The sequence below is a fragment of the Janthinobacterium sp. Bl 1 genome (genome assembly GCF_058215535.1).
Window position 1 is genome coordinate 4,558,845 of record NZ_CM177086.1, and the last position, 56,086, is coordinate 4,614,930.

The following is a 56,086-nucleotide window of genomic DNA, read 5'->3' on the forward strand; positions in this document are numbered from 1 at the left end:
ACCTGACGGGCACCGATTCCGCGCTCGACGGTACCATGCGCAACGTGCAGGCCGTGACGGGCAAGCTCAGTGGTCCGGGTGGCGCCATGGGCTTGCTGACGGGCGACGACAAGCAGTCGCGCCTGCTGATCGAACGGGCCAACGCCCTGCTGATCACGGCGGACCAGCTGGCGCGCCGCACGGATGGCCTGGTGGCCAATGCCGACACGCGCGTCTTCGGCGACAAGGGCGTGATGACGGATGCGCAGGCGACCATCGTGCAGCTGAACGCCCTGCTGGCCGACACGCGCAACAGCCTGAAAAAAGTCGATGCCGTGCTGGTCGAAGCGCAAGCCGTGGGCGCCAACGCCAAGGCGGCCACAGCCGACCTGGGCCCGCTGCGCGCCGACGTGGAAAGCAATCTGCGCAAGGTCGAGCAGCTGGTCAATGAAATCAACCGCAAATGGCCGTTCAAGCGCAATCCGGAGATCAAACTGCCATGATAAAACTCAACGCCACCTTGTCCGCACTGACCCTGGCCGCGCTCGCCGCCTGCTCCAGCGGCCCGCCCGTGCCGGACTGGAAAATGAATGCGCAAAGTTCCGTCGAACGGTTCCAAGCGGCTTATTTGAGCGGCAACGCCCTGGTCGAGCAGACGGAATTCCGGCGCGCCCGCAGCCAGGTCGCCGGCACGGGCAAGCTCGATCTCGTGGCGCGCATCGAACTGCTGCGCTGCGCCGCACGCGTGGCCAGTCTGGCATTCGAAGACTGCGCCGGCTTTGAAGCTCTGCAAGCCGACGCGACGGACGCCGATCGCGCGTATGCGGCCTGGCTGGCCGGCAAGGCGCAGGCGGCCGACGCCGCCCTGCTGCCGGAAGCGCAGCGGGCGGCCGCCAGCGCCAGCTCGGATACGGCAGCCGCCAGCGCCGTGGCCGCCATCAAGGAACCGCTGTCGCAGCTGGTAGCCGCCGGCGTGCTGCTGCGCTCGGGCCGCGCCACGCCGGAGCTGCTCGATACGGCCGTGGCCACCGCCTCTGACCAGGGCTGGCGCCGGCCGCTGCTGGCCTGGCTGGGCGTGCAGCGCCTGCGCGCCGAACAGGCGGGCGATACGCAAGCGGCGCAGCGCATCGCGCGGCGCATGGCGATCGTCGAGCAGCCGCTGGCCCCTTGAGCGCGCCGATGACGGCCCAAGGCAGGCAGAATCAGGCATAATCGAACCAGGATGACATCAATGCCGTGCAGGCCGCGAGGTGTGACAATGCAGTTCGAGGATTTCGACCTTTCTACTCCCGATACCGGCCGGCATGCCGGGACGGCGCCCGATGCCGACGCCCCGGCCGCCACGGCCGTGCGCCTGCAATACCTGCTCGACAATACGCCCTCCATCATCTATTGCACCGTGCCCAGCGGCGACTTCAAGATGACGTTTGTCAGCAACAATGCCCTCAATGTACTGGGCTACCAGCCCGAGGAAATGGTCGCCGATCCCAATTTCTGGTTCGACCACATCCACCCCGACGATGCGCCCGGCATTTTTTCCAGCCTGGCGCAGATCTTCGTCGAAGGTGCGCGCGCCTATGAATACCGCTTCCGCGTGCACGACGGCAGCTACCTGTGGATGCACGACAGCCTGCGCCTCGTGCGCGACGAGCACGGCGTGCCGTTCGAAGTGATCGGCTCGCTGACCGATATCACGGAACGCAAGCGCATGGAAGCGATGCTGCAGGCCCGCGGCGAAGAGCAGCAACTACTGATCAGCAAGTTGCAGGAAGCGCACGACCAGCTGCTGCAATCGGAAAAAATGGCCTCCATCGGCCAGCTGGCGGCCGGCATCGCGCATGAAATCAATAACCCGATCGGCTTCGTCAACTCCAACATGAGTTCGCTACAAGGCTATGTCGGCACCCTGTTCGGCGTGATCGGCCAGTATGAGGCGGCGATGCGCGAGACGCCCGACGGCCCGGCCCTGGCCGCGCGCGTGGCCCAGGTGCGCGACCAGGCCGACCTCGCCTTCCTGCAGGACGACATGGTGGACCTGGTGCGCGAATCGATGGATGGTCTCAAACGCGTGCGCGACATCGTGCAGTCGCTGAAGGATTTTTCCCATGTGGGCGAGACGGACTGGCAAGTGGCCAGCCTGCACGCTGGCCTGGACAGCACCCTCAACATCGTCGCCAACGAATTGAAATACAAGGCGCGCATCGAGAAGCACTATGGCGAGCTGCCGCAGATACTCTGCCTGGCCTCGCAGCTGAACCAGGTGTTCATGAACCTGCTCGTCAACGCGGGCCAGGCCATCAGCAGCGATGGCGTGATCAGCATCCGCACCGGCCACGCCGGCGACTGGGTGTGGGTGGAGATCGGCGACACGGGCGCCGGCATCGCGCCCGAGCACCTGAACCGCATCTTCGAACCATTCTTCACCACCAAGGCCGTGGGCAGCGGCACGGGCCTCGGCCTGTCGCTGTCGTACGGCATCGTCAACAAGCACGGCGGACGCATCGAGGTGGCGTCGGAAGTGGGCCGTGGCACGCGCTTTACCGTGCACCTGCCCGTCTCGCCGCCGGCGGCCCCGCCAGCGCCCTAGCCTTCCCGCCTTAGCCTTCCTTGACGGGCGCGTACACGCGGATGCTCAGGCGTCCGCCATTCTTGCCTTCGAAATCGAGCAGCTGGGAAATCACGCGGGCAGTCAGCACGTGTTCGGCCGCCAGCAGCATCAGGCCGTCGCGGCTGATCAGGTCGCGCGACAGCACCATGCCCGGCTCCAGCTGGCCCGACAGCACGGTCAGGTCGCGCGCCGGCGGTTCCGTTTCGTCCATGATGCTGCGGAAAGCGGCCACGACGGCCGGGTCGTAGCGCTTGCCGACGCTGTCGTAGATCAGGGTGCGGGCCTCCTCGGCGCGCAGGCTGCGCTGCACCATGGCGCCGATCTGCAAGCCGTCGTAGTCCGATGCCAGCGCCAGGATGCGCGCGCCCATCGGAATGGCCAGGCCCACCAGGCCATCGGGAAAGCCGCCGCCGTCGAAGCGCTCGAGCTGCGAGCGCAGAATCACGGAGACGGCGCGCAGCTCGTCGAGCGCCATCAATAATTGTTCGGCGCGCAGCGGATGTTTGCGGAACGCGGCCAGCTGCTCGCCCGTCCAGGCGCTGGCCGGCAGTTCCAGCACGTCATCGCTCAAGCTGAGCTTGCCGATATCCTTGAGCAGGGCCGCGATGAACACGTCGCGCGCATCCTGCCCTTCCAGGCCCAGCGCCTGCGCCAGCTTGCGCGCCAGCTCGGCCACCCGCCGCGCATGGCCGGCCAGCTTGCCGCCGCGCATTTCGATCAAGTTGGAAAACACCTTGATGGTCGTCACGAACGTGGCCTTCAGGCGCTCGTTGGCCGCCTGCACCTCGTCGTGCGACTGTTTCAGCTGCTGCGTGCGCGTGGCCACCTTCGCTTCCAGGCTGGCGTTGAGCGCCTGCAGCTCCACGTTCTGCCTGGCCGTCAGCGCTTCGAGGCGCAGTTTTTCCTGCTCCAGCGCGCGCCGTTCCAGCGCGTGGCGCACCACCAGCACGATATCGTTCTCGTCCCAGGGCTTGGTCACGTAGCGGTAGATCTCGCCCTGGTTGATGGCGTCGAGGATGGACTGGATGTCGGCATAGCCGGTCAGCAGCAAGCGTATGGTGCCGGGCCAGCGCTGGCGCACCTGGGCCAGGAATTGCGCGCCATCCATGTGCGGCATGCGCATGTCGGAAATGACCAGGTCCACCGTCTCGCTCTCGAGCAGGGCCAGGCCGGCCGCGCCGCCATCGGCCGTCAGCACGCGGTAGCCGTGCGGACGGAACAGCCGCCGCAACGACGACAGGATATTCGGCTCGTCGTCGACGCACAGGATGGTGGGCGGCGCGGCCGCGATGCTGGCGCTGGTACTGATGCTCATACTCATGCTGTCCTGTTCGGTCATGGTGCAACGGCCTGCGCCTGGCGCATGGGCAAGGTGATGCGGAAGGTGGTGCCGCGGCCGATGACGCTGCGCACGTCGATGCGGCCGTGATGCTTTTGCACCGTGGTGTAGGCCAGCGACAGGCCCAGACCCGTACCCTTGCCGACGGCCTTGGTGGTGAAGAACGGATCGAAGATGCGCGACAGGTGTTCGGGCGCGATGCCGCCGCCCGTGTCCTCGACCTCGATCCACACTTCCGTCGCGTTGTCGCTGCCCGTGCGCAGGGTGATGCGCCCGCGCTCCTCGTTCATGGCATGGGCGGCATTGACGACCAGGTTCATGATCACCTGGTTCAGCTCGGAAGGCTGGCATTCGATATCGGGAATGTCGCCATACTCGCGCACCACGTCGGCCTTGTACTTGACCTCGTTATTCACGATATTGAGCGTGGTATCGATGCCCTGGCGCAGGTCGGCCCAGACCCACTCCTGGTGCGCATCCGTGCGCGAAAAATCCTTCAGGTCCTGCACGATGCGGCGCACGCGCGAAATGCCCTCCTTCGACTCGCCCATCAGCATGGGAATGTCGGTGCGCAGGAAATCGAGGTCGATCTGTTCACGCAGCGCCCGCAGGCGCGCCGCCACCACGGGGTCGGCGACGGCCGGCTCGGCTTCCTCATAGGCGTCGAGCATGCTGAACAGGTCGTCCAGATAGCCTTCCAGGGTGCCGAAATTGGAAAACACATAGCCGATGGGATTGTTGATCTCGTGCGCCACGCCGGCGGCCAGCTGGCCGATCGATGCCAGTTTTTCCGACTGCAGCAGCTTTTGCTGGGCCAGCGACAGCTTGCTGTTCAATTCCGTCAGGGCCAGGTTACGCTCGCGCAATTCCAGATCGGCGATCTGGCGCTGGCGGATATCGTCGGCCAGGCGCTCGTTCATTTCGGCCAGCTGGGCCGTGCGCTCGGCCACCAGGTGTTCCAGGTTGTCGTGCGCCTTGCGCAGCGCCAATTCCGCAAAGCGCCGCTCGCTCACGTCGCGCAGGGTTTCGATGGCGCCCACCAGACGCCCCTGACGGTCGCGCAGGGGCGCCGCCGTGAAATGCAGCCAGTGGCCGTCGGGGCCGATATGCGCAAAGAAATCCTCGGCCTCGTAGGCGCCGGGGATCACGGAAGAGCGCTTCAGCTTGCCAAGGTAGCGGTCATTTTCACCGAGCGCGATATCATCGGCCACCAGCAGGTCGGCCAGGCAGGCGCGCGGCTGCATATAAAACGCCTTCCAGTGGTCGCGCGTGCCGACCATCTCCGCGGCCGTAAAGCCCAGCAACTGTTCGCAGGCGCTGTTCCAGTGCGTCACCACGTGGTCCGTGTCGATGGCGAAAGTGGCCACGGGATGGCCGTCGAAAAATGCCGATAGCGCGACGGAATCACCCTGGCGGCGCTCCGGCGTGGCGGGCAGCACCTGCCCTGCGTCTGTTTCCATGGCCTCTTTTTTGTTCATGCCAGCATGATCCGCGACATTTCATCGAAAGTGTGTTCCGTTTGTCCCAGCAGCGCCAGCCAGGCCTGTTCGTCCAGGGCGATGCTGCGCCAGCCCGCAGGCGACAGGGGCGGCACCAGCGCATCGTCGACGCCGGCCAGGTCGAGCGCCAGGGCGACGGCATTGGCCAGATGCACGGCCAGCGGCAAGCCGCCCACTTCCAGACGGTCGATGCTGTGATGGTCGGCCACCGCCTGCTGTATCGCCTCGGGGAACTTCCAGTAGGCGGCCAGGGCGCTGCCCACCTGCGCGTGATCGATGCCGATGACGGCCAGTTCCGCATCGGCCATCTGGCAGTCATGCGCCTGGCGGTAGCTGCGCACGAGCGCATGCTCGGCCGGGAAGCGCGTCACCAGCACCAGGGTGCCCAGGTCGTGCAGCAAGCCGGCCGTGAACGCCGTTTCGGGATTGACGCGCAAGTGTGGCGCCAGCAGGCGCGCGGCGACGGCCGTGGCCAGCGAATGGCGCCAGAATGCCTGGAAATCGAAGCCGCCGCTGACGGGCGCGAAGCTGCCCGTCAGGGCGCAAGCCGTCACGACGGTGCGGATGCTGTGAAAGCCCAGCACGGAAACGGCTTGCGGGATGCTCGTGACCTTCGATTGCATGCCATAGAACGAGGAATTGGCGATGCGCAGGGTCTTTGCCGCCAGGCCCTGGTCCAGCTCGATCTTTTGCGCCAGCACGTGCACGTCCGTGTCGTCCTGGTCCATGCTCGACAGCAGCTCCAGCACCACCACGGGCAGCGAAGGCAGCTCCTGGATCTGGCGGATGATGTGTTCAAAACTGAGCCGTGTCATGTGGCGCCCCCTTGCCGGTAGCGCTGCAGCAGCGCCAGCAGTTCGGCCCCGGCGGAATCGGCCGGCGTGGCGCGGAACAGCACGGCCAGCCGTTCCAGGCGGCGCAGCCGTTCCTGCTCGGCATGCGCTTGCGCGACGGGGTCGACCACCTCGTCCATGACGACGTGGCAGCTCTCCACATTGCGCCTGCGCAAGGCCGTCAGGTTCGCCGCCGTCAAGGTGGCGCCCTGGGCCAGCAGCACGGTGCCGCTGGCATCGCTTAGCGCCTGCGCCAGCACCATGCCTTCCTGCGCCTGTTCCATGGAAATCTCGCGACCGCCTTCACTCATGTACCCACTCCATGGCGACTGAGGGTGACGAGACTGCCGCGCGAACGCGAATGCAGGCCCATCGGATGGACGGCCACGGCATACGGCTGGCCATCGATGGCGGCCAGGCGAGGTGCGCCCTGCCCGTCGAACAGCTGCGGCAAGACGATCGCCGCCTCGTTGCCCAGCAGGGCCGCGCCCCGTTCGAACAGATTGGCCGCCGCCGCGTTGATGAAGGCGATCATGCCATCCTCATCGAGCCCGATCACGGGCAGCGGCAAAAATTGCAGCAATTCGCGCGCGATGCCGAGGCTGACTTCGTCGCGGCTGATCTGATGCTGCTGCTGGCGCACCAGCGCCTGCATGGCGGCATTGGCCGCCGCCAGCGCCTGGTTGGCGTCGCGCAGCTGCGCATTGAGGCGCGCATTGTCGTCGTCGATGCCCTTCAGGCGAAAGGCTTCGGCGATATGTTCGCGCAACTGATGGTCTTCCCAGGGCTTGGTGAGGAATTTGAAGATGGCGCCCTCGTTGACGGCGTCCGTGACGGCTTGCAATTCCGTATAGCCCGACAGCATGATGCGTATCGTTTGCGGACACAGCAGCTTGGCCTTGCGCAGGAAGTCGGCGCCCAGCATGCCGGGCATGCGCTGGTCCGAGACGATCACGTCGACCGTATGGCCGGCCAGCACGTCCAGCCCTTCCTGGCCGCTGTTGGCCGTCAGGATATGGTAGCCATCGCGCCGCAGCAAACGCTTGAGGGAAGCGAGGATATTCGGCTCGTCATCGACCAGCAGCAAGGTGCGCGGCGGGGCCACGGCCTGCTGCCCGGCATCCGCCGCCAGCGCCGCAGTACCCGGCATGCCATGCTCGTCGTGCACATCCATCGGACCATCCTCTCATCGCCATGGCGAAATCGGAGCTTGCCTGGAGGGGGAATCTGCCGCACGTGACAATCTTGCTAGTCTTGCGCGGCAGCCAGCTTGCGTTGAAATTATACGACTAAATATTCCCGTATGACACTAATCCGGCACTTATCCGCGCTGTGCAGGACAAGGCGTGTCGCGGTAAAACACAAAACCGCCCAGGCCGATGGCCTTGGTATCGGCGTTCACGCCATACACCAGCGTGCTCTTGTCCGCCTCAATGCGTAACAGGTTCATATGTTGGACGATTTGCGCGTGCGATAGTTCAAGCGACGGCGTCGGCGCCAGTTGCAAACGCAGTTCGGACGCGGCGCCATCGTACGCCCAGCGGCCCGGGTTGAAAAAGACGAAACCGCCATCGAAACGCAGGCTGCCATCCTTGAACTGGGTCAGGCAAATGCCGGGAAATTCGCTGGGCGGGTTGTACCAGGTGGCGGCCACGGCGGCATCGGCAGGCGTCTTGCCCGGCATCTGCATGCCGGCCGAACCATTGTTTCCGCCCATGCCGGCGCAACCGGCCAGCGCCAGCGAGCAGGTGGCAGCGGCCATCCGTTTGATCATGATCCTGTGCATTCCCGTCCCCTTGCTTTATAGAAACATCATCTTAAAGCGGGACGGCTGGCCGTTCAAGCGGCTAGCGCACATAAGGCGGATTTAATTGCCCTCGGCCGCCTTGGCAGCCGCTTCGCGCAATTTGTCCTTCTTGCTCTTGCGCGCGCCCTTCACGCCGCCATTCACCGTGTCCGTGACGGGGTTCACCGGTGCGGGCAATTCCGTCGGCTCGAAACCGGCCACCACTTCGCGCACGATGCGCAAGTCGTTGCGGTTTTCGATCAGGCGGAAATGCGCTTCCGTATCGGCCGTCACGAAACTGATGGCCGTGCCGCTTTCGCCGGCGCGGCCCGTACGGCCGATGCGGTGCGTGTAATCGACGGCCGAACGGGGCAAGTCATAGTTGACGACGGCCGGCAAGCCGGCGATGTCGATGCCGCGCGCCGCCACGTCGGTGGCCACCAGCACCTGCAAGCGGCACGCCTTGAAGTCGGCCAGCAGCTGGCTGCGCGTGCCCTGGCTGAATTCACCGTGGAAGGCGCCCACGTGCAGGCCCGCGCGCTGCAGCTTGTCGGCCACGTGTTCGGCCGCGTATTTGGTGGCGACGAACACCAGCACGCGCTCCCACTGCTGCTGCAGGATCAGGTAGCGCAGCAGCTGCGTGCGGCGTGGCACGTCTACCGTGATGGCGCGCTGCACGATGTCGGGCTTGTCCTGCGGTTCGGACGCCACCTCGATGCGCACGGGTTCCTTGAGCAGGCTGTCGGCCAGCGTCTGCACGCTGTCGGGGAAGGTGGCCGAGAAGAACAGGTTTTGCCGCTGCTTGGGCAGCAGCGCGAGGATGGCGTTGATCTCCTCACTGAAACCCATGTCGAGCAGGCGGTCGGCCTCGTCGAGCACAAACAGCGACACGCCGCCCAGCTTCACGGCGTTCTGGCGCACCAGGTCCAGCAAACGGCCCGGCGTGGCAACGACGATATCGGCGCCGCCGCGCAAATCCATCATCTGCGGATTGATCGACACGCCGCCGAACAGCACGGAAATCTTCAGTTTGATCGGCAACGGCTTGGCCAGCGCGTGCACCGTCTGCCCCACCTGCGCCGCCAGCTCGCGCGTGGGCACGAGGATCAGTGCGCGCACCTGGCGCGGGCCGGAAACGGGCGCCATCAGCGCCTGCAGCAGCGGCAGCGCATAGGCGGCCGTCTTGCCGGAACCCGTCTGGGCCGCGCCCAGCACGTCGCTGCCGCGCAGGATGGCGGGAATGGCGGCCGCCTGGATGGCCGTCGGCGCGGCATAGCCGGCCTTGTCAACGGCGCGGACCAGGGCGGGAATCAGACCCAGTGAGGAAAATGGCATAGCGGGCCTTCTTTATTCGTAAAGTGAGACCGGCCGCGAAAGGCGGCCGGTCGGATATGGTGACAGTATAAGGCAGACAGCTACTGCGTGGGCATTTGCAGCTTCGGATAACCCGCGTCATCGTAGCCCGGCATGCCGCGGCGGATCGCGTGCGAAAAATCCGCATCGCCGTTGGCCGCCCGCGCGCGTGCCGTGACGTGGCCCCCATCGCGCAGCTGCTGGAAGGTCTGGCCGGGCACCAGGCCCTGCACGTCGAACAGGTAGCGGTCCAGGTAGCCCGAGGCCATCAGCCGGTAGTCGAGCGGCAGGCCCGGCACGATGCGGCGCACCATCTCGAAGACGATGGTGGTGCAGTTGGCCGTCAGCGTATTGTAGAACTGCGGCTGGTTCTTCAGCGCTTGCGCCTCGTCCAGGTAGGCGAGAAACAGTGAACGCATGGCCGCCTTGGGCATCATGACGCGGTACAGGTGCATGTCCTCGCCGCGCGCATTCGTGCGCACGCGCAGGATGTCGCGCTCGTCGGCGGCGATCAGGCTCATCTCGAAATGCTTGAAGAAGCCGCCGATGGCGGAAAAACTCTCGCCCTTCTCCTTGCGGATCTCGATGGAGAACGTCAAAAAGCGCCCGTCCGCAAAGCCGAACGAGATCAGCGTGTGCGCGATGTACGGCCCCGTCCAGTACGACAGCGCCGTGTCCACCGTGCGCAGTTCGTCGAGGTCGTAGCTGCGCTGCTCCCACTTGACCGTGTAGTCGTCATCGCTGCGCCAATCGAAATTGCGTACATTGTCCAGGGTGACGAGATTGCCTTTCACGGAGCCCGTCACATTGCGCGCCACGTCGTCGGCCCACACACGCTGCTGTTTCGGCGCGATCAGGCTCCACCACACGAGCAGCAGGATAAAACCGGCCGCATACGGCAGCAGCACGCGCGCGTCGCCGCGCGTCCACCACAGCGCGATGCTGGCCACGCCCAGCGCAGCCCACAGCAGCGCGCCGATGGCTTGCGCCGCCGTGCCGCCGGACAGCTGGTACCACAGCGCCAGCGCGCCCCACAATGCAGTCAACAGGATAATCAGGGAAACGGCCATTTTGCCGAGGGTGGCCAGCACGGAGCGGGCACGCAGTGATAAGAAAGTCATGCCGTGATTATAGTGGCAAGCTCAGGAACAGGTGAGTTCAGGCAAGTTTCGCTGCAACAGGAGGCTGCAGTAAAAGCATTGCTTGCCTGCCAATTTATTTCATGAGAGCATGTTGCCAAATAAAATGTATAGACAAGGCTGCCTGTCACGGCAGCGATACCTTGCCATCCCAGGAGACACCTTGCAGCCCCCTTCCCTCTACGCCCTCGCCGGCAGCCTCAATTCCCTTTTCATCGTCGTCAGCCTGTTTGGCTTGTGGTCGCAGCTGCAAAAAATCTGGCAGCGCAAGCGCGATGCCGGCATCGGCGCCGGCAAGACGACGGACATCCTGTCCATCAACCAGTTCACCGTCAGCTTCCTCGCGTATTGCGCCTTCTTCGTGTACGGCTATTCGATCACGCCATTCAACCACTACATCGTCTGGCCCCGTTTGATCGCCTCGCTGATCGCATTGGGCATCCTGTATGAAATCGACCGCGACCGCCGCAGCCGGGCATCGCGCAATGCGCTGCTGGCCTGCGCGCTGCTACTGGGCGCGGGTGTGGCGGGATTGCTATTCGGCCCCACCTTCACCGATGAAAAGCGCGTGATCTCGCAAAGCCTGATCGTCGCCGTCACCGTGCTGCTGGCGCAGGGCTATGCGCACCAGATCGGCCTGATCTGGCGCTCGGGCAGGACGGGCGCCGTGTCCCTGAAAATGAGCCAGTTCATCCTGGCGATGGATGCCAGCACCATCTTCTTTGCCTGCGTCATGGGCCTGTCGACGGGCTGGCCCTTGCTGCTGCTGGCCAGCGTGAGCGCCACGACCAAGCTTGCCATCATGTGGCTGTTCCGCTGGGGAAGACCAGTTCCGCCGCACACATGAAACGGCAGGCGCCGGCCTGAGGCTAATGCCCGCTCAGCGCGCGCATTTCCGCATACAGGTTCGCCTTGCCCTCGAAGCCGATGCCGACGAGGTTCGGCATGGTGATGTGGCCATTTTCGACCTTGACGCCATCGGGAAAACCGCCGAAGGGCTGGAATAAATCGGGATACGATTCATTGCCGCCCAGGCCCAGGCCGGCCGCGATATTCAGGGACATCTGGTGGCCGCCGTGCGGGATGCAGCGGCTGCGCGACCAGCCGTGCTGGTGCAGCATGTCCAGCGTGCGCAAATATTCCACCAAGCCGTAGCTGAGGGCGCAGTCAAATTGCAGCCAGTCACGGTCGGCGCGCATGCCGCCATAGCGGATCAGGTTGCGCGCATCCTGCATGGAAAACAGGTTTTCGCCCGTCGCCATCGGCTTGTCGTAATAGCTGCGCAGGGTGGCCTGCAGCTCGAAGTCGAGCGGGTCGCCCGCCTCTTCATACCAGAACAGGTCGTACTGGCGCAGCGCCTTGGCGTAGGCGATTGACGTATCGAGGTCGAAGCGGCCGTTCGCATCCACGCACAGCTTTTGCCCATCCTGCAGCACATCCATGATGGCGTCGATACGGCGCAAGTCGTCATCGAGCGAAGCGCCGCCGATCTTTTTCTTGACCACCGTGTAGCCGCGGTCGATATAGCTACGCATTTCATCCTGCAGGGCGGACAGGCTCTGGCCCGGGTAGTAATAGCCGCCCGCCGCATACACGAAGACTTTTTTATCGGGCACGCCCGTGCCGTGGCGCTCGGCCAGCAGCTGGAACAAGGGCTTGTTGTCGATCTTCGCCACGGCATCCCAGATGGCCATGTCGATGGTGCCGATGGCCACCGAACGCTCGCCATGGCCGCCCGGCTTTTCATTCGTGTACATGCAATCCCACACCTTGTGCGGATCGAGGTTGCCGCCGTCATCCGTGACGAGCGAAGCAGGATCGGCGTCGAGGATGCGGGGAATGAAACGCTCGCGCATCAGCATGCCCTGGCCGTAGCGGCCATTCGAATTGAAGCCGTAGCCGACGACGGGCTTGCCGTCGCGCATCACGTCCGTGACGACGGCCACCAGGCTCAAGGTCATCTTGCTGAAATCGATATAGGCGTTGCGGATGGGGGAAGAGATGGGGATGGTCTTTTCGCGGATTTCAACGATTTTCATGCGGGTCTCCTGTGAATGAAAGCAATGACGCCAGCTTAGTCGCGATAGAGAGTCGTATAATCAATATCAATTTAAACCATTATTCAATTGAAGTTAATAATGAAAAGCGACGCCACGACGGAAATGGCCTTCTTTGTGCTGCTGGCCAAGCTGGGCAGCCTGTCGGCCACGGCGCGCGAACTGGGCATCACGCCGCCCGCCGTCAGCAAGCGCCTGCAGCTGATGGAGCAGCGCCTGGGCGTGCGTTTGCTCAATCGCAGCACGCGGCGCATCAGCCTGACGGGCGATGGCGAAAGCTATCTGCAGCAGGCGCGGCAGATCCTCGACGATATCCGCGCCATGGAGGAATCCCTGGCCAGCGGCAGCGCGGAGCCGCGCGGGTTGCTGCGCGTGAACGCCACCCTGGGTTTCGGACGCACGGTGATCGCACCCCTGCTATCGCAATTCGCCCTGCGCCACCCGCAGCTGGAAGTACAGCTGCAACTGACGGACAGCCCCATCAACCTGGTCGAGCAGGCGTACGACCTGGGCATCCGCTTCGGCGACTTGCCCGACACGCGTTTGTCCGCGCGGCGCATCATGTCGAACCGGCGCTTCCTGTGCGCTTCGCCCGCCTACCTGCAGGCGCACGGCACACCTCAAACCCCCGACGACCTGGCGCGGCACCGCTGCATCGTGCACCGGCAGAACGACGACGCCTACGGCATCTGGCGCTTGAGCCGTGGCCGCGCCACCCACACGGTGAAAGTACGCGGCACGGTGGCCAGCAACGATGGAGACGTGGTGCTCGGCTGGGCCCTGGACGGCCACGGCATCCTGCTGCGCTCGGAATGGGACCTGGCCCGTTACCTCGACAGCGGCCGCCTGCGCGTGGTACTGGAAGACTACGCGCTGGCACCGGCCGACCTGTACGCCTATTATCCGAGCCGCCACCAGCTGCCCGCCAAAGTGCGCGCTTTTATCAATTTTCTCATCGGGCAGTTGCAGCCGGACTCGGCCAATACGGGAAAATAGGGTTACACTACAATATTGCGATATGGCAATAATATGAAGGAGTAGGTTTTGCTAGTCATACTCGGATTTCTCGTCGTGCTGTTTTCCGTCTTCGGCGGTTTCGCCATGCAGGGCGGGCACCTGGGCGCCTTGTTCCAGCCGCTGGAACTGCTGATGATCGGCGGCGCCGCGCTGGGCACCTTCTTTGTCGGCAATGACGCCAAGGCCATCCGCGCCACGTTCGCCGCCCTGCCCACCCTGTTCCACAGCTCGCAATACACGAAGGCGCGCTATATGGAGCTGATGGGGCTGATGTATGAAATCCTCAGCAAGATCCGCAAGGAAGGCTTGATGTCGGTCGAGGACGATATCGACGACCCGTACCGCAGCCCCATCTTCGTGAAATACCCGTACACGCTCGGCGACGAGCACATCCTGGAATTCATCACCGATTATTTGCGCCTGATGGTGTCGGGAAATATGGACGCTTACCAGATCGAAAACCTGATGGATAACGAGATCGAGACGCACCATGAAGATGCGGAAATGCCGATCCAGACGATTTCGCAGCTGGCCGACGCCATGCCCGCCTTCGGCATCGTGGCCGCCGTGATGGGCGTCGTGCACACGATGGCCTCCGTCGGCCTGCCGCCGGCCGAGCTGGGCGTGCTGATCGCGCAGGCGCTCGTCGGCACCTTCATCGGCATCTTGCTGGCCTACGGCTTCATCGCGCCGCTGGCCAGCTTGCTGCGCCGCAAGCACCATGAAACGGCGAAGATGTACCAGTGCGTGAAAGTCACCTTGTTGGCCAGCCTGAACGGCTATGCCCCCGCGCTGGCCGTGGAATTCGGCCGCAAGGTCATTTCCGCCACGGAACGCCCGTCATTCAGCGAACTGGAAAACCACGTGCGCCAGGTGCGCACGAAGAACTGATTCCAGCGGTTCGCGTCAGGCTTCCGGCGCCGTCCAGACCAGGTTCCACAGGTGGCCATCGATATCCTCGAAGCCCTGGTCGTACATGAAGCCATGGTCTTCGGGCGGATGCGGTATGCGGCCACCGGCGGCCTGGGCCTTGGCGATCAGGCTATCCACCTCTTCCCGGCTTTCGCAACTGAGGCAAATGACGACTTCATTGGCCTCCTTCGCATTCGCGACGGGTTTGCCGATCAGCGACTGGAAGAACGGCTCGGTCGTCAGCATGGCCTCGATGTTGCCCTCGACGATATTCATGAACGCCGCATTCTCGCCGCTGTAGCGGGAATTGAAGGTGAAGCCGAGGGCGGCAAAGAAGGCCCTGGATTTGTCCAGGTCCTTTACGGGCAGGTTGAGAATGATCTGTTTGTGCATAGCGCTTCCTTGCTCCCTGGTTGAAGAGTGGATCATGGGTGAAGGCTACCGGTGCGTCCTCCTGCAACGCGTGGACAAGGCTTGAGCGCGCGCCAGCCACCGCGCGCAGGCGTTCTTCAAGGTAGGCGCTCACGCGCGGATGCTGGCTGAAGGCGACGTTGAAGCGGATGTGCTGGTCGGGCGTGTCGTTGGCCGAGAACGCTGAGCCGCGCATCAGCAGGATCTTGTTGCGGTAGGCGTCCTGCACCAGCAAGTCCACGTCCAGCCCTTCGGGCATCGTGCCCCACAGGAAAATGCCTGCATCGCCCGGCTGCTCGAACAGCACGCCGGCCGCGCTCAATTGCCGCGTGCTGGCGTTGCGCGCCACCATGATCTTGCGTTGCAGCCGCTCCAGGTGCTTGCGCAGGTTGCCGGCCTTGAGCACTTCCAGCAGCACGTATTCATTCAGCGCAGGCAAGGTCATGATGGAATGGATCTTGGTGCGCATCAGCAGCTTGAGCAGGTTGGGCGCCGCGGCCAGGTAGCCCATGCGCAGGGCCGGGCTCAGCGCCTTGCACAGGCTCGAGTAGTAGATCACGCCGTCCAGTCCGGACAGCGATGCGAGCCGCGTGCTGTGACCGTGCTGGAAATGGCCGTGCACGTCGTCTTCGGCGATCAGGAAGCCATACTGCTGCGCCATGATCAGCACCTTGTGCAGGTTGGCGGCGCTGCTGCTCCAGCCGGTGGGATTGTGTAAAGCCGTCTGCATGAACAGCAGGCGCGGACGGTGCGCGCGGCAGGCCGCGTCCAGTTCGTCCAGGTCGAGGCCATCGGGGTGGCGCCTGATTGGCACCAGGCGCACGCCGTCCTGGCGCAGCCGGCCGAACATCAGGAAGTATCCGGGGTCTTCCACCAGCACCGTATCGCCGGGCTGCAGAAACGTGCGGCAGATCAGATCGATGGCATGGGTGCCGCCGAAAGTGGTGAGGATGTGGCTAGCGTCCGCGGCGATGCCGATGCCGCGCAACAGCAGCGCGATCTGCTCGCGCAGTTCGGCCAGCCCTTGCGGCGGACAGCGCGAGGCCATGCCGGCCGTGCTGCGCGCCAGGCCACGTTGCACGGCGGCCGCCGGCAGCGCGTCCTGCAGCCACGTGGGCGGCAAGGCGCCGCTGCTGGCCAGCAGCACGCCCGGCCGCTGGTCGTTCACTTGCTGGCTCAGCCAAACCGGCTCCTGCTCCTGGCCCGCTTCCAGCGCCACCTCGTCGGGGACGGCGCGGCTGGCGTCGGTGGGCGCGCAGATGAAGAAGCCCGCCGTGCCGTGCGTATCGATGACGCCTGCGGCCACCAGCCTGTCATACGCCACTACCACGGTGTTGGTGCTGACCGCGAGCTGCGTGGCGAGCTGGCGGATCGACGGCAGCCTGGTCCCGCCAGGCAGGACGCGTTGCGCGATCTGCTGGCGCAGTGCGGCCTCGATCTGCTTGAACAGGGCAATGGGCGAGGAGCGGTCGATGGCGAACATGGTGGCAGTCTAGCGTAAAAACATCAGGGCGAGGACCAGCAGAATGGCCCCCATCGTCAAATTGAATATGCGCTGGTTGCGGGGTGCCTTCAGCACGCTGCGGATCGAAACGCCGAACAGCGCCCACATGGCGTTGCACGGCATGCCCACCACGGTGCCGGTCATGGACACCAGCAGCGCGCTGGCGAGCATATTGCCCTGCGCAGGCATGAAGACGGACGCCATGGTGACCGCCTTGAGCCAGCTCTTCGGGTTCAGCGCCTGGAACAGCGCCGCCTGCGCAAACGACACGGCCCGCGGTGCGCCGGTCCCTGCCACCGACGCGCCGGCAAGCTTCCAGGCCAAGAACATCAGGTACAGCGCGCCCGCGATCCGCAGCACCTGCTGCGCCATCGGGTACGCAACGAAGACGCTGCCCAGGCCCACGCACATGAGCATGGTCTGCACGAAGATGCCGGCCTGGATGCCGAGGATCACCGGCAGCGCACCGCGATAGCCGAAGTTGGCGCCGGTGGTGGCCAGCATGACGTTGTTCGGTCCGGGCGTGGCGGACATCACAAAGCAATAGCTCATCAGGGGCAGGAGTTCGGTCATGGCAGGCAGTCGCAGCGTGGAGAAGGCCCCAGTCTAGAAGCGCGGCACGGCAGGGACAAGGCACAAGGCGCCGCATGCAAGCACATGCTGTATCAGTCGAACGACTGCTACAGCGGACAGGCCGCTCCGCACGGATCAACTACAGAAACGTCGTTTCATCTGTTACCGCTGCAAGCTGTTCGTGCATGTCACCCCTCTCCGCCCGTACGGCGGGGGATGACCAGCTCTTGCTTGAGCGCGGCAAGAGTCTCTGTTGGGCAGGAGATAAACAGGCCAGACCCGATCTCGTCGTTGGACCAAGCAGCAACGAGATCGCACACCAGGAATCTGGCAAGCCTCATAGGCCCTGCCATGCCCAATCGCGTTCTCATCTGCCAAGCACTATGGATCAGCACTTAGCTACCGGTGGCGCTTTGCCCCAATGGCACCGTCCGATTCCGCCCCGTTGCTGCCATTCACGTTGTCTAAAGTTTTAGATCAGCGCCATATTGAAACCTTGGAATGATGGGCAGGTTAATCGCGCCCAAAGCGCAACACTCGCTGTAGTGGTCAACCCATCCTGGACACTGCGTTAAGTTTTTCTTCGGCGACGGCCGGTGCCAATCCGTGATTAAACTGATGTGGCCGTATCCAGTTATACCGGTGCATCAGGTAATGGCTGATGTCCCGTTGTGCTTCCTGTGCCGTCATGTAACCAGTTGACGGCAGCCATTCAGTTTTGAAGCTGCGGAACAGCCGTTCCATCGGGGAGTTATCCCAACAATTTCCCCGACGGCTCATACTCTGTCGTATCCGATAGCGCCACAAGCGCTGACGGAATTTTCGACTGGCGTACTGGCTGCCTTGATCCGAATGAAACAGCAGGCCCTGCGGTCGACCTCGCTGCTCGTAAGCCATTTCCAGCGCTTGCACAACAAGGTCGGCGTCGGGCCGTAGCGAGAATGCCCAGCCCACCGCTCGGCGAGCGAACAAATCCAACACCACTGCCAAGTAATACCATCGGCCTTGCGCCCAGACATAGGTGATGTCTCCGCACCAGGCCTGATTTGGCGCCTCGACTGTGAATTCACGATTGAGGTGGTTCGGAATATCGACCCGCTCCACCGTAGCCTGCTTATAGGCATGGCTGCCAGGCTGTTTGCAGACCAGCCCTAGCTCTTCCATCAAACGACTGACTTTGAAGCGGCCAATTGCCGTGCCTTCCTCGCGCATCATGCCCATGATGCTGCGGCTTCCCGCCGAACTGCGACTCTCGACGAACAGCTCGTGCACGCGGCTACGCAATGCCATGCGCTCAACATCAATGTGCCGGGCGCGCTCCCGATGCGCGTACAGGCATGACCGCGCTACGTCGAACACCGCGCAGATCAACTCGATTGATTCGTTACCACAAATCTGATCGATTACCTCGTACGTTCTATCCCTTCCGACATCAAGAGCGCGGTAGCCTTTTTTAAAATGGACTTCTCCCGCTCGAGACGCTCAATGCGCGCTTCGAGTTCCTGTATTCGCTGCTGATCAGGCGTCATTGCCTTACTCTGTGGCGTGATGCCTTGCCGTTCCAACTGAAGCTGCTGCACCCAGCGGCGCAGCACTGATTCGCCGATGCCGACCGAACGGCTTGCCTCCGTATGGCTATATCCTTGATCCAGTACCAGGCATGCCGCCTGCTGTTTGAACTCAGGGGAAAACGTACGTCTTTGCTTGCTCATCAAACACCTCTCCATGGCGAGCATTCTCGCCTAAATTAGTGTCCGGGTACATTAAACCACTACAAAGTCTTTGGAATTTAGCAGGATCGGCTTAAGCGTCACTCGACTCTCAAGGATGTCAATGCTTGCCGCCAAGTTTTCCGGATCAACATCTGTGATTACGGCAGAAAGTATCTTTGATGTTATGCCCGTACTGAGCGACAGCGGGCGTTCGTAGTCCGTGGTCGAAACTGGCACATTGCCAGAGTTAACGAACTTGACGATCAGCAGGCAAATGTCTCGCGCTGGATGACCGTCATAGAGAACTTGCAATCGACCTTCAAGCTCTTCCCTAACTGTCAACAATTGGTTCTTTGAGATTACTTCGTAGGAAAGAGTCTTCCGTTGACGTTGCAGCCAAAAGACGAGGAATGTAGCGGCCAAGGCGGCTACCGCAAGCACGACACCTACGAACTGCCAAGCTGGGTCGCGGAAAAATTCTAGCATCTTGATCCCAAGTGATTAATTATGTTGCCGTTTAGATTGGTTCAAATCCAAAGGAATGAAACCAGCTGCATGGCCGCTTCTGGCCGATACTGGTAACTGTCATGAAGCCTTACCTTCCTTGTCTTGTTCTTCTTCTACTTCCATTAACGCTTTCTTAGCATTCTCACGTGCCTTCACCTTCTCCTCCTCTGTTGGCCGATCATCAGGTTTAACCGTTGGAGCGACCGATTTAAGTGCTGTCATATGCAGACGGCCCAAGATTCCACTACAGGCCGCAGTGAAGTGGGACCGTGGCCGCGACTCTTTGGACTGATAAGAGAACCCCAAGTTACGGCAACGATCAGCAATTGACTGTGTGTCAAAGGAAATTAAGTTCGCATCATGCGCGAATTCATTTCGAATCTTCCTGATAGTTTCGAGATCCCCCCGACATTCGGCTGAAATTTTTCCTAAGTAAAACGCCATTTTGATGCGTGACGAAAACGTCGCAAGGGGAGAATTGCCTTCGAAGAGTTCACTGTCGATTTTCTTGCTGTTAACTAAAGAGAGGAACAGTAGATCGGATAGCGCTTTGTCCAGATAGGCAGACGCAAAAAGAGCACATCCACGATCCGACTCGTTCGTCAAAGCACGCCTGAACGCGGCAAATTCAGCAAACTGCCTCATGAGAAATTCTTTGGTAGCTTCTGACATGTGACTCCTGACGTAAAATGCTAAATATCGCAAATTGGCAATATATTTTGAACAATCTCGGCGAAATATACTTCGTGATTAGGGGACAGTTTGGACCGCGAACAGCTCATTGTTCGGACAAACGCCACGCGGGCCACGTTCGGCAGCTATTGGCCGATTGTACTCGTTCACTAAGCATCCGCCGCGTAGCTGAAATCGGGTTGGCCATTGATAACATGGTCGCGCCAGCCGTGGTCCCAGTTCACTTCGCCGCGCAGCGCCTAACAAGTTCATCTCGATGCTCGAAGAAACGCATGTTTTTCATCGCAAAGGTAGTTCCACACTTTGTACACAAACAAGCCTTTGCCTCGGTAAAGGTACTCTCCTCGCCAACCGCACCGCATTCCTGACATAGCCAAACCCATGGGAATTTCTCGGAAAGAGGTAACGTGCAAAGGGCGATGAACTGCTGCGCGACCATGCGTATGCAGTCATCGGATTTCTTAAGGTCCAATGCGCCATTGAAGCAAATGTAATCTGATCTTCTTCTTTCTATCGGCTCAAGGTCACGTGAAAGGTCTATCCAAATCCAATGAATATACGGTTCATTGTGATCGTCTGCGAGAGTCAGCATTTCAATCAAGCAGTCCCACGGTTGCGTAATACCACGCAACATTCGCTCGCATAAGCTGCTTGAATATGCGCAAAGAGCGACGTACCATTCACTCTGCAATTCGAGCCCCAAGTCGCCTACGCATGACAGAAATAACCGTTCAACTTGATCAGGATCGATATAGGCATCCCAGCGGTAGGCCACCAACTCCCAAATACTGGGGACATCACAACCTCCTTCAAGCAATTCATTTGCCCAATCAACATAGGCGTCAGCTTTTAGCTGCCGATCATCAATTCTTCTAAAAGCTAGTTCCGCGAAATCCACTTATGCTCCTTGCAGGGTTTCGGTCTCCGTGGCTAGGTGCTCGGGTCAGCTAACCACTGTCTGCAACTGGCCGAAAACGGCACTTCAATAATAATCATGCAAGTAATTCCGTTCAGAACTCATTTGCTACGCACAAGTCTGCAGGTAACGAACTAGGCGAAAGCTCAAGCAGTGCCGGTGGGATAAATTCAATATTGCTCGCCGTATCTTGGTCTAGGCAAGAGTAATCAACCAGAAAATGAGCAACGTGGCTAAGATAATGGATGACGAGATTCCGGTATGGCTCACTTACTCGAGCATGAGTGACTGCCAAAAGCGCATCGTATGACCTCTTCAGAAAGATTGGAATCACGGAGTAGTTCTTGCTCAAGAATAGAGCCGTAACTTGGTTCACATAGCACACTAACCCATAAGTCGGACTAGCCATGCGGTAGCATTGGTCTGGCACCAAACTCGGCGCATTGATGTATTCCTGGAAGCGTTTGATCTCACTGCGTGCTTCCTTGGCACCTTCATTCAAATTACCCACGTCATATCCCTTTAAGCGCATATGCGTCAATGTCTGCTGCTGCCCGATAACGGACGGAGTCGCTCAGCCCACGAAGTGATTGCTTTCATGGCAAGCAATCGGTTTTGTTCAGCGCGGCAAATCCTTTCTTCCGCCATTTACGGGCCCGGCGCGGTCTCATCCGGGCAGCTGACCTCGTCCTCTGGCGTATATAAGGTCATCGGCACGCGCTGGCCATCGATTTCCAGCTCGCGCACTTTCGGCGGCACCAGCTGGAACTCGCCCGCCTGCAGTTTCTCGCGCAGCGGTTTGCAGCGCAGGGCATCCATGGGAATTTGCCCGCGCGCGGTCCAGCTGCCGTCTTCCTTTTCCGCCAGCAACACCGACGAGGCACGCGGGTCATTGCTGATCAGCAGCACGTCCTGCTTGCCATCGCCGTCGAAATCGAGCAGATACGCGTCGCACTGCGGCCCAGCCCGCTTCAAACAGGCGGGAAGGCGCCAGGCCGGGCCAACCTGCGTCCAGTCCTGGCGCAGGAAACTCTCCGGCAGTTTCGCCGTGGCCGGGCGCAAGGTCAGGTTGATCGACACGTCGCTCAGCGCGCCCGTCTCGTCGAGGCGGTTCTGGCGCTTGAGCATGGCCTCGGCGCGGGCCCGCACGATGGCCGCATCGGGGCCCGTCGTGCGTTTCGTCAATTCCTGCAAGGCCGCCTGGCCATAGCGTGCGCCCTGGAAGCGCAGGTATTCGAAATCGAACTTGTCCACGCCTATCTTGCCGCTGTTCAGGCGCGCCATCTGGCTGGCCACGGAAATGCGCGCCGGGTCGGCCAGCGGCGAGAACAGCGCGAACAGCACCAGCAGGGTAACAAAGGCGGTGGCCACGTTGACGTTGGCGATCAGGTGCAGCCAATCGCCATACTTGCTCGCCGCCCAGGCATAGCCGGCGGCGTAGCAGGTGGCGATCAGCAGGCAGGCGGCAGCGATCAGGCGGTCGGACGTCCAGCCATGCGACATCACGCGCAGGGTCAGCGCATAGATGGCGATGCCCACCACCCACGGCAGCAGCAGACAAGCCAGACGCGTGCCGAGGCGGATGCCGCGCGCCACGCCATGGCCCACTTCGCCATTCTGGAAGGCCGCATTGATCAGTACCACCAGCACGCCGGCCATGCCCAGCAGCACGGACGCCGCATGGCGCGTGGCCCACAGGCGCTCGAAGCCGATGAAGGGCAAGGTCAGCAGGAAACCCGAGACGAGCACGGCGGCGATCGGCATCAGCCACGACAGCAGCACCAGCAGCAAGGTGCGGATGCCGCGCACGATGGACGGGCGCACGTCCGTGATGTGGATGGCAAATGAAAACGCGAAGCAGATGACGGGAATCACGAACCAGGCCTGGCCCAGCAGTTTTTTCAGGAAACTGAGCTTGATCAGCAGGAACAGCTGCCCGCCCAGCCACAGCACCAGCCACAGGCCCAGCACGAACAGCAGGGAAAACAGCAGCTGGATGCCGAGCTTCCAGGCGATTTCAAAGTAGGTCGGATAGCGGGCAATGCGCTGGCCATCCTGGGCGCTGGCCAGCACCAGCGCGTGGGCGATATAAAAGCCGACGACGCAAAAACCGAACAGCTGCGCGGAAATGACGCGCAGCGGTGCGCCCGGCTTGTAGTTGCCCCAGATCACATGCTCGGCGCCGCGCGCCACGTCATGCCAGGCCAGCACGGCCATCACGACGGCCGCCCCCGCCATCCACAGGGCGATGCGCTTGACCGACATATGGCCCAGGCTGGACACCAGCAAGATGGGCAGCAGCAGGCTGATCAGCATCAGCGGCGCCAGCAGGTAGGCTTCCGTGGCGGGCCAGACTTTAGCTTGCGCGGTGCTGTACAGCCAGTACAGCAGCACGCCTTGCAGCAGGCCCGTCACCAGGCGCGTCACCGCGATGCGCGGTGCCACCACCGGATCGAGCAACGCCATGTTTTTTCCAGCGGCATCCTGCTGCATAATCATCTCCTTAATAGTCGTTTATTGCTGTAAAGCACGGCCATTATTGCATTTCGTTATCGCCATCTCAACAACGATTCGTGCGCGCGCCCTGCCGGCGCGCCCTCGCTGCGGCGCAATGGCAAGCTTTGCGCAAGGCCCCAGGCCAGTTCCGGCACGAAGAACAGCCACAGCAGCGGCTGGCCCGTCGTGAACAGCGCCCACGCCATCCACGTGGAAAACAGATAGCGCGCTGCCGCATCATAGCGGCCGAAGCGCGGCTGCGGGTCCAGCATGCGCAGCACGGACCAGACCATCACCACGCTGCCAAACAAGCTGCTGATGAGCAGATGAAACGGTCCGAAGACGGGCAGCGGCAGGCCGCCCAGGCTCACATTGAGGGCGCTCAAGTGCTCGCGCAGCAGCAAAAACGTCCACGGCGTGGCAAACGGGGCCGTCATGAGCACATCATAAATGGCGCTGGCGCGCACCACGCGGCGGAAGGCGAAAACGGACAACATGGGAACTCCTGTGTATGGAAAGCGCCCATGATCAGGGTTGGAGTACACTCCATGGTCAAGCATTTTATGAAAGAAAAATCACCATGCAGATCGGCGAGATGGCGCAGGCGACGGGCTTGAGCCGCGATACCCTGCGTTTTTATGAAAAGCGGGGCTTGCTGCGCGCACGGCGCGGCGCGAATGGCTACCGCGACTACCCGCCTGAGGCGGCCGACTGGCTGCGCTACCTGCGCACGGCGCAACAGCTGGGCTTTACCTTGGCGGAAATCGAGGCCGACATGCCGCTGCTGGCGGCCGCCGGCGATCCCGCCACGGCGGACCTGCTGCGCGCGGCGCTGGCGCGCAAGCTGGGTGAAATCGATGCGCGCATCGCGGGATTGACGCAGTTGCGCGGTGAACTGGTGCTGCGTATGGGGCCGGCAGCGGCCGCGTGTCCGTTGCGGGGAGATGGCGATGCCAGTCACTAAACTCGCCCCACTGCTGCCGTGGCTATTCCTGCTGGGCGCGGGCGGCGCACAGGGCGCCGAACTGGCCTGCGGCGACTTCCTGTCCCAGCTGGGCAAGAAGCCCGCGTATCTCGTCTATCAGGGTTGCCAGCAAAACAGGGAACGTCAGGACCAGCCGTTCGAAGCCCGCTACGCGGTGGACGGCAAGCATGCGCAACAGGCGGAAGCGTACCTGCGGCGCGCGTATGGCTTGCCCAGGCTCAAGCGTTATTGCTGCGCCTGGGACAGCACGCCCCACTCCTGGCGCGACCGCCGCACCGGCTACGGCTATGTGCTGCTGATGGCCACGGGCGAAACGCTGGTCAGGACGCGCGCAGACTGGCCGCGGATCGAGCGCTTTGTCGTGCAGGTGGACGGCTACGCACAAGACCCTTGACGTAAAAAAACCGCCTGTGCATGGCAGCAGGCGGTTTGATCTCGGACAAAATCAGACTTACTTGGCGGCCTTGCGGCGGTGCAGGAAACCCATCAGGCCCAGGCCCGCCAGCAGCATGGCGTAGGTTTCCGGTTCCGGTACGGCGGCCATCACGGCCACGTTGTCGATCACGGCGCCCGAGTAATTGTCGAACGGCGTGCCGGCCTGGGCGGCGCTGGCAAACGACAGGGTCGCCAGGCCGCTGGAAGCAGCCGTGAAGCTCAAGGTGTTGCTGTACAAGGTGTTCGAGGCGGCAGCCGTCGAGTAGAAATTACCTGCCACGCCACCAAAATTGACGGCCACGCCCTGGCCGGCAGGGCCGCCGGAATTGCGCGCCATGTCAAAGCTCAGGTTGTACGTCTGGCCGGCAACGACATTGAAACTTTGCGACAGGAAACCCGGACCAGGCGTGCCCAGCATGTCGATGCTGTAGCCGTCGATAGCGTTATAGGCATTGCGGATCAGGTCGACCGAGGAAGCGCCCACCGTCCAGCCGCCGATGGCCGAGGAACCGCCATTGACAACATGATAGCCACTGGAAAAGGTATAGCCGGGCGCGACCGATTCAAAATCGCCATTCGTGATCAGGTTGACGGGGCTGGCGCTGGCGGTGCCGGCGGCGAACAGGGCAACAACTGCTGCGATGGTGGCGATTTTCATGAGCTGATTTCATTGCCTTATAGGCATTAAAGTTTCCTTAAGTGAAATCATATCTCAGCCATGATAAAAATCAAAGAACTTTGCAAAAATATATTTAATGTAGATAATTTGCAACATCTTCAGGTGCGCTGCGCCGTCAATCGAGTTCCTGCCGCGCCACCAGAATGCCGTCCGCATCGGCGTAGATCCAGTCGCCCGGATGCACGGCCACGCCGCTGACCTGCACGCGCACGTCGCGCTGGCCAGCGCCCGTCTTGTTGCTCTTGCGCGGATGCGTGGCCAGGGCGCGCACGCCGATCTGGCAGACATTGATTTCCTCGCTGTCGCGGATGCAGCCATCGACGACGATGCCGGCCCAGCCGTTGCTTTCCGCCAGCACGCCCAGCTGGCCGCCCACCAGCGCGCGGCGCAGGCTGCCGCCGCCATCGATCACCAGCACATGGCCCTGGCCCGGCGTTTCCAGGGTGCTGCGCACGAGCGCGTTGTCCTCGAACACTTGCAAGGTGGTGGCGGGGCCGCTGAAACGCACGCGCTGGCCGAAAGCGCGGTACACGGGCGGCAGCACGGCCAGGGTGCCGTCGTCGAGCATGGCCGCATAGTCGTCGCACAGGTCGGTGGTGGCAAAGGTCATGGGGATTCCTTTCGTGGCTGATGGCAACGATTCTATGCCTTTTGCAACGCCGCGGCACGTGTTTTGCCGCCCACGCCCACGGCCGTGGCAATCGCCAGCGCCTGGAACAGGCCGATGAACACGAACAGCAGGGCCGGATGGTCGCCATCCATCAGCGCGCCAAAGAACAGGGGCCCGACGGCCAGGCCGCTGTCGAGACCCGAATACACGACGCCATACACGCGCCCGGTGGCATTCTTCGGCGCCGCCGCGCGTATCATCAGGTCGCGCGACGGTCCCGCCACGCCCGACGTCAGGCCAATGGCGCCCATCAGCACCACCGCGCCCCAGGCCGGCACGGCGGCCATGGACAGCAGCACGGCCAGCAGCGCGGCAGCGGAAAAGGCGATCGCCACGTTGCGGTCCGGCTGCTTGCTGCGCGCGCCCACCACGCCGCCGGCCAGCATGCCCACGGCCGAGGCCAGCATATAGGCCGTGTAGGCGCTGGTGGCCAGCGCCAGGCTCATGCCGTACAGCTTGACGAGGGCCACGCTGGCAAAGCTCTGGATGCCGCCCAGGGCGATGGCGGTAATGAAGAAGAAGGCAAAGCACATCCACACGGCCGGCAAACGCAGAAAGTCCAAGGTACCCTCGCCGCCAGCTTGCTGGCCCGGCGCGGCCTTTTTCACGGGCTCGGGGCGGATGGCGTGGCGGTTCAGGAACAGGATCAACAGCACGCCGAACGGCAGCACGGCCGCGCACTGCAGCGCCACTCGCCAGTCATAATGGGTGGCAACGTACGTCATGAACAGCGGTGCCAGGGCCCAGCCGATGTTGCCGCTGATGCCATGCACGGAAAAGCCGTAGGCCACGCGGGCCGCCGACACGCGCTGGTTGAGGATGGTGTAGTCGGCCGGATGGAACACGCTGTTGCCCATGCCGGCCAGCATGGCGCCCAGCATCAGCGCCGCATAGCTGTGCGCGGTGGACAGGGCCAGCGCCGACACGCCCAGCAGGAAAATGCCGGAAAACAGCACGGCGCGGGCGCCGAAGCGGTCGACGACAAAGCCCGCCAGCGCCTGCCCCACGCCCGAGATGATGAAGAACACCGTCATCAGCAGGCCCAGTTCTGCATACGACAGGTCGAAGGCCGGTTTCAGCCAGACGAACAGGGCCGCGAGGATCAGGTGGTAGAAGTGCGACACGCCATGCGCCAGCCCCACGAGGGCAATGACGCGCGCATCGCTGCGCAAGGTGGGAAGTTCGGATGCCGAGTTAGTTGTTATCATGTCATACCCTGTCTTATACTGGTGAAGCTCAAGTGTATGCAAAATACCATCGTCTGTTTTCCGACAGAACGACATAATTTATCGAATTAAGGCCAAGCTGATGGGTGTACCTATCCTCCACCATACGCGCATGTGTCCACCACGGGAAGCGCCCAGCGCGACCATCCCCGTGACCATGGTCGCGCGCGACCTGCAACCCGATGAATTTCTCTTGCCGCACAGCCATCCATGGGGCCAGGTGACCATGGCGCTCGAAGGCGTGCTGCGCATTACCGCCAACAACAGCAGCTGGGTACTGCCGCCCATGCGCGCCATCTGGATCGCGCCCAACGTGGAGCATGCCGTCACGATACTGGAAAAAACCCGTTTGCGCCCCCTGTGCATCCATGCCGCGCGCGCGCCGTTCACGGGCCGCGACTGCAAGGTGCTGGAAGTGTCGAACCTGCTGCGCCAGCTGATCATGGCGCTGGAGCAATTGGACCCGGGCGAGGAACCGGCGCGCGAAGCGCTGCTGGCCGAACTGATCCTCGATGAATTGAAACGCTCGGACACGCGCCCCATTCGCGTCCCCTTGCCCAGCGACAAGCGCCTGAAAACCCTGTGCGACAGCCTGATCGAAAAACCGGGCTTGAACCAGACCCTGGAACACTGGGCGCAGCTGGTCGGCGCCTCGGAGCGTACCCTGGCGCGGCTGTTCGAACGGGAATTGGGCATGAGTTTTGGCCAGTGGCGCCAGCAAGTGCGCCTGGCGCACGCGGCGCCCCTGATCGCGCGCGGCGTGCCGTTGTCGCAAGTGGCCGAAGAACTGGGCTATGCCAGCCAGTCGGCCTTTTCCGCCATGTTCAAGAAGACTTTCGGCAGTTCGCCGTCAGCCTTCTTTGCCCAGGGCGAGCGCTCTTAAGCCATGAAGTCGAATAAAGAATTCTTGCCGGTATAACCCGGCAAGGCCGAGTTCGTTCCCATCTGTTCCTGCGCCGAATACGCTTTCACCAGCGCCTGCGCCTGGGCCGTCAGGGCCTTGGCCAGCACGGCTTTCTTGTTGGTCAGGGTGGTGATGTCCTTGCCGACCGTCTGCACTTCCTTGCGGATGATGCTCGTTTCACCCGTGAGCTCGCCGATCTTGCTGGAGAACTGGTCGGCCACGCCCTTGCCGTTATTCGTAAACAGCTTGCTGACGGCATCCGGATCGGCCGCGATGGCGGCCTTGAGCTTTTTATCGTCAAGCACCAGCTCGCCGCTCTTGCCCAGGGTCACGCCGGCGCTGCTCAGGATGGAAGCGGGCACGCCCGTGCTGGCCGTGCGCAGCACTTGCTCCATCTGCGACCGCACCTGGCCCAGCGCCGTATCGGACTTCAAGTCGCCCTGCTGCAGGCTTTGCAGTTTGCTGTTGAGCTCATTGTAGGCCGTGACGAAGCTGGCCACGTTGGTCGCGATCTGGCTGCTATCCTTGGCGATGACGAGATCCGTCGTACCCTTTTTCTTCAATTCGATGGTGACGCCCTCGACAGCCGTCGTCAAGGTATTCGTGGCGCTCTTGATCTCCTTGCCGTCGACGGTCAGCAGCGCGTCCTGCGCGGCGGCCGTCTGCTGCAGGCCCTTGCCGGCGCCAGGCGCATAGCTGAGCAGATTGCTGACGGCAGCGTCGCCGGACACGCTGATGCGCATGCTGCTGTCGGCGCCGCTCTTGCCATTGATGGCCAGCGAGTAGCCATCGGGGCCCTTGACGACGCTGGCGTCGATGCCTTGCTGCTTGAGCGCGGCGGCGATGCCGTCGAGGCTATTGTTGCTGCTGTCTATCGTCAGCGAAATGACCTTGCCGCTGCCGGGCGTAAATTGCTTGCCATCGGCCGTCCCCACTTCGATCTTGAGCAGCGCGGGGGCCCCCGTGCCGATCGCCGCGCTCGACGATTTCTGCGCGCCGCTGAGCAGGGTCTGTCCCTGCGCCAGCTGCTTGACGTTCAGCTCATGGCTGCCGCTGGCGGCCTTGTCGGTAGTGGTGGCGTTCAGCACATCCTTGGCGCTCGACGTGGCCGACGTGGCCAGGCCGCTGCCGGCCATGTTCTTGGCCACGGTCTGGAATTTCGCCAGCGCCGATTGCAGCTGGCCCAGGCCCGAAAACTTGGCCTGGTCGCGCGCCAGGCTGGCGTTGAGCTTGACGACGCCCGTGTTCTGCGACTGCATCTGGCGCTCCACCTTCGCATACACATCGGCCGAGATATTGCCCTGCGTCGTCTGCTGCGTGTTGTTGGTGTAAGCCCTGCTGTTGATGGTCGAATTAAACATGGTAGGCGTTCCCGTCGGGTGTAAGGTCATGACACGCGGTTCAGGTCTTGACCGCATGCTGCGCTAGAAACGGACGGCAGGCGCGCGTGGCGCGGCGGCATCCCTCTTCTGGTTGATAATTATGCAGTATTACCGGAATATCAAAACAGCGAACAGAACAGGTTTTTCCTGACTGCAAAGCCATATGCACCATTCTAGCGCATGTCACTTGCCGCTTATCTCCTGCATGCCTCAGCGCATGAACTTCGAAATGGCGCTGCTGACGGCCATGTCCAGCTGCAGGAAAGTGAGTCCCACCTTGAAACCGGCACTGCTGAAAATGCAGTGCGAGACGGACACGCGCGCCTCGATGATGTGCGCCGCGCCATCGTAAAACAGCTCGAACAGCACCTTGCCCTGCTTGCCTGTCGGCACCGGCTCCGCGATCACGGCCGCCATGCCACCGGGCCCCACATCGAGGGTGCGTGCCGCCACGGGACCCGCACCATCGATGACCAACATTGCCTTGGCACGCAATATCTTGCGTGCGCCCTGCCTTTGCTCTACTGACACTGTATTCCGCTTCTCTCTATGCATTGTCGATACGAATTCGCCATGCGAACTCATCGGACAAATATTATAGTTCCAAACGGAAATTATGTTTGACTTGTCTCAAGCTTGGCATTTAAGCCATACCAACTCTTACTCCAGATCGCGCAGCTTGTTGAACGCTTCATCGATGCGTTCGACACCGATGACCTTGAGGCCTTCAATGAGCTGTTTCGGCAAATTGGACTTGGGCACCACGGCCAGGGTAAAACCCAGCTTGGCCGCTTCGCGCAAGCGCTCCTGGCCCCGTGGCGCGGGGCGGATTTCGCCGGCCAGTCCCACTTCGCCAAACACGACCAATCCCCGTGGCAAGGGCTTGTTGCGCATCGACGAGTTAATCGCCAGCAAGACGGCCAGGTCGGCCGCCGGTTCCGTAATTTTGACGCCACCGACGGCATTGATGAAGACGTCCTGGTCGAAGGCGGCGATGCCCGCATGGCGGTGCGCCACGGCCAGCAGCATGGCCAGGCGGTTCTGTTCCAGGCCGACGGACAGCCGGCGCGCATTGGGCAAGTGGCTCGTGTCGACGAGGGCCTGGATTTCCACCAGCAAGGGACGCGTGCCTTCCTGCGTCACCATCACGCAGGAACCCGGCACCTGGTTGTCGTGCTGCGACAGGAACAGGGCGGACGGATTCGACACGCCTTTCAAGCCCTTTTCCGTCATGGCGAACACGCCCAGTTCGTTGACGGCGCCGAAACGGTTCTTGATGGCGCGCACGAGGCGGAAACTGGAATGGGCGTCGCCCTCGAAATACAGCACCGTGTCGACGATGTGCTCGAGCACGCGGGGGCCAGCCAGCGCGCCCTCTTTCGTCACGTGGCCGACCAGAATGATGGTCACGCCCGTCTGCTTGGCCGCGCGCGTCAGTTGCGCCGCGCATTCGCGCACTTGCGCTACGGAACCGGGAGCCGAGCTGAGCGCATCGGAATACACGGTCTGAATGGAATCGATCACCACCACTTCCGGTTTCAAATCGTGCAAGGTGGACAGGATCTTTTCCAGCTGGATCTCGGCCTGCAATTTGAGTTCCTTGGCGTCGATGACGAGGCGCTTGGCACGCAGGGCGATTTGCGCGCCCGATTCCTCGCCGCTGACATACAACACGCGCTTGTGGTGCGACATGTTCGCCAGCGCCTGCAGCAGCAGGGTCGACTTGCCGATGCCGGGGTCGCCGCCGATCAGCACGACGCCGCCAGCCACCATGCCGCCGCCCAGCACGCGGTCGAATTCCTCGATACCCGTGCCGAAGCGGGGCACGTCGATGGCATCGATATCGTCGAGCGACAGGACGGGCGCCGTCTGCGCCAGCGACATGTGCTGCGGATTCGAATAGCGATTGTTGCCACCCGTCTCGGGCAGGGTTTCCACCATGGTATTCCACTGATTGCACGAGGTGCATTGCCCCATCCATTTGTTGCTGATGGCGCCGCAATCGCTGCAGGTGTAGATGGTCTTGACTTTTGCCATGGTGTACTTTGCCCGGGTAAGGTGAAACTGCTGTTTATATATACAGTATATTCACAGTATATACAAACGGCTGTCCGACGTCACTGTCACGCCTCGATCACCGGAACGCGCGGCGCCAATGCGCACATCAGCTCGTAGCCGATGGTGCCGGCGGCCAGAGCCACCTCGTCGATCGGCATGCCCTGGCCCCACAAGGTGACGGCGCTGCCGACTTTTGCGCCCGGCACGGGCGTCAGATCGACCATCAGCATGTCCATCGACACCCGGCCGATGAGGCCAGTGCGCACGCCGTCGACCAGCACGGGCGTGCCTTCGGGCGCGTGGCGCGGGTAGCCGTCCGCATAGCCGCAGGCCACGACGCCCACCTTGATATTGCCGGCCGCTTCATAGCGGCTGCCGTAGCCCACCACTTCGCCGGCGGCGATATCCTGGATGCCGATAATCTTGCTGCGCAAGGTCATGGTGGGCAGCAAGCCGAACGCCTGCGCGCACGTGCCGCCGGGAGCGCCGCTGGGCGTGCCGCCGTACAGCATGATGCCGGGCCGCACCCAGTCGCTGTCCAGGTGGTGCATCAGCACGCCGGCCGAATTGCACAGGCTGCGCGGCAAGGCAGCACCAATGCTGGCCGCGCCCGCTTCAAAACGCAGCATCTGCTGGGCCAGGGGCAAGCGCGTGGGCGCCGCTTCATCGGCATTGGCGAAATGCGTCATCAGGGTGATCGTGCCGACGTGCGGGATGGCGCGCAGACGCGCATACGCACCCGCCACGGCGCCCGGCGCGAAACCCAGGCGGTTCATGCCCGTATTCATCTTCAGGTGCACGTCGATGGCGTGCGGCAGGCGCGCCGCTGCCAGCATGGCGATCTGTTCCTCGCAATGCACACTGCCGTTAAGCCTATGCTGCGCCATGACAGGCAAATCACTGGCATCGAAAAACCCTTCGAGCAGCAAGATGGGCTTGGTCCAGCCCAGTTCGCGCAAGCGCACGGCGTAATCGACCTCGACCAGCGCCAGGCCATCGGCGTCTGCAAAGCCCCGCATGGCCCGCTCCAGACCGTGGCCATAGGCGTTCGCCTTGACGACGGCCCACACTTTGGTGCCGCGGGCGCCGGCACGGGCGCGCGCCAGATTGTGTTGCATGGCATCGAGATGAATGGTGGCGATGAGGGGCCTGGGCATATGCGTCGTTCACGGCAGGTGGGAAAGCCGTATTTTACCGGATGGGCCGCGAGCAGGCGCCGCTAGCAGGGGCAGGATAGGCGCACAGGACACCATGTACAAAATGCTCACATGTATGTGTATTTTTCTACGGCAGAAAAATTAAGCTTCGCTTAGGCAAGAGGATGCAAAGCAGCCCCTTCCAAACTTGGGGTTTGCCGTTTTTTCGTGGTATAAAGCAAGCCAGATATGATTTCAGGCATTCCAGAATGAATCGTGGTTTTTATACCATCATGGCGGCGCAGTTCTTTTCCTCGCTGGCAGATAACGCCCTCTTTTTTGTCGCCGTCGATTTATTGGTGTCCATGAAATCCCCGGCGTGGATCACGCCGCTGCTCAAACTGTCGTTCGTGCTGTTTTACGTGCTGTTGGCCGCTTTTGTCGGCGCCTTCGCCGATGCACTGCCGAAAGGCAAGGTCATGTTCATTGCCAACATGGTCAAGATCTTCGGCTGCGCCCTCGTCTTCTTCCACGTGCATCCGTTGCTGGCCTACGCCGTCGTCGGTTTTGGCGCGGCCGTGTACTCGCCCGCCAAGTACGGCATCCTGACGGAACTGCTGCCGCCGGAAAAACTCGTGGCGGCGAATGGCTGGATCGAAGGCTTGACCGTCACCTCCATCATCCTCGGCACCGTCATGGGCGGCGCGCTCGTCAGCGGTCACGTGTCCGACATGCTGCTGTCGATCGACATTCCCCTGATCAATACGGGCATCACCAGCAAGACAGAAGCGGCCTTGTGCGTGGTAGTGGGCATTTATGCGCTGGCAACCCTGGCCAACCTGAAGATTCCCGACACGGGCTGCGTATATGCGCACCAGGAACGCAATCCTATCAAACTGATTACCGATTTTGCCAATTGCTATTCCATCCTGTGGAAAGACAAGCTGGGCCAGATCACCCTGGCCGTGACGACCCTGTTCTGGGGCGCTGGCGCCACCTTGCAGCTGATCGTGCTGGAATGGGCCAAACAATCGCTGAACATGCCGTTCGACAAGGCAACCAGCCTGGTGGGCGTGGTCGCCATCGGCGTGGCCGCCGGCGCCGTGCTGTCGGCGCGCTTCATTCCGCTGCGCAAATCGCTGACCGTCATTCCGCTCGGCATCGCCATGGGCGTGATCGTCATGATGATGACGCAAGTGCACTCCGTGTGGATCGCCTACCCGCTGCTGATACTGATCGGCGCCCTGTCCGGCTTCTTCGTCGTGCCAATGAATGCCCTGCTACAACACCGCGGCCACGTGCTGATGAGCGCAGGCCACTCGATCGCCGTGCAGAACTTCAATGAAAACCTGTCGATTCTGACCATGCTGGCCGTGTATTCGATCATGATTCGCTTGCACCTGCCGCTGAACATCATCATCACCCTGTTCGGCCTGTTCGTCGCCGGCACCATGTACATGATCATGCGCAAGCACAAGCTGAACCAGGCTGAGCATGACAATCTTTCTTTGATCGGCGAGCAGAAACACTAATTTTGGGGTCAGACCCGACGGGTCTGACCCCAGCATTACGCTGGTAGCGCGCCAGCCAGCCGCCGCGCGGCAGCCTGCTCCGTCCAGTCATGGGGCACGACAAAACCGCGCGTGCGCTCCACTTCCCAGCCTTCGACATTGTCCACCGTGGCCACCAGCACCGGTTGCGCCAGATCAAACAACTGCGCGCGCAAGGCATCGACATCGAGCACTTCCACGTCGCGGCCCTTGAACGGCGCCAGCCATTGCAAGCGCGGCAGCACGACATAGCGCTGCTGCGGCAATTGGGTTGGCGTGCACCAGAAGCCGTGTCCATGTCCTGGGGAAATGCCGTCCATGGCGGGCGTGGCGCCTGCCGCATAGAACAGCCAGCCCTTGACCAGCGCCTGCGCCGCGCACACGGGCTGCGCCAGCAGGGTTTGCGCGGCCGGATGACGCGAGAGCGCCAATTGCTTGTCGAGAATCTTGCGCATCTTCAAGCCCAGGGTATCGGCCAGGTTGGGGCCGATCAAGTGGTTGAAAACGCCAGGATCGGGGGCGCCTTCGAGCAGGTAGAACTTGGTGGCGAATTCCCAGTGCAGCAACTCACTCCCGTCACGCAGCAGGAAATCGAACTCGCCCACCGTGTCGTTGCGGTTGACCTGCACTTGCAAGCCATGCGCTTGCAGCAATCCATGCTGTTCAAAATAAAAGGCCAGCAGCTTTTCAGCGTACAGGCCCAGGCGGGAATAGAATTTCGGCCCCAGCGCCGCGTCGAGCGGCGACGGGTCATCCTGCAGCGCGCCCAGCCACGCCGCCACGGCGGGCGTGACGGGTGCGAGGCTGGCGATGCGCCCGCCCCAATGGGGGCTGGCCGGGTCCAGCAAGTCGGGCGAGTCGAGCAGCCAGGCCAGCGCACGCACGCGGGGGTGCGTCAAATGGCCCCAGCGGCGCTCGAAGCGGGCCTGGAAAGCGTAGACGGCCGACTCAACCACCGTGCGTGCTTTTCGCCAGGCACAGGTCGGCCCAGGCGCGCGCCTTGGCCTTGCCCGTCTCGTCCTGCAACAATTTCTCTGGATGGAAGGTGGCCACGACGGATGCATTGCCCAGCTGGCGCACCTTGCCGCGCACGGGCTTTTCGCCGGGATTGATGCCGGCGGCGGCCATCGATCCGAGAGTGACGATGGTGCGCGGCTGCAGCAGGGCCAGTTCGCGGTCGAAGTACGGGCGGCAGGCGGCGGACTCGGCTTCTGTCGGCAGACGTTCCTGCCCGGCCTCGTCCAGCGGACGGCATTTCAGCAAGTGCGTGATGTACACATCGCTGCCCGCGTCGATATCGATGGCTTTCAGCATATTGTCGAGCAGCTTGCCCTGTTCGCCAGGCAAGGCGCGCCCTTCCCGTTCTTCCAGGCGCGAGGGGCTGCTGGCCAGCATAAGCCAATCGCCTTGGCGGTCGCCACGGCCCATGACGACGCCCTTGCGCGTCTTGCACAAATCGCAGCGCGCGCACTTGGCGACAGCCGCCGTCAAGCCATCCCAGTCGAGGGCGGCGATATCGGCATCGCTCAGCTGTCTGGCGGGCGGTGGTGGCGGCGCATCGTCGAACCAGGCCGTGTCGTCAGGCTCGGCGGCGGGAACTGGCGTCGCGGCAACGGCGACGAGCGCTTCGGCCTGCACATCGACCTTCGCCTCGGCAGCCACCTCGACGACTTCGGCGACCACCTCGGTGACCACCTCAATCAAAGGCTTCAGCACGGGTGGCGCCACGGCCGCTTCCATCTCCACGGGCGCTTCGACGACGTCAACGGTCTCGGGTGCTGCGCCCTGGCGCAAGCGCCACAGGGGGCCGACGCCCATTTCATCGAGGAAAACGGCGCTGCGGCTCATAAGGTATAACGCATCACGATGGCGTCCTCACGTTGCGAGTTGGCCGCCGGGTAATATCCCTTGCGGCGGCCTATCTGTTCAAATCCATAGCGCTGGTAGATATCGAGCGCGCGCACGTTGGACGGGCGCACTTCCAGCAGCATCGATTCCATGCCCAGCTGGCGCGCACAGGCGCAGGACTGGTTCAGCAGGAAACGCCCCAGCCCCTGGCCCTGGATGGCGCCCTCGACGGCCACGTTCAGCAAATGCGCTTCATCGACGACCAGCATCAGCAAGAAGTAGCCGAGCAAGGTGCCATCCACGTCGCGCAAGACCCAAGCCGGATACCCGCTCTTGAGCGAATCGACGAAGTTGCCATGCGTCCAGGGATGCGGATACACGCGCTGCTCCAGCGCCAGCACCTCGACCAGGTCCGCTTCCTGCATCGGCTGATAGTCGAGGCGCAGCAAGTCCCAGCCTGCAGCGCTGTCCTTGCCCGCTTCCATCATTGCGCCGACTCCGCAGCGGCCTTGGCGGCCTGCATGTCGAGACGCTCGGCACTTGTGTAAGCGATCTTGTTGCGCAAGTACAGAGGCTGCGCCTCGGCCGCCGTCACGAACTGACCGGCCGCAAACGCGATGCGCGCCAGCTGCGCCACTTGCACGGCGTGCGGCATGATGGCCGCGTCCGCGCTGGCGGCGCATGGCAGCGCGGCCAATGCGTCAGCATAGGCACCAAAACCGTTGCCGCAAGCGGTGACGTCGCCTTGCGGCGCGACGCCGGCCGGCGCGCTCAGGGCCGGCGGCAGCACGGCCTGCAAGCCATCCTGGTAATCATATTGCGCCCAGTACACTTCGCCCATGCGGGCGTCGAGCACGGTCACGATGCGTTGCGCGCCATGCTGCTGGTGGCACGCGAGCGCCATGGCGTCGAGCGTGACGACGGGCACGACGGGAAGATTGGTGCCGTAGGCCAGGCCTTGCGCGATGCCGCAAGCCGTGCGCACGCCCGTAAACGAGCCGGGGCCGGAGCCGTAGGCGATGGCATCGACGTCCGCCAGGGTCACGCCAGCCTCAGCCAGCAATTCCTGCACCATCGGCAAGATGGACTGGGAATGGGTGCGCACGCCCGACGAGGCGCGGGACAGGACGACATCGCCGCGCAGCAAGGCGCAGGAGGCGAGTTCGGACGACGTTTCAATAGCAAGTAAGGTGGGAAGTAAGGTAGACATAGCGTATTTTACCTTGCCAGGCCCGGGAACGGCATGCCGTGCCGGCCAACAACAGCCCACTTGCACAGGCCATGCGCGAGGACGGCTATAATAAAAGGCTAAGCTGATTGCTTGACCGGCGTCATTGCGCCATGCCTGGCAATCCATACGCGACACTATCACCCCACTCTTGCCCTGGTCCGCTCCGTGAATCCACTTCTTGCTAAACTGCAACCATACCCATTTGAAAAGCTGCGCCAGCTGTTTGCCGGCGTGACGGTCAACCCCGAATATGCGCCCATCAGCCTGGGCATGGGCGAACCCAAGCATCCGACGCCGGCCTTCATCGAGCAGGCATTGACCGACAATATCCATGGCTTGGCCAGCTATCCGACCACCATCGGTTCGGAAACCTTGCGCACCGCCATCGCCGGCTGGCTCGAGCGCCGCTACGGCATCCCCAAGCTCAATCCTGCCACGCAAATCCTGCCCGTGAACGGTTCACGCGAAGCGCTGTTTGCGCTGGCGCAAACGGTGATCGATCCATCGGCCGGCTCGCTCGTGATCAGCCCGAACCCGTTTTACCAGATCTATGAAGGCGCGGCCTACCTGGCCGGTGCCGAACCGTATTTCGTCAATTCCGATCCGGCGCGCAATTTCGGCTGCGACTACGACAGCGTGCCCGCGTCCGTGTGGGAAAAGGTCAAGCTGCTGTTCCTGTGCTCGCCCGGCAACCCGACGGGCGCCGTGCTCACCCTGACGGACTGGGAACACCTGTTCGCCCTGTCCGAACGCTATGATTTCGTCATCGCCGCCGACGAATGCTATTCCGAGATCTACCACGGCGACACGCCACCGCTGGGCGCGCTGCAGGCGGCGCACATGCTGGGCCTGTCCACCATCGAGCGCCCATATGCGCGCCTGGTCGTGTTTTCCAGCCTGTCGAAGCGTTCGAACGTGCCGGGCATGCGCTCGGGCTTTGTCGCCGGCGACGCGGAAGTACTGAAAAAATTCCTGCTCTACCGAACCTACCACGGCGGCGCCATGAGCCCTGCCGTGCAGGCGGCCTCCGTCGCGGCCTGGAACGACGAAACCCATGTCGAGGAAAATCGCGCCAAGTACCGCGCCAAGTTCGACGCCATCACGCCGCTGCTGCAATCGGTGATGGACGTGCAATTGCCGGACGCCGGCTTCTACCTGTGGGCCGACGTCAGCCGCACGGGACTGTCCGACACGCAATTCGCGCAACGCCTGTACGCCGAATATAATGTGACGGTATTGCCTGGCAGTTATCTGGCGCGCGACGCGCACGGCATCAATCCGGGCCGCAACCGCATCCGCATGGCCCTCGTGGCCGAAACGGCCGAAGGGCTGGAAGCCGCACTGCGCATAGTAAAATTCTGCCAGCAGCTTTCCGCATCCGCATCAACCACGCATTAACCCTACATAAACAAGACATCATCATGAGCCAACAACTGCAAACCATCATCGACCAGGCCTGGGAAAACCGCGCCGAAATCAATCCAGGCAACGGCACGGCCGAACTGCGCGACGCCGTCTCCCACGTCATCAATGGCCTGGACAACGGCAGCATCCGCGTGGCCGAAAAAACCACGGGCGACTGGGTGGTCAACCAGTGGGTCAAGAAAGCCGTGCTGCTGTCGTTCCGCCTGGAAGACAACGTCGTCCTGCCGTCCGATGGCACCATGCAGTTCTACGACAAGGTCCCGACCAAGTTCGCCAATTACACCAAGGAAGACTTCGCCAAGGGCGGTTTCCGCGTGGTGCCGCCAGCCGTTGCCCGCCGCGGCAGCTTCATCGCCAAGAACGTCGTGCTGATGCCGTCCTACGTCAACATCGGCGCCTACGTCGATGAAGGCGCCATGGTCGACACCTGGGCCACCGTTGGCTCCTGCGCCCAGATCGGCAAGAACGTCCACCTGTCCGGCGGCGTCGGCATCGGCGGCGTGCTGGAACCTATGCAAGCAAACCCGACCATCATCGAAGACAACTGCTTCATCGGCGCCCGTTCGGAAATCGTCGAAGGCGTGATCGTCGAAGAAAACTCGGTCATCTCGATGGGCGTCTACATCGGCCAGTCGACCAAGATCTACGACCGCGCCACGGGCGAAGTCACCTACGGCCGCGTGCCAGCCGGCTCCGTCGTGGTCTCGGGCAACCTGCCTTCGGAAGATGGCAAGTACTCGCTGTATTGCGCCGTCATCGTCAAGCGCGTGGACGCAAAAACCCGCGCCAAGACCGGCATCAACGAACTCTTGCGCGGCATTTGATCACTGCGCTGTGAAGTATCGGTAACACCTGCATGTCCCGCTTCGGCGGGACATTTTCATTTCTGTCCACGCCAGTGCAACACTTGTTGAAGGTAAAGCATGTCCAGAGTCGATTACGAAGCGTTGAAGCCATCAGAGGATTACCTGCTAATGTGCTACGCAGGCATACCGTTTAGCGGCGTGGCATTTGAAAACGATACGGATGGCGTATTGATAACAGAAACGAGTTTTATTGATGGCCAGAAAAACGGTATTTCCCGGCAATGGTCGGTTGCGAGCAGACTTATTCGCGAAGAATGGTTTGCCCTGAACGCGTTACATGGCCCGGCGCATGAATGGCACGACAATGGCGCGCGCAAATCCGACGGACGCTATGAACTCGGAATATGCATCCTGGAACAAGTGTGGGACGCGCAGGGCACTCTGCTCAAAGACTATCGGATAGATAAAGACGGTGCGCAATTTGCCACACTGAAAAAACTGCGCAACAGTCAAATTGGCATCATGGCCAGCACCGCACATCTCCCGCACCGCATCTGAATACCATCTTCAATTGTCCCGTTGTCCGCTCCCATCCTGTCCTATACTGGATGGCATGAATACACCTCCCGTCCTGATCGTCGGCGCCGGCCCTACCGGTCTCATGCTGGCCTTGCGCCTGGCGCGCCATGGCGTCGATTGCCGCATCATCGACAAGAACAGCGGTCCGGGCCAGGCGTCGCGGGCCATGGCCGTGCATGCGCGCACCCTGGAGTTTTACCAGCAGCTGGGCTTTGCCGACGAGCTGGTCAGCCTGGGCATCAAGATCAATGCCATGCACATCCACGAAGGCGGCGAGGAGCTGGTGAAACTGGCGCTGGGCGAGATCGGCGAGGGTTTGAGCCCCTACCCTTTCGTGCTGAGCCTGCCGCAGGACGAGCATGAACGCTTTCTGATCAGCAAACTGGCGGCGGCCGGCGTGCACGTGGAATGGAATGTCGCGCTGGACCTGTGGACGCAGGACGATAGCGAAGTGCAAGCCATCGTGCTGAAAGACGGCGAACGCCAATATTGCACGTTCAACTACATTTGCGGCTGCGACGGCGCCCGCAGCAAAGTGCGCGAAATCGCCGGTTTCGAGTTCTCCGGCGGCACCTACGACCACCTGTATTACGTGGCCGACGCGCAAGTGGCGGGCAAGAATACGGATTTGCACGCCCACCTGGGCGCGAACTCGTTTGCGCTGATGCTGCCCGTGCGCACCAGCGGCATGCAGCGCCTGATCGGCATCCTGCCCGACCGCCCCGATGGCGCGCCCGCGCCCGTCTTCGACGATGTGCGGGAGCAGGTGCAAACCCTGCTGGGCATCGAGGTCGAACACGTGAACTGGTTTTCCACGTATAAAGTCCATCACCGGGTGGCGGCGCAGTTCCGCGAACGCCGCTGCTTCATCCTCGGCGACGCAGCCCATTTGCACAGCCCCGTGGGTGGCCAGGGCATGAACACGGGCCTGGGCGACGCCGTCAACCTGGCGTGGAAGCTGGCGCAAAAACTGCGGGGCCAGAGCAACGACGCCCTGCTCGATACCTATGAAAGCGAGCGCATCGTGTTTGCCCGCAAGCTCGTCGCCACCACCGACCGCGCCTTCCAGGCCATCGTCGCGCAAGGCATGGCCGGGCAATTCCTCCGGCGCTGGCTGGTGCCGCACGCGCTGCCTTTCCTGTCCGGCTTCGCGCGGGCACGCCGTCTGCTGTTCAAAACAGTGTCGCAAATCCAGATCAGCTATGAAGACAGCGCCCTGTCCGCAGGCCATGCGGAATATCTGCGCGGCGGCGACCGCCTGCCATGGTTTTCCGACGGCACGCAAGACAATTTCACGGCCCTGCGCAGCATGGATTGGCAATTGCACATCTATGGCGAAGCGGCGCCCGAACTGCTGGACGAAGCGCGCGTGCTGAAACTGCCCGTGCATTGCTACACCTATAACGTGGCCGCCAAGCTGGCCGGCCTGGGCCGCGACGCGGCCTACCTCGTGCGCCCCGATGGCCACATCGCGCTGGCCCTGCATCTGCAGGAAAGCGGCGGCCTTCGCGCCCTGGCTTTGCGGCTGGGCCTGCATTTCGGTCCGGCAGAGTTGGGTAAGGCGGCGCCACGGCCTGTGTAGGGAAAATCACTGGGCTGTGTTGCACTGCCGCATTGACTGCGCATCAACTGTATAATGGCGGCGACCATCGCATTTTTCCCTGGCGCAAGCGCCGCGATCAAGCGAACCGCATTCATTCCCCTTAGCCCTACCCATGACGACCATTACACTCTACGGTATCCCCAACTGCGATACCGTCAAAAAGGCCCGCACCTGGCTGGCCGCGCAGCAACTCGATTTCACCTTCCACGACTTCAAGAAGCAGGGCCTGGAACGCGCTACCGTCGCAGCGTGGCTGCAGCAATTGCCGTGGGATGTGCTGGTCAACAAGAAAGGCACGACCTGGCGCGCCCTGTCCGACGAGCGCAAGGCCGCCACCGTCGATGCGGCCAGCGCTCTGGAGCTGATGCTGGAAAACCCATCCATCATCAAACGCCCCGTGCTGGACAAGGATGGCCAGTTCAGCGTGGCGTTTTCGGATGCGCAGTACAAAGCCATTTTTTCAGTTTAATTTTTCAGTCTAGCACCGGAACACTGTAGCCGCCACAACCGTACCCATGACCACCTCCAAAACCCTCGCCCTGACCGAAAAACTGATCGCCCTGTCCTCGGTCACGCCCGACGACAAGGGCTGCCAGCAGCACCTGATCGATATCCTCACGCCGCTGGGCTTTGTCTGCGAAACGATACAGTCGAACGACGTCACCAATCTGTGGGCACGCCGCGGCACCACGTCGCCCGTGTTCGTCTTTGCCGGCCATACGGACGTGGTGCCGACCGGTCCCGTCGAGCAATGGCGCTCGCTGCCCTTCATTCCCACGCACCGCGACGGCAAGCTGTACGGCCGTGGCGCGGCCGACATGAAGACCTCGATCGCCGCCATGGTCGTCGCTTGCGAGGAATTCATCGCCGCCACGCCCGAGCATACGGGTTCGATCGCCTTTCTGATCACCAGCGACGAGGAAGGCCCGGCCACGGATGGCACCGTCATCGTGTGCAACAAATTGAAGGAACGGGGCGAGCAAATCGACTATTGCCTGGTGGGCGAGCCGACGTCGAGCGCGCAACTGGGCGACATGATCAAGAACGGCCGCCGCGGTTCGCTGTCGGGCCGCTTGACGATCAAGGGCGTGCAAGGCCATATCGCCTACCCGCACCTGGCGAAAAACCCGATCCACGAAGCGGCGCAGGCGCTGGCCGATCTGGTCGAGGAAAAATGGGACGCCGGCAACGAGTATTACCTGCCGACCTCGTGGCAAATGTCGAACATCAACGCGGGCACGGGCGCCAATAACGTGATTCCCGGCGACATGGTGATCGACTTTAACTTCCGCTTTTCCACGGCCAGCACGGCGGAAAACTTGCAGGAAAGAGTCCACGCCATCCTCGACAAGCATGACTTGCAATACGATTTGCAGTGGACCCTGAGCGGCCTGCCCTTCCTCACGCCGCGCGGCACCTTGAGCGATGCGCTGTCGTCCGCCATCCTCGAAGAAACGGGCCTCACGACGGAGCTGTCGACCACGGGCGGCACCTCGGATGGCCGGTTTATCGCGCAAATCTGCCCCCAAGTGATAGAATTCGGGCCGCCCAATGCCAGTATTCACAAGATCGACGAGCACATCGAACTGCGCCACATCGATCCCCTGAAGAATATTTACCGGCGCACGCTGGAGCATTTGCTGCCCGTCTGAACCAGAATACCGAGGCCCGTCACGGCGGGCCAGAACACCGTCTTTTCGAGAATGCCATGACCCCGAACCCGTTTTCCACGCCACGCGACCTGCTGCGCTACGCCGTTACCCGTTTTAATACCGCCAAGCTGTTTTTCGGCCACGGCAGCGCCGAAGCGTTCGACGAAGCGGCTTATCTGATCCTGCACACCTTGAAGTTGCCACTCGACAAGCTCGAACCGTTCCTCGACGCCAAGCTGCTGCCGTCGGAAGTGGCCAGTGTGATGAGCGTCATCGACCGCCGCAGCATCGACCGCGTGCCAGCCGCCTACATCACCAAGGAAGGCTGGCTGGGCACCTACAATTTCTACGTGGACGAGCGCGTGATCGTGCCCCGTTCCTTCATCGCCGAGCTGATCCCTGAATACTTCTCGCCATGGGTGGCGGAACCGGAAGCCGTGGAAAATATCCTGGAACTGTGCACCGGTTCGGGCTGCCTGTCGATCATGATGGCTGACGCCTTCCCGAACGCCGCCGTGGACGCTGTAGATATTTCCGCCGACGCGCTAGCCGTGGCCAAGCGTAACGTCGACACCTACAAATTGCAGGACCGCGTCACCCTGATCGAATCGGACCTGTACGCGAACGTACCGGCCAAGAAATATGATTTGATCATCAGCAACCCGCCGTACGTGAATTCCGCGTCGATGGGCGCCCTGCCCCAGGAATACCTGGCCGAACCGCAAATCGCCCTCGACGGCGGCAGCGACGGCATGGACCTGGTGCGCAAGATCATCGCCGGTGCGGCCGAGCGCCTGACGGACGATGGCATCCTGATGATTGAAATCGGCAACGAGCGCGCATACGCGGAAGCGGCCTTCGGCGAGCTGGGCCTGACCTGGCTGACGACGAGCGCCGGCGACGATATGGTATTCCTGCTGACGGCCGAGCAGCTGAAGCTGGGTTAATTGACTTGGTAGGTCGGATTAGCCCGAAGGGCGTAATCCGACGGGCACGGCGCCACTTGTCGGATTACGCTACGCTAATCCGACCTACCTGAATTTTACGGCGAGGGTTAAACCCCAGCCTCTACAAAGAAAAAAATGATACGTTTCCTACAAGTAAGCCTGATGCGCGGCATCAAACCGTTGCTCGAACAAGTCGACGTCACCCTCAATCCGGGCGACAAGATCGGCCTGATCGGCGCCAATGGCGCGGGCAAATCGAGCCTGTTCGCCATGATGCGTGGCGAATTGCACCCTGACCAGGGCGAGATCGATTTCCCGGCCAAATGGCGCGTGGCTTACGTGGCGCAGGAAACGCCGCCGCTGGACCGTGCCGCGCTCGACTACGCCATTGATGGCGACGTCACCCTGCGCAAACTGGAAGCGGAACTGGCGCGCCTGGAATCGGAGCCGGCCACGTCGGAAAACGGCATCGCCATCGGCGAAATCTACAGCGCGCTGGCCGATGCCGACGCGTATACCGTGCAGTCGCGCGGCGAGCAATTGCTGCTGGGCCTGGGCTTTACCCTGGACCAGATGCAGCAACCGGTGGCCAGTTTCTCGGGCGGCTGGCGCATGCGTCTGAACCTGGCGCAAGCGCTGATGTGCCCGTCCGACCTGCTGCTGCTCGATGAACCGACCAACCATTTGGATCTGGACGCCATCATCTGGCTGGAAGACTGGCTCAAGCGCTACGCCGGCACATTATTGATCATTTCCCATGACCGCGACTTCCTCGATGAAGTGGTCAACGTCGTCGTGCATATCGACGAGCGCAAGCTGAAACGCTACTCGGGCAACTATTCGAGCTTCGAGCGTCAACGCGCGGCGCAGATGATCCTGGCCGCTGGCGCGCTGGAAAAGCAGCAGCGCAAACGCGCCCATCTGGAATCGTTCGTGAACCGCTTCAAGGCGCAAGCGTCGAAAGCCCGCCAGGCGCAAAGCCGCATGAAGGCGCTGGCGAAGATGGAAGAGCTGGCGCCACTGCGCGCCGCCGCCGAATTCTCGTTCGAATTCCGCGAGCCGCTGAGCGCGCCGAACCCGCTGCTGGTGATGGAAGATGTCGATGCGGGCTACAAGATCGAGAACGAAGCGACGGGCGAAATCACGCATAAAACCATTGTCAACGGCATCAAGTTTTCGCTGCAGATCGGCCAGCGTATCGGCTTGCTGGGCCAGAACGGTGCCGGCAAATCGACCCTGATCAAGACCATCGCCGGCGAACTGATGCCGTTGACGGGCGACGCCACCATGGGCAAGGGCCTCAACATCGGCTATTTCGCCCAGCATCAGGTGGAAATGCTGCGCCATGACGAATCGCCGCTGTGGCATCTGGCGAAGATCGCCCCGACCGTGCGCGAGCAGGAACTGCGCAACTTCCTGGGCGGCTTCAACTTCCCCGGCAACATGGTCACGGCCTCGATCGCGCCGTTCTCGGGCGGTGAAAAAGCCCGTCTGGCGCTGGCCCTGATCGTCTGGCAGCGTCCGAACCTGCTGCTGCTTGATGAACCGACCAATCACCTGGATCTGGAAACGCGCGAAGCGCTGACGGAAGCGCTGGCCCAGTTCGAAGGCACCCTGGTCGTCGTGTCCCATGATCGCCATTTGCTGCGCGCCACCACCGATGAATTCATCATCGTTGCCGACGGCAAACTGCAACCGTTCGACGGCGACCTCGATGACTACAAGGACTGGCTGTTCAAGACCAAGCTGGGCAAAGGCACGGACGTGCTGCCGGCCGCCGGCAAGGCCAACAAGACCGATTTCCCCGTGGTCTCGCCCGTCGTTGCCGCAGCAGCCCCTGCCGCGCCCGTGCGCGACAAGCGCAAGGAAGCGGAAGAGCGCCAGAAAGCCGCCGCTTTGCGCAAGCCGATCGAAAACAAGATCAAGCGTCAGGAAGAGCAGATCGCCAAGCGCAATGCGCAAAAGGCGGAAACCGACGCCAAGCTGGGCGAGCCGACCATCTATGACGCTGCCAACAAGGCGAAATTGAAGCAACTGCTGGCCGACCAGACCTTCTTCACCAAGGACCTGGCGCAGCTGGAAACGGAATGGCTTGATCTGCAGGATCAACTGGAAAAGCTCGGCTAACAAGCAGCACAAAGACGACCCCAGGGTCGTCTTTTTTTATGCCGCCTGCATGGGGCTGGGGCTGCGGATCGCCATCAGGCGGTCGATGTCGACGAGGATCAGGCGGCGTTCGGCCAGCGTGCCCAGGCCCAGCAGGTAATCGGCTTCCGCCGCGCCCAGGTCGGGCACGGCGGCGATGTCGCCGGGCGCCAGGCTGACGATATCGGTGACGCCATCGACCACCATGCCCATCACGCCATTACTCAGCTGCAAGATGATCACGTCGGTGGCCGGATCGGGCGCGCCGTGGGCGCTGCCGAACGCGGCGCGCATGTCGACGATGGGGATGATCACGCCGCGCGAGACGGCCACGCTGTGCAGCACTTCCCCTTCCGAGGAAAAACGGTCAAGTTCCTTCAGCGGACGCAATTCCCGCACGCAACGGTAATCAAGGCCGTATTCCAGGCCGCCCAGCCGGAAGCTCAAGTACTGCGTCAGGGATTGCGCGGTTGCGGCGCCAGGCGTGGTCGTGGGCTGCATGGTGTTCCTTTCATCCGGTAAGCGCTGCCAGGATGCGCAGTGGCGCAACGTTGGCCCCATGCTAACCAGCATCACCACAGGCGGCGTTGAGAAACATCAACTTTCCCAGAAGACATCATCGGCTGGCAGCCCCGCCCTTGCGCCGGCGCAGCCATCTTCCCTTACAATACCCACATCATTCCCCCACAGGCAGGCCATGCAACACCTCGTCAACCCCGCTGAAGTTGAATTTTCCGCCATCCGCGCCCAAGGCCCGGGCGGGCAGAACGTCAACAAGGTGTCCAGCGCCATCCATTTGCGCTTCCCCATCGCCGCCTCGTCGCTGCCGGAAGCGTACAAGGAACGACTGCTGGCCCTGCGCGACAGCCGCATCAGCAAGGATGGCGTGCTGGTGCTCAAGGCGCAGCAGTCGCGCAGCCAGGAGCAGAACAAGGAAGAAGCGTTGCGGCGCTTGCAGGAAATCATCGACAGCGTGACCTTCCTGCCCGCCGTGCGCCGCGCCACCAAGCCCACGCGCAGCTCGCAGCGACGCCGCCTCGACAGCAAGAGCACGCACAGCGTGCTCAAGCAATCACGCGGCAAGGTCACGGACTGATTACGGCGGCGGCTGATAGGTCCAGTCCAGGCTGCCTGTGCTGTCCGCAAACACGAGCAGCGTGGCCGGCGTGGCGCTGCGCAGCAAGGCCTTGATTTCCTTCGGCGGCCGGTCGTAGACCTTGGCCGGCCCGGGCGGCACGACCAGCGCGCGCACCGTCGTTTCGCCATCGACCAGGCCCAGGCTGCAGCGCGACTGGCCCGCCGTCGCTTGCCGCTCCTGGCGCATTTGTTCCACCAGCGCCAGCATCTGCGCGTGCAGGATTTCCGACTGTTTTACCTCCACGCGCAAGCGCGCCACCTCTTTCAGGACGGGAGCGATGCGCGCGGCCAGCTTGTCGTACTGCAGCTGTTGCGCTGGCTGCAGTTGCAATTCGCCGCGCCGCAGCTGGCCCGCCAAGGTCAGGTAATTGCGCACCTCGGGCAATTGCGCAATGGCATCGATTTCCTGCTGGCGCTTGTGCTGCACCTGCAGGTAGTGAGCCGCCTTCGCCAGGCTTTCCGCAATCTTTTGCTCCAGCGCGCTCAGGTCGGGCACGAGGGGAAACAGCAGCATCTCCACCTGCTTGCGGGGACCGGCGCTGCCGATACGGATGGTGCGCGCCGCCACGGCGCAGCCTTCGGCCAGCTCGATGACGACCTCGTCGGCGATGATCTCGCAATTGCTGGCGCTGTCGATCACCACGCGCGTGCCGGCGATGACGCAGCTTTCGGCGCGCTTCACGTGCACTTCGCCGTTCAGCGCCTGCAGCACGGAACCGGAAGCGACGCCCTCGACGCGCACGTCGCCATGCGCATTGAAGGCCGTGCCGCCCACCAGGTTGCGCTGCAGCCATATCAACCCGCCATGCGAGTGCAGATGGCCATACACGTCGCCATGGATGGTGATGTCGCTGCCGTCGAGCTGGCGCTGCTCCTGCACTTCACCGTACTCCTCGTAGGCGGCGCGCAGCTTCAGATTGCCCGTGGTGCGGCTGCTGACGCCTTCGCGGCTGACGATCTTGTTTTCGATCGCCATCTTGCCGTGCTCATCGACATTCACATAGCCATCCTGGGTGGCAACGAGGAAATTGCCGTCGCTGAAATGCTCGACCGCCGTGCCTGGTCCCGCCACCGTGGCCAGGTCCAGTTCCTGCGGCGCGGGCGGCGGCAGCGCCTTGCCGGCCAGGTCGTAGCCGGGCAAGCCGGGCGTACCCGGCAGCAGACGCAGCAGGCGCGCGTGTTTTTTTACTTGCGGAAAGCGGTTCTTGAAACTGAGCAAATCGAGGCGGCCATCGGAGCGTTCGCGCGGCGCATCATCGCGGTGGATGCCTTGCGACACTTCAACGAGCTGGGCGTCCCGGCCCGGCTGCGGCGGCAGCACCCGCGCCACCGTGATGCGCTCGGCCTTGCCGCTGGCGAGCATGGCGCGCACGGCCACGCTATCGATACCGTAGTGCACGCCCTTGCACCACAGGTCCGCCACCAGTTCGTCAAACTCGCGGCGCGCCGGCACCTGGCCATCCGCGTCCGCAGGCAAGGCTTCAAAGTAAAACTCGGCGCTGTCGCCACGGATCTTGATCTGTTGATACAGCGCGCGGCGCGGGGGCGGGAATGGCGCCACGCGCACGGCGATGCGCAGCAAGGCGTCGCCCTTGGGCGCGGCACGGGGGACAGGAGCGTGAAACAGGGTCAGCAGGAACAAACCGTAATCGAGGCCGGCCAGCAGCTGGCTCGACTGGAACAGCTGGTCGACGGCGGCGCGCAGCTGCGCCGGCGCCAGCGACAGGTCCAGGAACACGCCCTCGTCGCGCTGGAGCAGGCCGAGCGGCAAGCCGCCTGCGGGGGCCGCATCCGGAACCGGTGTGTCGTCGTCGCTCACCACTTGCCTCCCCCAGCAACAATGTCAGAGAATTACCTCATTGCGTTAGAACAATATCACGGGGAATGGCCGTATGCCTGACTCGGCAATAATGTTGGTGGCCAAATGCAGACAGGGCCATGTCTTGCGAGATGGCCCTGTCGGATGGGGTGCGCGGTGCCTAGCGGCGCGGCGGATTCGAATAGATGTCCTGGCCCACTTCGTTGATCTGGCGGCGCAGGTCGCGGCGTTCGTCGGGCGTCATGCGGCCCGTGCGGCGCGAAGCGTCGGCGCCTTCGTTGGCGCGGCGCTGCTCTTCGGCGCGCGTGTCGAAACTGCGTGCGTCACGCTGTTCGCGCAGTCGCGTATCATTGCTGTTGCTGCGCTGTACCTGTTCATACCGCTGGGCCTGCATTTGCTGCTGGTCGTCACGGCGTGGCGGCGGCTGGTTTTGCGCCGACGCCAGGCTGGCGGCAAACACGGAACACACGGCAAATGCGGACAGCACAACTGTACGTGCGGCAATAGCTGCGCTGGGAGCGGCGTGAATTTTTTTAGTAAAGATATTCATTGAGTTCCTCTTCCGCGATGCCGTATAAACTAAAGCTGATTTCCACTGTGGCCCCAGTGTATGATGCTTTACACGGTGCAGTAAGAGTAATTGGGTAAAGTTTGTAACACTTTGTAATGGGTCGCCACAGCCCCTTGCCGACGCCGCGCGAGGCGTTACTATAGCAACTAATATAAGATAACACGACACCTTAAATGACCACAACCTCCACTACCGGCAGCAATACAACAACGCAATCGATCCACGGCCACCAGGCAAAAATCATGGTGGTCGATGACGATGTGCGCCTGCGCGACCTGCTGCGGCGCTACCTGACCGAACAGGGCTTCAACGTCTTCACGGCAGAGAGCGCGACGGCCATGAACAAGTTGTGGCTGCGCGAACGCTACGACCTGCTGGTGCTCGACCTGATGCTGCCGGGCGAAGACGGCCTGTCGATCTGCCGCCGCCTGCGCGGCGCGGGCGACCAGACGCCGATCATCATGCTGACGGCCAAAGGCGAGGATGTGGATCGCATCGTGGGCCTGGAAATGGGTGCCGACGATTACCTGCCAAAACCGTTCAATCCGCGCGAGCTGGTGGCCCGCATCGGCGCCGTGCTGCGCCGCAAGGGCCCCGATGAAATCCCGGGCGCACCGTCGGAAACGCCGCAAACCTTCGAGTTCGGCGACTTCGTGCTGGACCTGGGCACGCGTACCCTGAAAAAGAATGGCGAAACGGTGCCGCTGACGACCGGTGAATTTTCTGTGCTGAAAGTGTTTGCCCGCCATGCGCGCCAGCCGCTGTCGCGCGAGAAACTGATGGAACTGGCGCGCGGCCGCGAATATGAAGTGTTCGACCGCAGCCTGGACGTGCAGATTTCGCGCCTGCGCAAACTGATCGAACCCGATCCGTCGAGCCCGCTGTTCATCCAGACCGTGTGGGGTCTCGGCTACGTCTTCATTCCGGACGGACAGCCGCGCTGATCGCAGGCGAGGCATGATGAAGCTTGTTCCCGATATCAGCCTGGCGCGGCTGAAAAGCGGCCTGTTCTGGCGCACCTTTTTGCTGCTCGGCACTTTGACCACCGTCAGCATGATCACCTGGATCGGCATGATTTCCGTCATCCAGCGTGAGCCGCAGGCGCAGCAGATTTCCGCCCAGATCATATCCGTCGTCACCATCACGCATGCGGCACTGACGCACTCGGCTCCCGAGCTGCGGCGCGAGCTGCTGTTCGACCTCGTCAGCAATGAAGGCATCCGCATCTTCTCGCTGGAAGAGGACGACCGCATCGAGCCGCCGCCCGACAATTACCTGATGCCCGAGATCGAGGCGCTGGTGAAGGCCAAGCTGGGCAAGGACACGCGCTTTTCCGCGCGCGTCAATGGCGTGGCCGGCTTCTGGGTCAGCTTCAAGATCGACGACGACGAGTACTGGCTGATGCTGGACCGCGAGCGCCTGCGCGGCCTGACGGGCTTCCAGTGGCTGGGCTGGGCCAGCCTGGTATCCCTGCTGTCCCTGCTGGGTGCGGCCATCATTTCCAGCCTGATCAATCTGCCGCTGTCGCGTTTGACGGCTGCCGCGCGCGACATCGCCAAGGGCAAGCAGCCGGCGCCGCTGCCGGAAAAAGGCCCGATCGAAATCATCGAGGCGAACCGCAGCTTCAACCAGATGGTCGATGATTTAAAGCAGGTGGAATCGGACCGCGCCGTGATTTTGGCCGGCATTTCACACGACTTGCGCACGCCGCTGGCGCGCATGCAGCTGGAAGTGGAAATGGCCAACCTGTCGGACGAGGCGCGCGAAGGCATCCAGTCCGATATCGGGCAGATGGACGCCATCATCGGCCAGTTCCTCGACTATGCCAAGCCGACGGAAACGTCGAGCTTTACGGACGTCGACCTGAGCGGCTTGCTGGGCGACATGACGCGCGAAGCGATGCGCCTGCCGGACGTGAAGATCAACGCCACCATCGCCGATGGCGCGCATGCGATGGGCAACCCCACCGACTTGCGCCGCGTGCTGAACAACCTGATCGAGAATGCGCGCCGCTATGGCAAGACGCCGGGCAGCGACGTGACGGAAATCGACATCGCCTGCCACGTGCGCACCAGTCACGGCGCGAAAAAGGTGATCATCGAGGTGCAGGACCACGGCACGGGCGTGCCGGCGGAAAAGATCGAGCAGCTGATGAAACCGTTCACCCGCCTCGACACGGCGCGCGGGCAGGCAAATGGCGCAGGCCTGGGCCTGGCCATCGTCGACCGCGTGCTGCTGCGCCACGGCGCCGAATTACAGGTGCGCAACCGCGAAGGCGGCGGCCTGGCGTTTCAGATCAGCTTGCCAGCGGCGTAAAAATAATCGCGCCAGCGGTGCAGGCGATGTAGGTCGGATTAGCGGGCACCGCGTAATCCGACCTACGCTGCTCCAACATCAACACCACGCAGCAGCAATCAAACCGACGCCTGCTCCTGCGCCAGCAATTTACTCATCAACAATTCCGTCGCCCCGTAGCCGTACAGGGAATCGCTTTCCATGCCCGGCGTATCGAAGGGGATCGATTCCTCGCGATTCAGCTTGGCAGGATCGGCGTCCGCATAGCTGGCGCGCCAAGCGCGCTGCAAGGATTCGTTGCGGCGGATAAAGGCCGGCATGGGCCAGTCGTCACGGTTCCAGTGGGGACTGTCGCCCAGCAGGGGCCAGCGCTCGTTGAGCAGCGCCATGTCGCCCGTGCGCAGACGGCGCACGGCCTGTTCCGGCCGCAAGCCTTCCAGCTCGTCCAGCGTGGGCAAGCTGTCGCGTTTCGGCCCGAACATATACGCCAGCATGATGCGCCCGGCAGGCGCCCTGCGCGCCACCACGCCGACGGCATAACCGCCGCCCGGCAAGGGCACGGCAAACCAGCTGCCTTCTCGGTATGGTAATGATTTCATTTCTAAAAGCCCCCTGGAATACACCGGACAGCCGCGGCTGTCCGGCGTTAAATTTAATTAGGGGCACAGTCTACGCGAAGCAATACGAAAGTGGCGCATGGTACGCCACAACAACAAACCAATAGTTACAATATTTTCTCGTCATAGTGATACTGGGCAACAATCGGCCCCGCCTTGAACAGCGCCTCCTTCATGGCTGTGTCCAGGCGCGCATCGCGGCGGCGCATCCATTCGAGCAGCATGGCCGCTTCCTTGCGGCTCGTGTCGCCCGCATGCGCGAGCACGCGGCGCAGTTCCGGGTCCGTGCACGCTTCAAAACGCTGGCTGTTCAAGTCCAGCGCCTGCAGCGCGGCGATGGTGGCGCCGATGGCGCGGTGCATGTCGAGCGCGGTGGCCGGCAAGCCGGATTCTTCCAGTGGGACGGTGGTCATGCGCATTCCTTTTTCGCGTGGTGGTGACATCGGCTGCATTCTCCACCGCGCGGGCGAAAAGCTCAAGCGTCCACGACACGTTTCCACCCGTTCGGCCATAATCATGGCTCAGCAACAGCCTAAACCCCAGCGGCAGGAGCCCCATGTTCAATTTCGACTTTTACAATCCGACGCAAATCCTCTTCGGCCAGGGTCAGATCGCCGCGATCACGGCGCTGATCCCGCCCCAGGCGAGAGTGCTCATGACGTATGGCGGCGGCAGCATCAAGCAGAACGGCGTCTACGATGAAGTCAAGGCAGCGCTGGCCGGGCATACGATGATCGAGTTTGCCGGCATCGAACCCAATCCCAGCTATGAAACGCTGATGCAGGCCGTGGCCCTCGTGAAAAGCGAGCGCATCGATTTCCTGCTGGCCGTCGGCGGCGGCTCCGTGGTCGATGGCACCAAGTTCATCGCCGCCGCCGCCCTGCATGAGGGCGAGGCGTGGGACATCCTGGCCAAGGGCGGCAAGATCGTCGAGGCCGCCCTGCCCTTCGGCACCGTGTTGACCTTGCCGGCCACGGGGTCCGAAATGAATGGCTCGGCCGTGATCACGCGCAAGGCCACGCAGGAAAAGCGCTCGTTCATGAGCCGCAAGGTGTATCCGAAATTCTCCGTGCTGGACCCGTCGAAAACGTTCACCTTGCCGCTGCGCCAGGTGGGCAATGGCGTCGTCGATGCGTTCGCGCATGTGATGGAGCAATACCTGACCTACCCTGTGAACGCCTCCGTGCAGGACCGCTTCGCCGAAGGCATCCTGCTGACCCTGATCGAGGAAGGCCCGAAGGCCCTGTCGCATCCGGACGACTACGACGTGCGCGCCAACGTGATGTGGAGCGCCACCCTGGCCTTGAACGGCCTGATCGGCGTGGGCGTGCCGCAGGACTGGTCCACGCACGCCATCGGCCACGAATTGACGGCCTTGTACGAGCTCGACCATGCGCAGACGCTGGCCATCATCCTGCCCAGCATGCTGCGCGTGCGCAAGCAGGCCAAGCGCGCCAAGCTGCTGCAGTACGCGGCCCGCGTCTGGGGCCTGGACGGCGGCGACGAAGATGGCCGCATCGAGGCGGCCATCGCGCGCACGGAATTCTTCTTCCGCCACATGGGCGTCAAGACGCGTCTGGCCGACTACGGCCTGAACCACGCCAGCGTGGACGCCGTCGTGTCCGCCCTGGAAGCGCACGGCATGACGGCGCTGGGCGAACAGCGTGAAATCACGCCCGCCATCAGCCGCAAGGTGCTGGAACTGAGCCTGTAGATTCGCACCACACTGTTGTAAAACGGTCAGCAGGGTGGGACAGCTGGCCGTGCTTCATGCTAAGCTGTCGTTTCGCTAGGGGTCCTGGAGCAGTCATCCGGGTGAGAGATACCCTTCGTACCTGATCTGGATAATGCCAGCGAAGGAAAGCGCAAAGTACCTCCCTCCTTTGATAGCTCCTGCGTTGGCGCCAGCCGAACAAGCAGCCTGCCGTGCTCCTTACAGAGACGGCTTGAACCACGAGCAATCTATGTCCACACCGAATTTATCCGTTTCTGTTTTGACCCTGGCGATCCTGCACGCGTTTGCCGCACCGGCCTTTGCCGCGAATGACGCCGCCGAAGCAGCCGACCCACAGGCCCAGAGCATGGCCGAAGTCGTCGTCACGGCCAGCAAGGCGCCGGCCGCCAAGCGCGCCTCCGTCGGTGGTTTTTCCGACGCGCCGCTGCTGCAGACGCCGGCGTCCGTCACCGTCATTTCGCAAAAAGACATGCAGGACTTGCAGATCCGTAATCTCAGCGATGCCGTCAAGCTCGACGCCAGCATCAACGATGCCTACAACGCCGTCGGCTATGCGGAACAGTTTTCCATCCGTGGCTTCAAGCTCGACAACAATTCCAGCTACCGCAAGGATGGCGTGGCCATTCCTGGCGACACGCAAATTCCGCTGGAAAACAAGGAACGCATCGAAGTGCTGAAAGGCCTGGCCGGCTTGCAGGCAGGCGTGGCCGCGCCGGGCGGCGTGATCGACTTCATCGTCAAGCGCCCCACCGCCGCGCCGCTGCGCAGCGTCACCGTGGAAACGCGCGAGCGTGGCACCGTGTATGGCGCCGTCGACCTGGGCGGCCGCCTGGAAGACACGCGCTTCGGCTACCGCGTCAACGTGGCGGCCGAGCGCCTGCGCTCCTACATCAAGGGCGCGGATGGCAACCGCAAGTTCATTTCCGGTGCCTTCGACTGGCAAATCTCGCCGCAAGCGCTGCTGCAACTCGATGCCGACTACCAGGACAAGGCGCAGGCGACGGCGCCCGGCTTCCAGCTGCTGAATAACACGACCTTGCCGACCGGCATCAGCGCCGACGCCATGCTCAACCTGCAGCCGTGGACGCGCCCCGTGGAAACCGTCACCAGCAATATCGGCCTGCGCTTCCAGTACGCATTCAATGACGACTGGCGCGCCACCCTGTCGGCCAACCAGCACTCGTTCAAGCGCGACGACTACACGGCCTTCCCTTACGGCTGCAGTGCGCAAGAGCTGTACCCTGGCTTCTGCGGCAATGGCGACTACGACGTGTATGACTACCGCAGCCTGGGCGAGACGAAAAAACCGCTGAGCGC

The 56,086-nt window shown here is 62.4% G+C and carries 56 protein-coding genes, 1 pseudogene and 1 riboswitch (2 of these 58 only partly in view); of the genes and pseudogenes, 23 read left to right on the forward strand and 34 right to left on the reverse strand.

The annotated features are described in order from the left end of the window. The 3 genes from AC4BCN_RS20515 to AC4BCN_RS20525 form a co-directional block, all read left to right on the forward strand. A protein-coding gene (locus tag AC4BCN_RS20515; RefSeq protein WP_034749726.1) for an MlaD family protein crosses the window boundary here: on the forward strand, positions 1–482 show its final stretch. Its footprint begins 529 nt before the window's first position; the window shows 482 of its 1,011 coding nt (coding positions 530–1,011); the start codon falls outside the window, past its left edge; its stop codon occupies positions 480–482. After that, a complete protein-coding gene (locus AC4BCN_RS20520; protein ID WP_139089843.1) occupies positions 479–1,150 on the forward strand; it encodes a hypothetical protein in 672 nt (223 codons plus the stop codon). Before AC4BCN_RS20515 ends, AC4BCN_RS20520 begins: the two co-directional genes overlap by 4 nt. A gap of 87 nt (positions 1,151–1,237) precedes the next feature. After that, the gene (locus AC4BCN_RS20525; RefSeq protein ID WP_490491624.1) at positions 1,238–2,566 is read left to right on the forward strand and encodes an ATP-binding protein; all 1,329 of its coding nucleotides are present in this window, start codon (positions 1,238–1,240) and stop codon (positions 2,564–2,566) included. A 10-nt stretch (positions 2,567–2,576) separates the two neighbouring features. On the opposite strand, the gene nosR is transcribed toward AC4BCN_RS20525, so the two are convergent. From nosR to AC4BCN_RS20565, 8 genes are all read right to left on the reverse strand, one after another. Next, complete coding sequence (gene nosR, locus AC4BCN_RS20530; protein WP_490491625.1) at positions 2,577–3,902, reverse strand: response regulator c-di-GMP phosphodiesterase, NosR family; 1,326 nt, start codon at positions 3,900–3,902, stop codon at positions 2,577–2,579. Positions 3,903–3,922: 20 nt separating this feature from the next. Continuing rightward, on the reverse strand, positions 3,923–5,386 hold the full coding sequence (locus AC4BCN_RS20535) for an ATP-binding protein (RefSeq protein ID WP_490491626.1): 1,464 nt from the start codon (positions 5,384–5,386) through the stop codon (positions 3,923–3,925). Positions 5,387–5,400: 14 nt separating this feature from the next. Beyond that, entirely contained in the window at positions 5,401–6,240 is an 840-nt protein-coding gene (locus tag AC4BCN_RS20540; RefSeq protein ID WP_490491627.1) for an HDOD domain-containing protein, read from the reverse strand. Continuing rightward, complete coding sequence (locus AC4BCN_RS20545) at positions 6,237–6,569, reverse strand: hypothetical protein (protein WP_490491628.1); 333 nt, start codon at positions 6,567–6,569, stop codon at positions 6,237–6,239. Before AC4BCN_RS20545 ends, AC4BCN_RS20540 begins: the two co-directional genes overlap by 4 nt. Continuing rightward, positions 6,566–7,432 (reverse strand): response regulator, encoded by an 867-nt coding sequence (locus AC4BCN_RS20550; RefSeq protein ID WP_139089847.1) that lies wholly within the window; start codon positions 7,430–7,432, stop codon positions 6,566–6,568. The genes AC4BCN_RS20545 and AC4BCN_RS20550 overlap by 4 nt, the downstream gene beginning before the upstream one ends. Positions 7,433–7,579: 147 nt before the next feature. After that, positions 7,580–8,032 (reverse strand): hypothetical protein, encoded by a 453-nt coding sequence (locus AC4BCN_RS20555; RefSeq protein ID WP_490491629.1) that lies wholly within the window; start codon positions 8,030–8,032, stop codon positions 7,580–7,582. A gap of 93 nt (positions 8,033–8,125) precedes the next feature. Then, the gene (locus tag AC4BCN_RS20560) at positions 8,126–9,379 is read right to left on the reverse strand and encodes a DEAD/DEAH box helicase (RefSeq protein ID WP_490491630.1); all 1,254 of its coding nucleotides are present in this window, start codon (positions 9,377–9,379) and stop codon (positions 8,126–8,128) included. A gap of 80 nt (positions 9,380–9,459) precedes the next feature. Beyond that, on the reverse strand, positions 9,460–10,518 hold the full coding sequence (locus AC4BCN_RS20565; protein ID WP_490491631.1) for an Lnb N-terminal periplasmic domain-containing protein: 1,059 nt from the start codon (positions 10,516–10,518) through the stop codon (positions 9,460–9,462). Between the two features lie 181 nt (positions 10,519–10,699). On the opposite strand from AC4BCN_RS20565, the gene AC4BCN_RS20570 reads away from it, so the two are divergent. Continuing rightward, positions 10,700–11,383, forward strand: coding sequence for a hypothetical protein (locus tag AC4BCN_RS20570; protein ID WP_338679242.1), 684 nt, complete (start codon positions 10,700–10,702; stop codon positions 11,381–11,383). Positions 11,384–11,405: 22 nt separating this feature from the next. On the opposite strand, the gene AC4BCN_RS20575 is transcribed toward AC4BCN_RS20570, so the two are convergent. Continuing rightward, positions 11,406–12,575, reverse strand: coding sequence for a mandelate racemase/muconate lactonizing enzyme family protein (locus AC4BCN_RS20575; protein ID WP_490491632.1), 1,170 nt, complete (start codon positions 12,573–12,575; stop codon positions 11,406–11,408). 99 nt (positions 12,576–12,674) lie between these two features. Between AC4BCN_RS20575 and AC4BCN_RS20580 the strand changes: the two genes are divergently transcribed. Together AC4BCN_RS20580 and motA are read left to right on the forward strand one after the other, a co-directional pair. After that, positions 12,675–13,589 (forward strand): LysR family transcriptional regulator, encoded by a 915-nt coding sequence (locus AC4BCN_RS20580; RefSeq protein WP_490491633.1) that lies wholly within the window; start codon positions 12,675–12,677, stop codon positions 13,587–13,589. Positions 13,590–13,637: 48 nt separating this feature from the next. After that, positions 13,638–14,501 (forward strand): flagellar motor stator protein MotA, encoded by an 864-nt coding sequence (gene motA, locus AC4BCN_RS20585; RefSeq protein ID WP_128142545.1) that lies wholly within the window; start codon positions 13,638–13,640, stop codon positions 14,499–14,501. A gap of 15 nt (positions 14,502–14,516) precedes the next feature. On the opposite strand, the gene AC4BCN_RS20590 is transcribed toward motA, so the two are convergent. The 9 genes and pseudogenes from AC4BCN_RS20590 to AC4BCN_RS20630 form a co-directional block, all read right to left on the reverse strand. Continuing rightward, positions 14,517–14,915: a VOC family protein gene (locus AC4BCN_RS20590; RefSeq protein WP_456150438.1), complete on the reverse strand. Its 399-nt coding sequence runs from the start codon at positions 14,913–14,915 to the stop codon at positions 14,517–14,519. A gap of 163 nt (positions 14,916–15,078) precedes the next feature. Further along, positions 15,079–16,416, reverse strand: a pseudogene (locus tag AC4BCN_RS20595) (aminotransferase-like domain-containing protein); the annotation flags it as partial. Between the two features lie 9 nt (positions 16,417–16,425). Continuing rightward, positions 16,426–17,010 carry a LysE family translocator gene (locus tag AC4BCN_RS20600; RefSeq protein WP_490491634.1) on the reverse strand — a complete coding sequence of 195 codons (585 nt, stop codon included), beginning with the start codon at positions 17,008–17,010 and terminating at the stop codon, positions 16,426–16,428. Between the two features lie 549 nt (positions 17,011–17,559). After that, positions 17,560–18,722, reverse strand: a protein-coding gene (locus AC4BCN_RS20605; protein ID WP_338682225.1) for an IS3 family transposase whose coding sequence is annotated in 2 segments (ribosomal slippage) — positions 17,560–18,467 and positions 18,467–18,722 — 1,164 coding nt in all. Because the reading frame shifts where the segments join, the coding sequence is not laid out codon by codon here. 51 nt (positions 18,723–18,773) lie between these two features. Then, positions 18,774–19,208, reverse strand: a complete 435-nt coding sequence (locus tag AC4BCN_RS20610) for a hypothetical protein (protein WP_338679246.1) — start codon at positions 19,206–19,208, stop codon at positions 18,774–18,776. A gap of 99 nt (positions 19,209–19,307) precedes the next feature. Continuing rightward, complete coding sequence (locus AC4BCN_RS20615; protein ID WP_338679247.1) at positions 19,308–19,901, reverse strand: MltR family transcriptional regulator; 594 nt, start codon at positions 19,899–19,901, stop codon at positions 19,308–19,310. Positions 19,902–20,142: 241 nt separating this feature from the next. Further along, complete coding sequence (locus AC4BCN_RS20620; RefSeq protein WP_338679248.1) at positions 20,143–20,820, reverse strand: hypothetical protein; 678 nt, start codon at positions 20,818–20,820, stop codon at positions 20,143–20,145. A 666-nt stretch (positions 20,821–21,486) separates the two neighbouring features. Then, the gene (locus AC4BCN_RS20625; RefSeq protein ID WP_490491635.1) at positions 21,487–23,331 is read right to left on the reverse strand and encodes a DUF4153 domain-containing protein; all 1,845 of its coding nucleotides are present in this window, start codon (positions 23,329–23,331) and stop codon (positions 21,487–21,489) included. A 56-nt stretch (positions 23,332–23,387) separates the two neighbouring features. Beyond that, positions 23,388–23,831 (reverse strand): hypothetical protein, encoded by a 444-nt coding sequence (locus AC4BCN_RS20630; protein WP_490491636.1) that lies wholly within the window; start codon positions 23,829–23,831, stop codon positions 23,388–23,390. An 83-nt stretch (positions 23,832–23,914) separates the two neighbouring features. On the opposite strand from AC4BCN_RS20630, the gene AC4BCN_RS20635 reads away from it, so the two are divergent. Next, positions 23,915–24,298: a MerR family transcriptional regulator gene (locus AC4BCN_RS20635; protein WP_456150442.1), complete on the forward strand. Its 384-nt coding sequence runs from the start codon at positions 23,915–23,917 to the stop codon at positions 24,296–24,298. Then, entirely contained in the window at positions 24,285–24,713 is a 429-nt protein-coding gene (locus AC4BCN_RS20640; protein WP_490491637.1) for a DUF4952 domain-containing protein, read from the forward strand. Before AC4BCN_RS20635 ends, AC4BCN_RS20640 begins: the two co-directional genes overlap by 14 nt. A gap of 57 nt (positions 24,714–24,770) precedes the next feature. Here AC4BCN_RS20640 and AC4BCN_RS20645 read toward each other — a convergent pair whose 3' ends face one another. The 3 genes from AC4BCN_RS20645 to AC4BCN_RS20655 form a co-directional block, all read right to left on the reverse strand. Continuing rightward, the gene (locus AC4BCN_RS20645) at positions 24,771–25,412 is read right to left on the reverse strand and encodes a choice-of-anchor C family protein (RefSeq protein WP_490491638.1); all 642 of its coding nucleotides are present in this window, start codon (positions 25,410–25,412) and stop codon (positions 24,771–24,773) included. A gap of 136 nt (positions 25,413–25,548) precedes the next feature. Beyond that, positions 25,549–26,043: a ribonuclease E activity regulator RraA gene (gene rraA / locus AC4BCN_RS20650; RefSeq protein WP_034749787.1), complete on the reverse strand. Its 495-nt coding sequence runs from the start codon at positions 26,041–26,043 to the stop codon at positions 25,549–25,551. 32 nt (positions 26,044–26,075) lie between these two features. Continuing rightward, positions 26,076–27,311, reverse strand: a complete 1,236-nt coding sequence (locus AC4BCN_RS20655; protein WP_490491639.1) for an MFS transporter — start codon at positions 27,309–27,311, stop codon at positions 26,076–26,078. A gap of 130 nt (positions 27,312–27,441) precedes the next feature. On the opposite strand from AC4BCN_RS20655, the gene AC4BCN_RS20660 reads away from it, so the two are divergent. Next, a complete protein-coding gene (locus AC4BCN_RS20660; RefSeq protein ID WP_139089858.1) occupies positions 27,442–28,212 on the forward strand; it encodes an AraC family transcriptional regulator in 771 nt (256 codons plus the stop codon). Here AC4BCN_RS20660 and fliD read toward each other — a convergent pair. The 4 genes from fliD to alr form a co-directional block, all read right to left on the reverse strand. Next, positions 28,209–29,594 carry a flagellar filament capping protein FliD gene (gene fliD / locus AC4BCN_RS20665; protein WP_490491640.1) on the reverse strand — a complete coding sequence of 462 codons (1,386 nt, stop codon included), beginning with the start codon at positions 29,592–29,594 and terminating at the stop codon, positions 28,209–28,211. The genes AC4BCN_RS20660 and fliD overlap by 4 nt on opposite strands. Positions 29,595–29,825: 231 nt before the next feature. Further along, positions 29,826–30,200, reverse strand: coding sequence for a PilZ domain-containing protein (locus AC4BCN_RS20670; protein ID WP_307788848.1), 375 nt, complete (start codon positions 30,198–30,200; stop codon positions 29,826–29,828). 75 nt (positions 30,201–30,275) lie between these two features. Further along, the gene (gene radA, locus AC4BCN_RS20675) at positions 30,276–31,652 is read right to left on the reverse strand and encodes a DNA repair protein RadA (RefSeq protein WP_490491641.1); all 1,377 of its coding nucleotides are present in this window, start codon (positions 31,650–31,652) and stop codon (positions 30,276–30,278) included. Positions 31,653–31,738: 86 nt separating this feature from the next. Continuing rightward, entirely contained in the window at positions 31,739–32,830 is a 1,092-nt protein-coding gene (gene alr / locus AC4BCN_RS20680) for an alanine racemase (protein WP_490491642.1), read from the reverse strand. 248 nt (positions 32,831–33,078) lie between these two features. Between alr and lplT the strand changes: the two genes are divergently transcribed. After that, positions 33,079–34,341, forward strand: a complete 1,263-nt coding sequence (gene lplT, locus AC4BCN_RS20685; protein WP_034749808.1) for a lysophospholipid transporter LplT — start codon at positions 33,079–33,081, stop codon at positions 34,339–34,341. A gap of 35 nt (positions 34,342–34,376) precedes the next feature. Here the strand turns inward: lplT and AC4BCN_RS20690 are convergent, their stop codons facing one another. From AC4BCN_RS20690 to tsaB, 4 genes are read right to left on the reverse strand one after another with little or no spacing between them, the layout of a single operon-like run. Further along, positions 34,377–35,315 carry a DUF1853 family protein gene (locus AC4BCN_RS20690; RefSeq protein WP_490491643.1) on the reverse strand — a complete coding sequence of 313 codons (939 nt, stop codon included), beginning with the start codon at positions 35,313–35,315 and terminating at the stop codon, positions 34,377–34,379. Continuing rightward, positions 35,308–36,207, reverse strand: a complete 900-nt coding sequence (locus tag AC4BCN_RS20695; protein ID WP_490491644.1) for a uracil-DNA glycosylase — start codon at positions 36,205–36,207, stop codon at positions 35,308–35,310. The genes AC4BCN_RS20690 and AC4BCN_RS20695 overlap by 8 nt, the downstream gene beginning before the upstream one ends. Beyond that, positions 36,204–36,692 carry a ribosomal protein S18-alanine N-acetyltransferase gene (rimI, locus tag AC4BCN_RS20700; protein WP_485878979.1) on the reverse strand — a complete coding sequence of 163 codons (489 nt, stop codon included), beginning with the start codon at positions 36,690–36,692 and terminating at the stop codon, positions 36,204–36,206. Before rimI ends, AC4BCN_RS20695 begins: the two co-directional genes overlap by 4 nt. After that, entirely contained in the window at positions 36,692–37,417 is a 726-nt protein-coding gene (gene tsaB, locus AC4BCN_RS20705; RefSeq protein ID WP_490491645.1) for a tRNA (adenosine(37)-N6)-threonylcarbamoyltransferase complex dimerization subunit type 1 TsaB, read from the reverse strand. The genes rimI and tsaB overlap by 1 nt, the downstream gene beginning before the upstream one ends. A 186-nt stretch (positions 37,418–37,603) precedes the next feature. Between tsaB and dapC the strand changes: the two genes are divergently transcribed. From dapC to AC4BCN_RS20745, 8 genes are all read left to right on the forward strand, one after another. Continuing rightward, a complete protein-coding gene (gene dapC / locus AC4BCN_RS20710) occupies positions 37,604–38,836 on the forward strand; it encodes a succinyldiaminopimelate transaminase (RefSeq protein WP_490491646.1) in 1,233 nt (410 codons plus the stop codon). Positions 38,837–38,859: 23 nt separating this feature from the next. Continuing rightward, positions 38,860–39,687 carry a 2,3,4,5-tetrahydropyridine-2,6-dicarboxylate N-succinyltransferase gene (gene dapD, locus AC4BCN_RS20715; RefSeq protein WP_046683916.1) on the forward strand — a complete coding sequence of 276 codons (828 nt, stop codon included), beginning with the start codon at positions 38,860–38,862 and terminating at the stop codon, positions 39,685–39,687. A gap of 99 nt (positions 39,688–39,786) precedes the next feature. Continuing rightward, positions 39,787–40,227, forward strand: a complete 441-nt coding sequence (locus AC4BCN_RS20720; protein ID WP_338679258.1) for a toxin-antitoxin system YwqK family antitoxin — start codon at positions 39,787–39,789, stop codon at positions 40,225–40,227. Positions 40,228–40,282: 55 nt separating this feature from the next. Further along, positions 40,283–41,830 (forward strand): FAD-dependent oxidoreductase, encoded by a 1,548-nt coding sequence (locus AC4BCN_RS20725; protein ID WP_490491647.1) that lies wholly within the window; start codon positions 40,283–40,285, stop codon positions 41,828–41,830. A 133-nt stretch (positions 41,831–41,963) separates the two neighbouring features. Beyond that, the gene (locus tag AC4BCN_RS20730) at positions 41,964–42,320 is read left to right on the forward strand and encodes an ArsC family reductase (protein WP_128142531.1); all 357 of its coding nucleotides are present in this window, start codon (positions 41,964–41,966) and stop codon (positions 42,318–42,320) included. A gap of 46 nt (positions 42,321–42,366) precedes the next feature. Then, on the forward strand, positions 42,367–43,503 hold the full coding sequence (dapE, locus tag AC4BCN_RS20735; RefSeq protein WP_034749837.1) for a succinyl-diaminopimelate desuccinylase: 1,137 nt from the start codon (positions 42,367–42,369) through the stop codon (positions 43,501–43,503). Positions 43,504–43,559: 56 nt separating this feature from the next. Continuing rightward, positions 43,560–44,450, forward strand: a complete 891-nt coding sequence (gene prmB, locus AC4BCN_RS20740) for a 50S ribosomal protein L3 N(5)-glutamine methyltransferase (protein WP_099388344.1) — start codon at positions 43,560–43,562, stop codon at positions 44,448–44,450. Between the two features lie 135 nt (positions 44,451–44,585). Continuing rightward, positions 44,586–46,577, forward strand: a complete 1,992-nt coding sequence (locus AC4BCN_RS20745; RefSeq protein WP_490491648.1) for an ATP-binding cassette domain-containing protein — start codon at positions 44,586–44,588, stop codon at positions 46,575–46,577. A 36-nt stretch (positions 46,578–46,613) separates the two neighbouring features. On the opposite strand, the gene AC4BCN_RS20750 is transcribed toward AC4BCN_RS20745, so the two are convergent. Then, the gene (locus AC4BCN_RS20750; RefSeq protein WP_490491649.1) at positions 46,614–47,096 is read right to left on the reverse strand and encodes a chemotaxis protein CheW; all 483 of its coding nucleotides are present in this window, start codon (positions 47,094–47,096) and stop codon (positions 46,614–46,616) included. Positions 47,097–47,292: 196 nt separating this feature from the next. Here AC4BCN_RS20750 and arfB point away from each other — a divergent pair, with 196 nt between their 5' ends. Continuing rightward, a complete protein-coding gene (gene arfB, locus AC4BCN_RS20755; RefSeq protein ID WP_034749850.1) occupies positions 47,293–47,691 on the forward strand; it encodes an alternative ribosome rescue aminoacyl-tRNA hydrolase ArfB in 399 nt (132 codons plus the stop codon). Here arfB and AC4BCN_RS20760 read toward each other — a convergent pair whose 3' ends face one another. Next, the gene (locus AC4BCN_RS20760) at positions 47,692–49,551 is read right to left on the reverse strand and encodes a flagellar assembly protein A (protein WP_490491650.1); all 1,860 of its coding nucleotides are present in this window, start codon (positions 49,549–49,551) and stop codon (positions 47,692–47,694) included. 160 nt (positions 49,552–49,711) lie between these two features. After that, the gene (locus tag AC4BCN_RS20765; protein WP_128142525.1) at positions 49,712–50,101 is read right to left on the reverse strand and encodes a hypothetical protein; all 390 of its coding nucleotides are present in this window, start codon (positions 50,099–50,101) and stop codon (positions 49,712–49,714) included. A 263-nt stretch (positions 50,102–50,364) separates the two neighbouring features. On the opposite strand from AC4BCN_RS20765, the gene ompR reads away from it, so the two are divergent. Continuing rightward, positions 50,365–51,066, forward strand: a complete 702-nt coding sequence (gene ompR / locus AC4BCN_RS20770) for an osmolarity response regulator transcription factor OmpR (RefSeq protein WP_223278807.1) — start codon at positions 50,365–50,367, stop codon at positions 51,064–51,066. A gap of 13 nt (positions 51,067–51,079) precedes the next feature. After that, positions 51,080–52,438: a sensor histidine kinase gene (locus tag AC4BCN_RS20775; RefSeq protein WP_490491651.1), complete on the forward strand. Its 1,359-nt coding sequence runs from the start codon at positions 51,080–51,082 to the stop codon at positions 52,436–52,438. A gap of 98 nt (positions 52,439–52,536) precedes the next feature. Here AC4BCN_RS20775 and AC4BCN_RS20780 read toward each other — a convergent pair whose 3' ends face one another. Further along, on the reverse strand, positions 52,537–53,016 hold the full coding sequence (locus AC4BCN_RS20780; protein WP_128142523.1) for an Imm26 family immunity protein: 480 nt from the start codon (positions 53,014–53,016) through the stop codon (positions 52,537–52,539). 125 nt (positions 53,017–53,141) lie between these two features. Next, positions 53,142–53,447: a ferritin family protein gene (locus AC4BCN_RS20785; protein WP_034750230.1), complete on the reverse strand. Its 306-nt coding sequence runs from the start codon at positions 53,445–53,447 to the stop codon at positions 53,142–53,144. A gap of 143 nt (positions 53,448–53,590) precedes the next feature. On the opposite strand from AC4BCN_RS20785, the gene AC4BCN_RS20790 reads away from it, so the two are divergent. Together AC4BCN_RS20790 and AC4BCN_RS20795 are read left to right on the forward strand one after the other, a co-directional pair. Further along, the gene (locus AC4BCN_RS20790; RefSeq protein WP_034749865.1) at positions 53,591–54,748 is read left to right on the forward strand and encodes an iron-containing alcohol dehydrogenase; all 1,158 of its coding nucleotides are present in this window, start codon (positions 53,591–53,593) and stop codon (positions 54,746–54,748) included. Positions 54,749–54,815: 67 nt separating this feature from the next. Then, a riboswitch (TPP riboswitch) is annotated at positions 54,816–54,913 on the forward strand. A gap of 85 nt (positions 54,914–54,998) precedes the next feature. Next, positions 54,999–56,086, forward strand: the 5' portion of a protein-coding gene (locus AC4BCN_RS20795) for a TonB-dependent siderophore receptor (protein ID WP_490491652.1). It continues 1,060 nt past the right edge of the window; only the first 1,088 of its 2,148 coding nucleotides appear in the window; the start codon lies at positions 54,999–55,001; the stop codon falls past the right edge of the window.

Bases quoted from the DNA above. Each gene is read 5' to 3' on its own strand.
- AC4BCN_RS20520 (WP_139089843.1), top strand. From the start codon at position 479: ATGATAAAACTCAACGCCACCTTGTCCGCACTGACCCTGGCCGCGCTC.
- AC4BCN_RS20525 (WP_490491624.1), top strand. From the start codon at position 1,238: ATGCAGTTCGAGGATTTCGACCTTTCTACTCCCGATACCGGCCGGCAT.
- nosR (WP_490491625.1), bottom strand. From the start codon at position 3,902: ATGAGCATCAGTACCAGCGCCAGCATCGCGGCCGCGCCGCCCACCATC.
- AC4BCN_RS20535 (WP_490491626.1), bottom strand. From the start codon at position 5,386: ATGGAAACAGACGCAGGGCAGGTGCTGCCCGCCACGCCGGAGCGCCGC.
- AC4BCN_RS20540 (WP_490491627.1), bottom strand. From the start codon at position 6,240: ATGACACGGCTCAGTTTTGAACACATCATCCGCCAGATCCAGGAGCTG.
- AC4BCN_RS20545 (WP_490491628.1), bottom strand. From the start codon at position 6,569: ATGAGTGAAGGCGGTCGCGAGATTTCCATGGAACAGGCGCAGGAAGGC.
- AC4BCN_RS20550 (WP_139089847.1), bottom strand. From the start codon at position 7,432: ATGGATGTGCACGACGAGCATGGCATGCCGGGTACTGCGGCGCTGGCG.
- AC4BCN_RS20555 (WP_490491629.1), bottom strand. From the start codon at position 8,032: ATGATCAAACGGATGGCCGCTGCCACCTGCTCGCTGGCGCTGGCCGGT.
- AC4BCN_RS20560 (WP_490491630.1), bottom strand. From the start codon at position 9,379: ATGCCATTTTCCTCACTGGGTCTGATTCCCGCCCTGGTCCGCGCCGTT.
- AC4BCN_RS20565 (WP_490491631.1), bottom strand. From the start codon at position 10,518: ATGACTTTCTTATCACTGCGTGCCCGCTCCGTGCTGGCCACCCTCGGC.
- AC4BCN_RS20575 (WP_490491632.1), bottom strand. From the start codon at position 12,575: ATGAAAATCGTTGAAATCCGCGAAAAGACCATCCCCATCTCTTCCCCC.
- AC4BCN_RS20580 (WP_490491633.1), top strand. From the start codon at position 12,675: ATGAAAAGCGACGCCACGACGGAAATGGCCTTCTTTGTGCTGCTGGCC.
- AC4BCN_RS20590 (WP_456150438.1), bottom strand. From the start codon at position 14,915: ATGCACAAACAGATCATTCTCAACCTGCCCGTAAAGGACCTGGACAAA.
- AC4BCN_RS20600 (WP_490491634.1), bottom strand. From the start codon at position 17,010: ATGACCGAACTCCTGCCCCTGATGAGCTATTGCTTTGTGATGTCCGCC.
- AC4BCN_RS20610 (WP_338679246.1), bottom strand. From the start codon at position 19,208: ATGCTAGAATTTTTCCGCGACCCAGCTTGGCAGTTCGTAGGTGTCGTG.
- AC4BCN_RS20615 (WP_338679247.1), bottom strand. From the start codon at position 19,901: ATGTCAGAAGCTACCAAAGAATTTCTCATGAGGCAGTTTGCTGAATTT.
- AC4BCN_RS20625 (WP_490491635.1), bottom strand. From the start codon at position 23,331: ATGCAGCAGGATGCCGCTGGAAAAAACATGGCGTTGCTCGATCCGGTG.
- AC4BCN_RS20630 (WP_490491636.1), bottom strand. From the start codon at position 23,831: ATGTTGTCCGTTTTCGCCTTCCGCCGCGTGGTGCGCGCCAGCGCCATT.
- AC4BCN_RS20635 (WP_456150442.1), top strand. From the start codon at position 23,915: ATGCAGATCGGCGAGATGGCGCAGGCGACGGGCTTGAGCCGCGATACC.
- AC4BCN_RS20640 (WP_490491637.1), top strand. From the start codon at position 24,285: ATGCCAGTCACTAAACTCGCCCCACTGCTGCCGTGGCTATTCCTGCTG.
- AC4BCN_RS20645 (WP_490491638.1), bottom strand. From the start codon at position 25,412: ATGAAAATCGCCACCATCGCAGCAGTTGTTGCCCTGTTCGCCGCCGGC.
- rraA (WP_034749787.1), bottom strand. From the start codon at position 26,043: ATGACCTTTGCCACCACCGACCTGTGCGACGACTATGCGGCCATGCTC.
- AC4BCN_RS20655 (WP_490491639.1), bottom strand. From the start codon at position 27,311: ATGATAACAACTAACTCGGCATCCGAACTTCCCACCTTGCGCAGCGAT.
- AC4BCN_RS20660 (WP_139089858.1), top strand. From the start codon at position 27,442: ATGTGTCCACCACGGGAAGCGCCCAGCGCGACCATCCCCGTGACCATG.
- fliD (WP_490491640.1), bottom strand. From the start codon at position 29,594: ATGTTTAATTCGACCATCAACAGCAGGGCTTACACCAACAACACGCAG.
- AC4BCN_RS20670 (WP_307788848.1), bottom strand. From the start codon at position 30,200: ATGAGTTCGCATGGCGAATTCGTATCGACAATGCATAGAGAGAAGCGG.
- radA (WP_490491641.1), bottom strand. From the start codon at position 31,652: ATGGCAAAAGTCAAGACCATCTACACCTGCAGCGATTGCGGCGCCATC.
- alr (WP_490491642.1), bottom strand. From the start codon at position 32,830: ATGCCCAGGCCCCTCATCGCCACCATTCATCTCGATGCCATGCAACAC.
- lplT (WP_034749808.1), top strand. From the start codon at position 33,079: ATGAATCGTGGTTTTTATACCATCATGGCGGCGCAGTTCTTTTCCTCG.
- AC4BCN_RS20695 (WP_490491644.1), bottom strand. From the start codon at position 36,207: ATGAGCCGCAGCGCCGTTTTCCTCGATGAAATGGGCGTCGGCCCCCTG.
- rimI (WP_485878979.1), bottom strand. From the start codon at position 36,692: ATGGAAGCGGGCAAGGACAGCGCTGCAGGCTGGGACTTGCTGCGCCTC.
- tsaB (WP_490491645.1), bottom strand. From the start codon at position 37,417: ATGTCTACCTTACTTCCCACCTTACTTGCTATTGAAACGTCGTCCGAA.
- dapD (WP_046683916.1), top strand. From the start codon at position 38,860: ATGAGCCAACAACTGCAAACCATCATCGACCAGGCCTGGGAAAACCGC.
- AC4BCN_RS20720 (WP_338679258.1), top strand. From the start codon at position 39,787: ATGTCCAGAGTCGATTACGAAGCGTTGAAGCCATCAGAGGATTACCTG.
- AC4BCN_RS20725 (WP_490491647.1), top strand. From the start codon at position 40,283: ATGAATACACCTCCCGTCCTGATCGTCGGCGCCGGCCCTACCGGTCTC.
- AC4BCN_RS20730 (WP_128142531.1), top strand. From the start codon at position 41,964: ATGACGACCATTACACTCTACGGTATCCCCAACTGCGATACCGTCAAA.
- dapE (WP_034749837.1), top strand. From the start codon at position 42,367: ATGACCACCTCCAAAACCCTCGCCCTGACCGAAAAACTGATCGCCCTG.
- prmB (WP_099388344.1), top strand. From the start codon at position 43,560: ATGACCCCGAACCCGTTTTCCACGCCACGCGACCTGCTGCGCTACGCC.
- AC4BCN_RS20745 (WP_490491648.1), top strand. From the start codon at position 44,586: ATGATACGTTTCCTACAAGTAAGCCTGATGCGCGGCATCAAACCGTTG.
- AC4BCN_RS20750 (WP_490491649.1), bottom strand. From the start codon at position 47,096: ATGCAGCCCACGACCACGCCTGGCGCCGCAACCGCGCAATCCCTGACG.
- arfB (WP_034749850.1), top strand. From the start codon at position 47,293: ATGCAACACCTCGTCAACCCCGCTGAAGTTGAATTTTCCGCCATCCGC.
- AC4BCN_RS20765 (WP_128142525.1), bottom strand. From the start codon at position 50,101: ATGAATATCTTTACTAAAAAAATTCACGCCGCTCCCAGCGCAGCTATT.
- ompR (WP_223278807.1), top strand. From the start codon at position 50,365: ATGGTGGTCGATGACGATGTGCGCCTGCGCGACCTGCTGCGGCGCTAC.
- AC4BCN_RS20775 (WP_490491651.1), top strand. From the start codon at position 51,080: ATGATGAAGCTTGTTCCCGATATCAGCCTGGCGCGGCTGAAAAGCGGC.
- AC4BCN_RS20780 (WP_128142523.1), bottom strand. From the start codon at position 53,016: ATGAAATCATTACCATACCGAGAAGGCAGCTGGTTTGCCGTGCCCTTG.
- AC4BCN_RS20785 (WP_034750230.1), bottom strand. From the start codon at position 53,447: ATGACCACCGTCCCACTGGAAGAATCCGGCTTGCCGGCCACCGCGCTC.
- AC4BCN_RS20790 (WP_034749865.1), top strand. From the start codon at position 53,591: ATGTTCAATTTCGACTTTTACAATCCGACGCAAATCCTCTTCGGCCAG.